The following is a 56,149-nucleotide window of genomic DNA, read 5'->3' as shown; positions in this document are numbered from 1 at the left end:
GCAGACCCACGTCCTCGCGCTCAACGCCTCCATCGAGGCGGCCCGCGCCGGGGAGGCCGGGCAGGGCTTCGCGGTGGTCGCCGAGGAGGTCAAGAACCTCGCCGAGCAGACCCAGTCGGCCACCGACGAAATCGGCGACTCCATCGAGCGGGTCCGCGACCAGACCGAGACGACCGTCGAGGAGATGCACGAGACCCGGACCAGCGTCTCGGACGGCACCGAGACCGTCGAGACGGCGCTCGAAGCGCTCGAACGACTCGTTGAGGACGTCTCCGAGACCAACGAGAGCATCCACGAGATAAGCCGGGCGACCGAGAGTCAGGCCGACTCGGTCCAACAGGTCGTCACGACCGTCGAGGACGTCTCCAGCGTGAGCGAGGAGACGACCGCGCAGGCCGAGACGGTCTCGGCGGCCGCCGAGGAGCAGACCGCCTCGCTGACCGAGGTTTCGAGCGGCGTCGAGGACCTCGCGGACCGCGCCGAGCGACTCAGCGACCTGCTCGAACAGTTCGACTTCGAGGACGACGGACGGAGCGGCCGCGGTAGTGACGCGGGAAGCGGTCCGAGAGCCGACGTGGCCGACCGGAAGGTGCATCCGAAATGAGCGAGGGCGACGCGACGCGGAGTAGCGCGGCGGTCTCGCGGCGGCGACTCCTCGGCGGGATGGCGAGCGCGCTCGGTACTGCCGGTCTCGCTGGCTGTTCCGGCGAGAACCCGGACGAGCGGGCGACTGCCTCCGACGCGGCGACCGGCGCGACGACCGAGACGACGACGCGGTGGACGACGACCGAACGCGCCGAGAACAGGGACGCCCGCGTCGGGATGGTGTACGCGCTCGGAGGTCTCGGCGACAACTCGTTCAACGACATGGCCCACGCGGGGGCGAAGAAGGCCCGCGAGCGGTTCGGCATCAGCTTCGAGAACGCCGAACCCACCTCGGCGGAGCAGATTCCGAAACTCCAGCGGGAGTTCGCGTCGGCGACGGACCCGCCGAAGGACCTCGTCTGCGGTATCGGCTTCGCGCAGGCCGCCGGCGTCGTCTCGAACGCGACGGAGTACCCCGACCAGAAGTTCCTCCTCGTGGACGGCGTCGCCACCGACGAGAGCGGAGCGCTCCTCCCGAACGTGGCCAACTACACGTTCGCGGAGCATCAGGGGTCGTTCCAAGTCGGTCTCCTCGCCGGACTCGTCACCCAACGGGAGTTCGGCGCCGGGGCCGGTCAGACTACCGGCGACCGAACGGTCGGGTTCGTCGGCGGCGTGGACGTGCCGCTCATCCACAAGTTCGAGGCGGGATACCGGGCGGGCGTGGCCCGCGCCGGCGACGACGTCGAGGTCACGTCGGCGTACGCGGGGTCGTTCGCCGACCCCGACGCCGGCGAGCGACTCGCCAGCGAGATGTACGCCGACGGCGCGGACGTCGTCTACCACGCCGCGGGCGGGAGCGGTATCGGGGTGTTCCGGGCGGCCCAGAAGGCCGGGCGATTCGCCATCGGCGTGGACAACGACCAGTCGCGCAGCGTCCCCGAGTACAGCGACGTCATCCTCGCCAGCATGGTCAAGCACGTCGACAAGGCGGTGTTCCGGTCGATAGCCAGCCTCGTGGACCGGAAGTTCCGGTTCCGGGTCGGCACGGTCAACACGCTCGGCCTGCTGGAGGGCGGCGTCCGGGCGGTGTACGGGACCGACCTCGGGTCGGCGATTCCCGACGACGTGACCGCGAAACTCGACGCCTCCCGGCGAGCCATCATCAAGAACGAAATCGAAGTGCCGACGACGCTCTCCTGACGCTCTCGTCGGGGCGAGCGCCGACTTTTCTCCGTTTAGACGGTGCGGTTTAGATGAGCGATACCGAAGCGGTGAGGGCGGAACGCGCGTAGCGAACGTTACTCGGCGTTCATCTCGCGGTCGTTCTTTCGTTCCAGTTTCAGCAGTTGGAGGGCCTGTCGCACGTGAAAGTCCTTCTCGCCTTCTTCCTCCGCGTCTAATGCGGTCCGTAGTTCCTCTATCGCCATCTCCTGCTCCTCGCTGTCGGCCATACGGAAATGCCTCTTTCGGGAGTATTAGCTTTAACGAATATCCGAGTGACACGTTCGTCGCGGTGGGAATCGTGCGACGCGGACGCGTCGCCTCACTGCGGTCGATTGCACCCCTCGAAACGTGGGACGTTCGACCGCACCGTCTCGTTCGGACTGAACGCCTCCCGACGCGCCGGCGTCGTCGCGCCGACGTACCGAGGCGTTCAGTTCACGTCGGTGCGCATTCCGAACTACCGAGAAGGAGAGCCCCGGAGCGGACGCCGTCAGGCCAGCCAATCCTCCGGCTTGGTGTCGTAGTCCACTTCGGTCGCCGCGATGTCTTCGACCTCGTTCCAGTTGAGGTCCTCCACCGTGAACTGGTCGCCGTCGTACCGGAGCAACTTCCCGACCTCCTCGGGTTCGGGTTCCCTGTCGCGCCGCCGCGCGATTTCGGCGTCGCGGTCGTCGACCTCCTTCACGATGGTCTTGAGGTTCACCGGGCGACCCCAGAGGTCGAACACGCGCTCCAGCGTGCGCTTGGCCTGATCGATGTCGAGCATCACGCCGTTGTAGTGGTGGCCCAACAGCAACTCGTTGCGGTTGTTGTAGTTGCCGTCGTACACCGCGATGGTGGGCTTGCCGAAGTTGGTGAACTGGAGCATCAGCTTCTTCTTCACGTCCTCGTAGTCGGTGCTGGCGACCCGGTAGTCGCCGGTGGTCTGGCTGAACTCGTAGGTGAAGTACTGGTTGTCGGTGACGAACTCCTGCGTCAGGAAGCTGTCGAGGAACGTCACGTCGTTGTTGCTCTCGCGGACCTCGCGCATCTTGTCCCACCCGGTCGCGTAGTCCACGTCCGCGAGGGCCTCCTCGACCGATTCGTAGCGCGCGTCGTCCACGATGTACCGGGCGAACTGCTCCAAGTCCTGCTGTGAGACCGACCGGAGGAACCCCCGGTTCTGGCGCTTGCACAGCGAGAAGTGGCGCTCGGCGAGACCCCGGTAGGTCAGCACCTTCCACGGATACCGCTGGAGGTCTATCTCGCCGTCCTTGGCGGCCGCCAGCGCCTCCTCGTCGACCTTCTCGGGCGCGAGGGCGTCCAACTCGTCCAGCCTCTCGGGGTCGATGCTGTCGATTCGGGGGTCGGGCGCGAGCAGGTTCTGCACCTCCTCGAAGTCCACGGTGTCGTGGAAGTTGCGCCACGTGATTCCCTCGGTCCGGAGGAGCTTTCGGCAGACCTCCCGGCGGTTCTCGGTGTTCTCGATGTACTCCCAGAGTTCCTTGCCGAGTTGGTAGGGGTTCAGCCCCGGCGAGTTGAGGACGCGGGCCTGATGGTCGGCGTAACTCAGGAACTCGTCGTCGCCCGCGAACGCCTCCTCGCCCATCATCATCGACTCCCAGTAGGCGGCCCACCCCTCGTTCATCACCTTCGTGAGCTTCTGGGCCGCGAAGTAGTACGACTCGGCCCGGAGCATCTCCAGAATCTCCTTCTGCCACTCGGTCATCTCCTCGGCCTTCTGGGAGTCCTCGTCGTAGGCCTTGCCGTGGTCCCGGAGGAACGCCAGTACGTCCATCTCGGGTTCGTCCAGTTCGGCCGCGTCGGCCTGCTCGTCCATCCACTCCTCGTCGAACACCTGCCGTTTCACCTCGTCGCTGAGGTCCATCTCGTCGAGTCGCTCGGCCAACTCGTCGTCGGGGATGTCGTCGTCCTCGTCGCGTTCGCGCTCGAACTGGCGCTTGAACGGTTCGTGCTGGTCGATGTTGTCTTCCAGACAGAGGACGCTGTCTATCCAGCGCTCGACCGCCTCGCGCTCGATTTCGGGGTCGGACATGTACTCCTCGATACGCCGGGCGTGGCGCTCTAACATCGCCGCGGCGTCCAACTCGTCGGCGAACATGCGGTACCACCGGTTCTTGGCGAAGAAGTCCGAGTGAGCCTCGACGTGGGTGATGACCGCCTTCTGGTCGGCGATGGCGTTCGACTCCTGCAGGAAGGCGTGGGAGGGGTCGTCGTTGATGACTATCTCGAAGGCCTTCCCGCCGGTGTACTGGCCCTGCTTCTGCTGGCGGTCGTACTGCATGCCCCACCGCCAGTGGGGGTACCGCTGCTGGAAGCCGTTGTACGCGATGAGTTCGTTCATCTCGTCGTAATCGACCACCCAGTAGTTCACGTCGTAGGGGTCGAGTCCGAGTTTGTGGGCCAGATTCCGGGCCTCCTCGGCCGGTTCCTGCAGCGGTTCTGCGGCTTTCTTGGTTCGGGGTCGCTCTCTCATGGGTCTGCCTCCGGGGTGACCGTCGTCGCGGTGGCTCGGTTCACGATTCGGCCTCCGTGCTGAGTATCTCGTAGATGGCGTCGGTCACGTCCTCGGGGCTGTTGACGTAACTGACCGCCACCTCGTTCGACTCGCCGAAGTGGTCGTCCACCTCCTCGGCGTGGGTCGCGTTGATGGCCTTCCCGTCGGGTTGGGTCTCGACGTAGGCGTGGAGGTTGGCCGGAATCTCGTCCATCAGCGGGATGACGTTCTCGCTGGTGTCGTTCCGGGAGTTCTCGCTGTCGCCGGCCGCGAACACGTAGCGGTTCCACTCGCTCCACGGGTAGCGCTCGTCCAGAATCTCGGCGGTGAGTTCGTACGCCGACGAAATCTTGGTTCCGCCGCCCGACCGGATGCCGAAGAACTCGTCGCGCTCTACCTCCCACGCCTCGGCGTCGTGGGCGATGTAGACGAACTCCGCGTTGTCGTACTTGCCGGTCAGATACCAGTCGAGCGGCGTGAAGGTGCGCTCGACCAACTCGCGCTTCTTCTCGCGCATCGACCCCGACACGTCCCGGATGTTGACGACGACCACGTTCTTCTCGCGCTCCTCGATGATTTCGGGGTAGCGGTAGCGCTCGTCCTCCTTCCGGAAGGGGACGTGGCGGACGCCCTCCTCCTTTATCTTCTGGGCCGTACTCCGGTGGGGGACGTTCTCTTGAACCTCCTCGATGGAGTCCCACTTGGTCTTCTCGTCGGCCGGAATCTGACGGTAGGCCTCTTCGAGCCAGTGTTTCGAGACGTTGATGGCGTTCTCGCGCGCCCAGTCGAACGTCCGGTCGGGTCCCCACCCGTCGATTCGCAGCACCTCTTCGAGGAAGTTCGGGTCGAAGTCCATCGCCAGCTTTCGCTTCAGGCCCTCCTTGAACATGCGCTCGAAGTCGAGCGTCGAGTCCGGGCCGGTCCGGGTCATGTCGGTGAAGTCGCCCTCCTTCTCCTCGATGACCTCCTTGCCTTTCGGTTCGAGGTCCAGACCCAACTCGTCGTCCAACTCCTCGGCGAACTCCTCGGGGTCCATCTCGTAGTAGTCGTGGTCGCCCGACTCGTCGCCGGGGTCGCCCTCCTCGTCGCCGTCGCCGGGTTGCGGCTGTGGCTCGCCGACGGGGTCGCCCACGTCGGGGTCGCCCTGCCCGATGCCGCCCTTGTCCATCCGGTCGTAGGCGAACTCCGGCAGGTCCACGATTTTGATGGGGATGTTTATCTCGTCGGGCAGGCTCTGGCCGAGGTCGCCGTACTGGATGAAGTCCGCGAGGTCCTCTCGCTTGGCCTCGCCGACCTCTCGATACCGCTCTAAGTCCTCTCTCAGTCCCATTTGTAGCTCACCTGACTCATGACGTGTTGGCTGGTCAACTCGGCCGACGCCTCGGTGTAGCCGAACATCTCGACCATGTTGTCGATGGTCTCGGCCTTCACCGCGGCCGTCTCGGTGTTGCCCGGCGGGTCGGCCCACTGGTTGGGGTCGAAGTCCTCGTACACCCGGCGCACGTCGTCCCAGTCGTAGTTGGCCAGCACCGTCTTGATGATGGGAATCTCCTTGGGGTCGATGTCGGTGGCCTCGAACCCCTCGTCGCGGTTCTCCCACGCGTGGCGGTTCAGCGCCGTGATGACCTTGTTGCGCCGGAACTCCTCGACCGCCGGGGAGGGCGCGTGGTCGCCGCCGTAGCTCTCGGGCGAGAACCGGCCCAGATGCTCGGTCTCGAACACCTTCATCTTCAGCGGGTCGGGGGCGACGCGCTCGCCGCGGTCGTTCTCGACCCGTTCGTCGGTCGCCCACGCGTAGACGTGTTCGATGTACTCCTCGACCGTCTCCTCGTCGACGCGCTTGTCGGCCATTATGGCGTCCAGCACGTCCTCCTCCTGCTTCTGGAAGATGTGATTTTTCACGGGGACGAGCCTGTTCTCGTACTCGGTCCGCTCGGCCGTCGAGAACACGGGAGCGCCCGTCAGCCCCTCGGCCATCGCGTTCAGGATGTCGCGGGGCATGATGACCGACTCGACGGGGTACTCGGCGTGAGCCCGCTCGCTCTCGTCGTTGAGCAGGTCGGCGATGACGTCGCGGGTGTAGGTCACGGGAATCCCCTGTTCGCCGTCGCTCGGGGCGTCGCCGAACTCGAAGTCGTCCTTGTCGAGGCGGTCGTCGCCGTCGAGCAGGTAGCCCCGGTCGAACAGTTTCGCCTTGTCCACGAGGTCCAGTCCCGCGGGCACGTCCTCGCCGTCGAGTCGGGTCACGACGCTGTAGAGCGCGGCGGCCTCGACGGCGTGGGGCGCGAGTTCGCGCTCGCCGACGCCCGCGCCGTGGTCGTCGTCGCGGACCTGCACCGCGAGCGGTTCCCGGATGAGCGATTCGAGTTCGTCGTAGCTCTCGGCCTTCCACACGTCGGTCTCGTTGGTCAACTCCCGACGGATGAGTTCGGCCTCCAGACTAAGGTTGGTGAGGTACTTGAACCGCCGCCGGTCGAGTCGGCGCTTCAGCGCCTTCAGGGGGTCGGCGCCCCCGGCGTCGGCGTGCTGGTTGAGTTGGGCCTCCAAGTCGGGGTTCGAGATGATGAGCAACTGGGTGTCGATGTCCATCTGGATGCCCTTGTCCAACTTGACCGTCTTCTCGTCGGGCACGTTGAGCAGTTTCTGGAGCAGGTCGGCGTGCTGGGCCGCGTCCTCCACGATGGTCAGCAGGCCGTTGCCCTGCGAGAGGACGCCGTCGTAGCTGAACGCCTGCGGGTTCTTCCGGCCTCGGGAGTCCAACTCCTGCAACATGCCCCGCATCCACGACCCGACGAGTCGCTCCTTGGGCGGGCCGGAGTCCTCCGAGTGGAGGACGCCGATGCCCTTGCCGATGTCCACGACGTAGTTCTTCACCCGGAGGTGGTTCGGGTCGGTGATGGCCGAGAACAGGTCGTCCTCGCCCGTCCGGCGGTACTGCTCTTCGAGGTAGTCGTAGGCCTCGCGGCTGAAGGGGTCGAGCGCGCCGTCGACCTTGAGGTCGATGTGGTCGTCGATTCCCGCGTTGATTCGAGCGAGAATCTCCTCGCGGACCTCCTCGGGGAACACCGACAGCGGGTTGGCCTGCACCGGACTCGGGAACCAGTTCTCCTCGTCGGCGGCCGCGCGCTCGTCGCCGTAACTCAGGCTCCGGGCCTCGGTGGCGCTCGCGATGTTCCACTCGACGGTGTACCGGCGTCCCGCCTCGGTCTTCGAGAACTCCCGGAGGCCGTTGACGAGACACCGCTTGAGTTCGGACTTGCCGGTCGCGGTCGGGCCGTCGAACCAGATTATCTTCTCGGCCTTGCCCCGTTCGGCCGCGATGGACCGCAGGTCGTCCACGAAGGCGTTCAGGACCTCCGTGTTGCCGAGGATGGCGTGTTCGCCGTCGTTGTGCGGGTCGTCGAAGAAGACGTATCGCTCCTTCTCCTCGCCCTCCTCGATGACGGTCCGGGTGCCCATCGACTCGATGGCTTCGAGCAGGTACTTGCTGGCGTGGGCCGCGACGGTCGGATTCTCGAACGCCTCGTCCACGAAGTCCGCGAGGCTCTTCGGTTCCTCGTAGGTCTCCCGGAGTTCGCGGTCGGCCGCCTCGATGAACTCGCCGCCGTCGGGCGATTCCTCGCGGCCGGCGTCGTCGCGGCCGGTCCGTTCGTCGTGGCCGGTCGCCACGGTTAGTCCTCCATCTCCGCGCGGGCGACCTCTGCGCCGGCGAACTCCAGCACCTCCTTGGCACCGTCGCGGGAGTAGCCTTGGTCGACGAGCGCGTCGATCCACGCGTTCTGCTCGTCGTCGTCCATCTCGTTGCTCGACACCAGCGCGGAGAAGTTGATGTTGTGCTTCTTGTCCTCCCAGAGCTTGCGCTCCAGCGCGCGGCGCAGGCGGTCGTTGTCCTGCGGGTCAAACGGCGACCCCTCGCGGGCGCGACGGGAGACCCAGTTGCTGACCTCCTGCCGGAAGTCGTCCTTCCGGTCGCGCGGGATGTCGAGTTTCTCCTCGACCGCCCGGAGGAAGCTCTCGTCGGGTTCCTGCTCGCGGCCGGTGAGTTCGTCCTCGACGGTGTCGTCGTCGATGTACGCCATGACGTGGTCCATGTACTTCTCGCCCTGCCGCTGAATCTCCTCGATGTCGTAGGCCAGCGCGTGGCGCACGTCCTCGATGGCGCGGTCCTTGTACTCCTCGCGGACCATCTCGAGGTAGCGGTAGTAGGTCTCGAAGTTCTCCTCCGGGATGGAGCCGTGATTTTCGAGGTTCTCCTCGAAGTGGTTGAACACCGACAGCGGGGAGAGGAACCCCTTGTCGCGGTGGGTGGAGTTCATGATGGCCTCCGCGATTTCGTCGCCGATGAACCGCGCGGAGACGCCCTCCATCCCCTCGCCGATGTCGGCCGACTCCTCGCCCTCCTCGCGGAGTTTCTTCACGTCCACGTCCTCGCCGTCCTTGATTTCGCCGTTGTAGGCCTTGACCTTCTGCATCAGGTCGACCATCTCGCTGTCGGGTTCCTCGATGCGGGTCAGGACGCCGAACAGCCCCGCCATTTCGAGCGTGTGAGGCTCGATGTGAACGTCGGGCACGTCGGCGTTGAACAGCATCTTCCGGTAAATCTGGGCCTCCTCGTCGTACTCGAGGACGTACGGGAAGTCGATGCGCTTGGTCCGGTCGTTGAACGCCTCCATCTTCTCGTCGCCCTTCTTGTCCCGGTACTCGGGCATGTTCGTCCGGCCGACGATGACCTGGTCGATGTCGATTCGGGGGTTGTTCTTGGGCTTGATGGTCTGCTCTTGGGTCGCGTGGAGGAAGTCGTAGAGGAACTCCCGCTGGAGTTTGAGCAGTTCCTCGCCCGAGAAGATGCCCCGATTGGCGTTACAGAACGCCCCGGAGTAGTCGAAGGCTCTGGGGTCGGACTCGCCGTAGATGGCGATTTTGCTGTAGTTGACGTCGCCGGTCAACTCGGTCTCGTCCTGGTTCTTCTTGTCTTTGGGCTCGAAGGTCTCGACGGCTTGGCGCTTGTTCTCGTCGGCCGTGAGGCGGACGACCTCGACGTGGTTATCCAGCACCTGCTTGATGTCGTCGTCGTAGTACGCCAGCAGTTCGTCCATGTAGAACGCCGACGCCGGGTCGAGCGACTGCTCGTTCTGGATGGTGTAGGGCGCGTCCAGATTCTCGTTGAGGTCGTCGATGACTCGCTGGCGCTGGTCGAGCGGAAGTAGGACGAGAGGGTCCTGATTCATCGGCGACCGGACCGTGTCGTCGGCGGGGTCCTGGTCGTGGATGACGTCACAGAGGTTGGTCCACCGGTAGGTGTACATCCGCCCCTCGTCGGTGAGCGTGTAGTCCTCGAAGTAGGTCCGGACCTGCCGGTCGAAGTCGGACTTGCCGGACCCGACCGGACCCAACAGGAGTTTGATGCGTTTCTCCGGCCCGAGACCCCGAGCGCCGGACTTGACCTTGTTCACGAACTCGTGGATGGCGCGGTGAATCTCGTGGCCGTAGAAGGTGTTCTCGCCGTCGTGGAGCGGGTCTTCGGAGGCGAGCAGGTACTCGACCACGCCGGCGTCCTCGTCGTACTCGGTGCCGTAGTAGTCGAACATGTCTGCGACCCGCTGGTGGGCGTTGCGGGCGATTTTGGGGTCCTCGTACACCTCGTCGAGATACCAGTCGAACGACTTGGTCTCGCGGAGGTCTTCGGGCATCGATTCCTGGTACCGCTGGCTGAGTTCTTCCAGTGATTCTGTCATCGTATCACGTGTTTCGTTGGGAGAGGCCGAGCGCGTGCGAACGGCCGACCGGTGGTTCGGGCTGTTCGCGGTCGAAATATGTGGTAGGTGTACACGCACAAAGAGGTGTCGGCCAGTATGTCTATTGACAACTTATCGCAAGCCCGGCGCTGTCGGTGCCAGATGCCCCTTCCAACCCCTTCGGTCCCGCTCCCGCGCGGGACGCTCACGTGCTGGCCGTTCATGTGCGTGCCATCCCCACACCACATTCACTGCGACGCTACGTCGGAGGGCGACAGGTTCGGGCGGACGTGAATGGGTTCTGGTAGGTGTTACCGTGTACCGCGTGGGTCGTTACCACCGATACTATTTAATGGATGGGATGAGGCAATATATAACTGTTGGCTCGATTCAATGTCGCGCGAGGATGGATTAACGTCGTCGAGCGCGACGAGTGACGCGGGCGAGTGGCGTCGCACCGTACGCGACGGTCGTCATCAGATTGTACCTTTAAGTGCGACGACGCGTGCGGGCCGCTGTCGCCGGTCGGCGACCGGCAAGGCCTTACCCGGCAGGGCCGAACCGACGCGCATGAGCGACGGCGACGACCCGACCCGCGCCGACTCGGCCGGACGCGACGAACCGGCGGACGCCGACCTGCCCGACGGGTGGACCGTCTGGAACGAGGAACCCGGCGGGCGGGTCATCTTCGCGTACCGCCCGGACGTGTTCGACGCCGACCAGTTCCCCGCGGCGTGCATGCCCACGCTGTACGTCGCGGCGGGCGCGCCCAACCGCCCGGCCTCGGAGGCCGAATACGGCCGGACGAACGTCTGGCGCGTCGAGTTCTTCCTCGAACCAGAGGTGGAACTGGTTCCCGCGCGCACGCTCGACACGCGCGAGGAGGCAATCGAGGAGGCCCGCGGACTCGCCGACGAGTTCGCCGCGGGCGAACTCGACCACCGCGGCGCGTATCAGGTCCCTCGCGAGAAGTACTTGGACGAACTCGACGACCTGACCGGGGAATAGCCGACGCGCGGGACCTCTCGCGGCGGTCGTACTCGCACTTCGGACCGCAAGACGCCCTTTTCGAAGCGACGCTTCCGGACCCGCGAGAGCAGACGGAAAGTCTTCGCGGGGAGTGCGAGTTGTAATTCTAACGAGAAATAGAGGACGAGAGCCTTAACCGGGAGGCCCGCATACCCGTCCCCATGTCGTCCATCACCCTCATCGGAACCCGCCTCGCCGAACCCGGCCAAGAGTTCGTCTATCAGGGGGAAGCCTCCGCCTGCGAGGGGTGTCCGTACCGCGACCAGTGTCTGAACCTCTCGGAGGGCGTCCGCTACCGCGTCAGCGACGTGCGCGAGGGCGCCCAGACCCTCGACTGCGGCGTCCACGACACCGGCGTCACGGCGGTCGAGGTCGAACCGGTCGGAATGAAGGCCAACGTGCCGGCCGCGAACGCCTACGCCGGGAGCAAGGCCAGTCTCGCCGGACCGTGCCCGCACACGGAGTGTCCGAGCCACGAGTACTGCGAACCGGTCGGCGCGGAGTTCGACGAGGACTACCAGATTACCGACGTCGTCGGTGACCCGCCCCACGATTACTGCATGCTCGACCGGGACCTGACGCTGGTCGAGTTCGCGGCGAAAGACGAGTAGCGAACGCGAGGCGACGCGCGAAAAAATCGGAGTCGTCGAGACGCGGTTCCGCCGGCAGCGGGTGACGGCGGTCAGAACCAGCCGTCTTCGTCCTCTTCGCCGACGAAGCCTTCAGATTCTCCCTCCTCACCGCCTTCACCGTCGAAGAGGCCTTCGTCTTCGTTCCCCTCGTTCCCGACGAAGGGACCGTAGGCGTCGGCGGTGTCGAACTCGTCGTCGGAGGCGAACACGTTGTCCGCGTAGCCCGTGAGCGTGGGCGAGACGTACTCGCTGGCGTCGCCGAACTCGTGACTGAGTTCGTCGTCACCGACGAGGGTGTCGTCGCCCTCCTGGGCGGCGTTCGTTCCGTCGGCGTCGGTCAGCGCCGCCTCGGTGGTCGTGTTCTCCGACTCGGCCATCGTGGTTCCCATCTGAGCGCCCCGCTTCGGGGCGACGTCGCTCACCTGGACGACCGAACCGTTGGACAGGTCCACGACGACCGACTGGGTCCCGTTCGGCGAGACGAACGTGACCTGCTGTCCCATGAAGTTCTGTTCCGCTTCGATGGAAACCTCTATCGGCACGAACTGCTCGCCGACCTCCTGTTGGGCCGTCTCGATGGTCGAAGCCCCGCTGATGTCGCTCACGCTGACGCCCTGCTGTTCCAGTACGGTCTGGTTCACCTGTGCGAGGTTCTCGCGGGTTTCGAGAATTCCGGCCTCGGTGGCGTTGACGACGACGCCGGTGACTTTACCCGACTCGTTGGCGACGAGGACCTCGTATCCCGGCGTGCCGTCGACCTGCTTGAGTCGAACCCCCAGAACCGTGCCGCCGGTCTCGTTCTGCGCGAGTCTGGCGGCCTCGTACGCCGTCACGCTGAGGTCGGAGAGATTGAGTCCCCCGGTCTGGTTCGCCTGTTCGGTTTCCTGTAGATACTGTCCCCCTTCGACCGCGGTCCGGTCGGTCGAACCGGCGGCGACTGCCGAGCCAGCCGCTCCTGCGACCATACTGGCTACGAGCAGCGCCCCCAGTCCGACCGGTAGAAGTGTACGACCGTTCATTGTATTTCCCTCGCTCGCACCGCAGTTCCGTAGCATGACGGCGACGCTAATAACCGCTTTCGCCACTCCGTGACCTGTACAAAACTCCATCAGTAGAGACTCGTCTACTCTCTCGGTCACGTTCGGGCCGCGGAGTATCGGGGGACGTGACGCCATTGGTATCTATTTAGATACGTTCACTTCACTTCTGTCGGGGGTTCCGCTCGCTCGATAGTCGACCTACTCACCACCGTAGCCGAACGGTACGGTCGCTTGACACCGGTTTTGGCGAGTCATTTCTACGATGTGATAGTAGACTTGTACGCAGTCAGAGAGATACGAACTGTCCCGCAGGGTCGGCCGGCCGTGTGCGCGCCGGATGCGCCGTACCGACGACGCACCGTCCGCCGCGAGCGAATCGGTGTCCGGCGACCGAACCGCCGCGGCGACGCAAGCTTATTTTAGACGGGGGACACTACCGTACCGTATGATACCACTCGAAGAGGCGGTCACTGCCCGCCTCGAATCCCACGGCGAGCGGTTCGAGGTACTGGTGGACCCCGACGCGGCGCTCGCCATCAAGCGCGGCGAGTTCGACGGCGAACTGGAGGACGTCATCGCGGCCGAGGACGTGTTCGAGAACGCGAGTCGCGGCGACCGACCCGCCGAGTCGGCGCTCGAGGAGGTGTTCGGCACGACGGACCCGCTCGAAATCATCCCCCAGGTCATCAAGGACGGGGAGATTCAGATCACCGCCGAACAGCGCCGCGAGATGCAGGAACAGAAGCACAAGAATCTGGTCAACCGCATCACGCGCAACGCGGTCAACCCCCAGATGGACAACGCGCCTCACCCGCCCGAACGCATCGAGAGCGCGCTCGAAGAGACCGACTTCCGGGTGGACCCGATGGAACCCGTCGAGACGCAGGTCGACGAGGCGCTCGACGCGCTCCGGCCGGTCATCCCCATCCGGTTCGACGAGGTGACGGTGGCGGTGCAGGTGCCCGCCGACTACGCCGGGAGCGCGCAGGCCAAGATTCGCCAGTTCGGCGACCTCGAACGCGAGGAGTGGCAGAACGACGGCGGATGGGTCGGCGTCCTCACGTTCCCCGCCGGGATGCAAAACGAGTTCTACGACCTCGTGAACGAACACACCAGCGGCGAGGCCGAGACCCGAATCATCAAAGACGAGGACGAACTCAGCACGCGCTGAGGCGCGTTCGGATTCGCGATAACGTCGGTCGTCGAAAATGGAACGGTTCTTCCGAGCGTCACTGCGGAGACTCGACCGCCGTGAGGCGGTCAAGCGGTCCGAGACGGAAACTATCCCTTCCGGAAGCCGAGCAGGAAGCCGCCGCTGAATCCGGCCCCGACCGAGAGCGTCGAGAGGATGGTCGTGACCCACGACGGTGGCGTGCCGCTCTGGGCGGTTTCGCTCGCCTTGAGGACGCCCGCGGTGAGCTTGTTCCAGTCGACCGTCAGGATGCCGCGCGATTCGAGGAACTTGAACAGCGCCAGTTCGAGACCGACGATGACGGCGACGAGTTTCGCTACCTTCTTCGCAGCGAACCCGATGACGCCGCCCACGACGGCCCCGGACCCGAATTCGAGTCCGAGTTGCTGGGGATCTATTTCGAGGGGCATACGACCAACCCCACAACGACGGAATAAGGCTCTTGTGGTAAGCGCGGCCGGAGCTTGAACCGACGGCGGAGACCGGTTCATTACACGTCGATAACCATCGGCTAGCTGACTCGAACGACCCGACGTATGATTGAAATGGGTCGGGACCGTATCGACATCGCATGGGCACCGTGGCCCGGACAACCGGAGTGAAGGCCCGGCGAGGCTAACACCAGCGAAGCCACCGTCGTCGGCGTGGACATCAGCGGCCGCCACGAGGAGTCCGGCGAGTACCTGATGGTGGCGGCGGCGGTCTACGCTGCCGTAGGTACGACCCGTCTCAGAGCGGTCGAGGGGATGGGGTTCGCCACGAGCGAGAACCCGCCGACGTTCGAGAACGCCGCCCGGGTCGTCGCCGACGCTGTCGCGGAACTCCCCGAACCGCCGGAAGGTCCCGTGGTCGCGGAACGCGGCGAGTTCTACGAGGAACCCGAAGTGAAGGTCGAGCAGTTCCTCGGCCCGAGGTTCAAGTACGTCGAGAGTATAGCCGAACGCAAGACCGTACAAGCCGCACACCACGCCGCGTACTCCGCCCGAAAACTGTTCCTATGAAAGCCATCATCGTCAAGCGAGTCGATTCCGGCACGCCAGACACCGAAGAGATACGCGACCTCGCCCGCGCCGCGGGCTACGAGGTCGCCGCCGAGTTCACCCAGTCGCGCAAGGAGGACCCGGCGTTACAGGTCGGGGAGGGGAAGGCCGCCGAAATCGGGACCGCGGTCGCCGAGACCGGGGCCGACGTGGTCGTCTTCGACAACGAACTCGGCCCGTACCAGACGTACAACCTCGGTCAGAAGTTCCCCGAGGAGACCAAGGTCATCGACCGGTTCAGACTCATCCTCGAAATCTTCGGCCAGCGCGCCCAGACCCGGAAGGCCCAGCTGCAGGTCGAACTGGCCGAACTCCGGTACGAACTCCCGCGGGCGGAGGCCAAGACCAGTCTCGCCAAGCGCGACGAGCGACCGGGGTTCATGGGACTGGGTGAGTACGACGAGAGCCGCGAACAGGACATCAAAGACCAGATTTCGAACATCAAGGACGAACTCGACTCCATCGCCCGGACCGAGGCCGACCGCCGGGACCGCCGCCGGGAGTCGGGATTCGACCTCGTAGCGATGGCCGGGTACACCAACGCCGGGAAATCGACCCTGATGCAGAGCCTCGCGGCCGACCTCGAACTCGGCGAGAACGAGGAACTCCATCCGGACTTGGACACCACGGCGGAGGCCCAAGACCGCCTGTTCACCACGCTCGGGACGACGACCCGGAAGATGGACATGGAGCGCCGGAACGTGCTGCTGACCGACACCGTCGGGTTCATCAGCGACCTGCCCCACTGGTTGGTCGAGTCGTTCAAGTCCACCCTCGACGCGGTGTACTACGCCGACCTCGTCTTGCTCGTCGTGGACGTGAGCGAACCCGTCGAGGAGATACGCGAGAAACTCGTCACCTGCCACGACACCCTCTACGAGCGCAACGAAGCACCCATCGTGACGGTGCTGAACAAAATCGACGCCGTGAGCGACGACGAACTCGCCGAGAAGGTCGAAGCCCTCTCGGCGCTCGCTCCGAACCCCATCGCGGTCTCGGGCAAGGAGCAGACGAACCTGACGGGCCTGCGCGAGCGCATCGACGACGAACTCCCCGACTGGGAGCGCGAGCGCCTCGTCCTGCCGATGACCGAGGACACCATGAGCGTCGTCTCGTGGGTCCACGACCACGCGCGGGTCAACGACGTGTCCTACGCCGACGACGAAGTGGTCGTCGACTTCGAGGCCCGGCCCGCCATCGTCGAGCAGTCGCGGGCGAAGGCCGGGGAGTTGGCCAGCGCGCTCTCGGCCTGACGACGCTCCCGTTCGCCGTCGCGCAACGCTCGTTACGCCGACTGCCGGACGGCGGTAACGCCGATGTCGCGCCGCGTATTTTCGATAGTCTCGCCGCGGGACCCCGACGACGGCGAATAACAAAGTGGTCCCGACCGTCAGACACGCACGGCAGACGCGGCCGCGGTCGGCGCGTCGAACGCTCCGTCCCCCGACGATGGTAAGCGACCGAAACCGCAGGCGCTCGAAGACCGGCGCGTCCCGCTCTCGGGAGCGACTCGTCGCCGCGACCGTTGGCAGTCGCCGACGCAGATATGCACTCTACTACCTGCACGAGCAGTCCGGTCCCGTCCCGGTCGAGGAGGTGGCGAGACAGGTGGCCGCGTGGGAGCGGACCACCACGCCCGAGGAGGTGGCCCCGGAGCGGACCGCGTCGGTCGCGGCGTCGCTTCGGCGGCGTCACGTTCCGGCGCTGGTCGAGTGCGACCTCGTCGCCTACGACGACCGCCGGCGCGACCGGGTGGTGGGGCGCGTGACCGACCCGACCGTCGAACTGTTGCTGGCGAACGACCCCCGAACGCGGGTGGCGTGGTACAAGGTGTACCTCGCCGTCACCGCGATTTCTGCCGGTCTCCTCGCGCTGGTCCGGTTCGGCGTGCCGCCGTTCGCCGAGGTGGGTTCGGTCGCCGTGGCCGCGCTCGTCGTCGCCCTGTTCGCGGTGGCGAGTCTCGGCCACTGGTACGACGTGTACCGCTGGCGGCGAGCGAACGAGGACATGCCGCCGGACTTCCGGGTCACGCTCGGCGAGGAAGTGACGTATCGGGACCCCCAAGCGGAGAGCGACGAGTCGGAAGACGAGGAGGGCGACGGGTCGGAAGACGAGGATGGCGACGGGTCGGAGGACGGGGAGAGCGCCGGCGGGAACCGGACCGACGACGCGGTGGACGGGGAGACGACCGACGACCGAGACGGCTGACCGGCGGTCCGTCGGAGTACCGTCACCTCCCGTCTGCGTCGGAGGCGACCGTCAGAGTTCGCGCTTCGTCTTCTCGACCACCCGCACGTCCTCGATGCCGGTGGCGGGGTACGGGCCGTCGGCGTCCTCCGGGGACGACTCCGCGCGCTTCTCGACGGCCTTCACCATGTCCCAGACCACGTTCAGGCCGGTCGTGACCCCCTCCAGCGCCTCCATCTCGCACCCGGTCTTGCCCGTGGTCTCGACCGCGACTTCCAGCGTCACGCGGTCGTCGCCGAGTTCGAAGTCGGTCTCGACGTTCGTAATCGGAATCTGGTGGCACATCGGGATGGTCTCCCACGTGTGCTTGACCGCCTGCACCGCGCCGACACGGGCGGTTGCCAGCACGTCGCCCTTTTTCACGTCGTTGTCGCGGATGGCGCCGATAGTCTCTGGCCGGAGGCGAATCTCGCCCGCGGCGACCGCCCGGCGGGCGGTGTCGGGTTTGTCGCCCACGTCCACCATCTGGACCTCGCCCGACTCGTCGGTGTGGGTCAGTTCGGGGTCGTCGCGCGCTTCCCCGTCGTCCTCGGTCGAATCACGCATCGTCATCACCCCAGATGGCGCGGGGGAGCGCGTCTAGCAGGTCCGAAGCCAGCAGGCCGTCGTGGCGCTCCTCGTCGAGGAGTTCCGCCGCCCGACCGTTGGCGTAGGTCGCCATGCAGGCCGACTCGAAAGCGTCGTGGGCCGCGAACAGACCCGCCGTCGCGCCAGCGAGCGTGTCGCCCGTGCCGCCGACGGTCATGCCCGAGGTTCCGGCCTTCGAGACGCGAGTGCGCTCGCCGTCCGAAATCACGTCATCTTCCGCCTTCGCCACCACGACGTGGCCCAACTCGGCGGCGAAGGCCTCGATTTCGTCGGCGCGGTCGGCGAGCGCGTCGGCGCTCTCGACCTCCGGCCCGCCCATCTTCGCGAGTTCCTTGCGATTGGGCGTGCAGACCAGCGTGGCGTCGGTCTCGACCTCCGGCACGACCGGGAGCGCGTCGGCGTCCACGACCGCCCGGCCCGAGAACTCCGCGAGGAACCGCTCGGCGGCCTCCAAGGTCTCGTCGGCGTTTCCGAGACCCGGCCCGAGGACCACCACGTCGTCGTAGCTCTCGGCGGTGTCCACGAGGTCCGGTACCTGCTCGGGGTCGAGTCGCTCGCCCTCGTAGGACTGGACGATGAGGTCCTCGGCGTAGCCCTGAATCTGGGGCGCGACCGGGCCGGGCGCGGCGACGAACGAGAGGTTCGCGCCCGCTCGGAGCGCGGCCTGCGCGGCGAGCGCCGGGGCACCGGTGTACGGGCCGCCGCCGACGACGTAGACGCGGGCGTCGTCGGCCCCCGACCCCTGTCGGACCGGGAGCATGTCGCCCGGCCCGACGAACCGCTCGGCCGCGGCGGGGACGCCGATGTCAGCGACCGCGACTTCGGCGTCGAGCGAGTCGAGACCGGGCTTGCGGTCGTGGAACGTGACCACGCGGTCGGCCTCGACCGCGGTGCCGTCGGCGTCCCCCGTGTTCGCGTCGACGCCGGAGGGCACGTCCACCGCGACGACGGTGGCGTCGCTCTCGTTGATTCGCTCGGCCGCGGTGGCCTCGGGTTCCCGGAGCGCGCCCGTCACGCCGGTGCCGAGCATCGCGTCCACCACCACGTCGCACTCGGGCAACTCGAACGCCCGCGAGTCGGTGACGGTCTCGGTCGCGTAGTCGCCCCGCCGGAGCGCCGCCCAGTTCTCGCGGGCGATGTCGGTCGCGATGGTCTCTTCGCGGCCCAGCAGATGGACCGACGTGTCGTAGTCGTCCAAGAACCGGACCGCGACGAAGCCGTCGCCGCCGTTGTTCCCGCGGCCCGTGACGACCGCTACCCGCGCGCCGGGGTCGGCGACCGCCCGGACCTCGCGGGCGACCGCGTTGCCGCTCGACTCCATCAACTGTTTGCGGGGCACGCCGAGGGCGGCCGCGTTGGCGTCCACCTGTGCCATCCGCTCGGACGAAATCATGTCCGGGCGTTGGTCGGGGACCGCGTTAAGTCCTGTTGTCGGCGGTACGCGACGGGGTGCGAGAGGTGCCGCTACCCCGTTATCAATCAGAAGACACGAACGCGGCGAGAGAAATACGTACGATTCTATTGAAATTGAAAAGGTATCTTAAAGAAACACAGATGTTTCCATACCGGGCGTTTCGACCCCGGCTAGCCAGCACGGATAAGAGTCTCGCGGCCCGAAATACTGCCGGGGAGATTACTATGTCGAACGACCAGTACCGACAGGGAGGCCGAGAGTACCGTCAGAACGAGGAACGCGGTCGCGGCGACCAGCGACGACCCGACCAGCGAGGGCGCGGCGACGACCGAAGCCCCGAGGAGGTCGAGCACGACGTGAAAGAGCGGATGCAGGGCAGCGAAGTTATCGTGCCAGTCGAGGGCGGTCAGGGTCGGGGCGGGTCGGACCAGTCGGGGTCCGACCGGCAGGTCAGCATGCGCTTCGGGGGCGACTCGCGCCAGCAGGGCAACCACACCCCGCGCGAGCAGTACTCCACGCAGGCCCGCGGCGAGACCGGAAGTCGGGAGTCGCCCGGACCGGAGGCGTCGCGCCAGCAGGCGCTCGGTCAGCAGCCGTCGCGCCAGCAATCGTCGGGACAGCAGTCCTCGCCGCGTCGATACGGCGGACGCCGCCAGCAGTCCGGAAGCCCGCAGTCTCAACCGCGACAGCAACAGTCTCCGCAGGGGGAGAGCCATCAGCAGACGCAGGGTCAGCCACCGGCGCAGGGCCAGCAACCGGAACAGAGTCAGCCACCGGTACAGGGCCAGTCGCAGACGGACGACCGAGGTCAGACCGGCGGTCAGCAACAGACCGGCGGCCAGCAAACGCAGGGAAGCCGTCACAGCCTCTCGTTCGGGGGCGAGTCGCGCCACCAGCAGAGTCACGCCGACCATCCCCACGGCGGCGAGCAGTTCTCGCCGTCGGAGCGACGGGGCGGGCAGTCCTCGCCGGGCCGGTACCAGGGCGGCCGGCGGCAGGACGACCAGCGGGGACGCCAGCAGGGACAGCAGTCGAGACGCGACGCGCCCGCCGAGATGCCCCAGCGGCGACCGTCGCCCCAGCAGTCCCACCAGCAGGAGTCGTATCAGGAGCAGTCGCGGCAGTCACCGCAGCACCAGTCCGGGCAGTCGCCGCAGCAGCAACCCCAACAGCAGTCCCGACAGGCACCGAAGGAGCAGTCCCGACAGCCATCCCAACAGCAGTCCCGACAGCAATCGCCCGAGCAGTCCACTCAGCGAACGGCGTCGAAGCAGCCACACCAGCAACCGAGCGGCGGGCCGTCCTACTCTCAGCGACTCAGAGTGACCCGCCAGCGGACCGAGCGCCGGTCGGGACCGATTCCGACCGGACCGGCCGGGACGCCCCAACGGCGCGACGAGCGAGAGCGCGGGGAAAGCCAGCGCGGGGAAAGCCAGCGAGGTGGCCGCCGATACGGTAGTCGCCAGTCGCAGGGCCAGCAGTCACGGGGTCCTCAGCAGAATCAGCCGCAGAGCTATCAGCAGAATCAGCGGCAGGGCCAGCAGCAGAATCAGCGGCAGGGCCAGCAGCAGAACCCGCCGCAGGGGCAGCAGCAGAACCAGTCGCAGGGTCGCCACGAGCAGCACCGAGGCGAGACCTACAGTCGGCAGGTCGAGAACCGAGAGGCCGACCCGCACTCGCAGTCCGGCGACGGCCGGTATCGCGGCGGCGACCGGCAGGACCGCCGCGACGACCGGTACTGAACTCCGCTCGAACTCGCGGTCGTTCCGAATTTCCTTATTCTTCCGGCTCCCAGAGAACCGCCTCGTCGTCGTCCCTGCGCCCGGACTCGACCTCGAACCCGCCGTCGAGTTCCCACTCCTCGCAGCGCCACTCGTCGGTCGCGGCCTCCCAGACGAGCGCCGCGACTTCGCCCTCGTCGGGCCGGGGGTAGTAAGCGGTCACGCGCTCTTCGAGGACCGTGACGACCGCCGCGTCGAGCAGGTCGTCCGCGCAGGGAGTGTCGGCGTTCGCCACCGGAATCCGGCCGACGATGGCGTCGCCGTCCACCGTCGAGTCGCGGGTGTTCGACTGGGGGTTCACGACGGGGACGGCGACGCGGACGACGAGTTGCTCGCCGGGGTCGGTCCCGTCCCCGGCGGTACCCTGCGGGAGCGGTTCGGTGTCGGTACCTCGCACTTCGACGCCGATTTCGGGCGTGTTCTCGCGCATGGCTGGTCGGAAGCAGTACGCGACTGACGGGGAAAACCGTGCTGGCCTCGCCGGGTCCGGACGGTCGCGTCGGCGGCGTCTCGGCTACCGTCGGACGCGGAAGCCGTCCTCGCCCTCGGGGTCGTCGTACTCGACCTCCACGCCGTCCACGTCGGCGGCGGGACTGCCGGTGTGACACCACTCGACCATCTCTTCGACGGCGTCCTGCGGACCCTCGAAGACGGCCTCGACGCGACCGTCGTCGAGATTCCGGACCCACCCGTCGACGCCCCTCTCTCGGGCGGCGTCGCGGGTGTTCGCCCGGTAGTAGACGCCCTGTACGTTTCCGGAGACGAAGACGTGCGCTCGGGTTCGGTCTCCCTCGTCGGAGCGGTCTGTCATGGCTCTGGACGGTGATTCGTCGCTCTCGCTTAAGGCGGTTTGGACGGCGCGGTCGGCGCGACCGGTACCAGAGTCGGTCGTCGCGGACGGCCCGGCACTCGGGCACAAGATACAATGTCCGCTCTCGCAAGTTCCCTGTGGGGGAACTAACACGTGACACGGAACGCTACTGGGGGACGCACCGCGAGCCGGGGCCGTCGCACGGCGGCCGCGGCGGTCGGCGGCACGCTGCTGGCCGTCGGACTCCGGAAACGGTCGCTCGGCGGGGCCGCGCTGGCGCTCGCCGGCGGTTGGCTGTTGTACCGCGGGGTCGACGGACGCGGCCGCCGCTCTCAGAACGGCGGGGCGGCGGTCGAACCGGACGAGACCGAACCCGGGGTCGCGTCGGGCGCGACCGAGGTCGAGAAGTCCGTCACGGTCGGCGAGTCGGCCGACGAACTCTACCGCTTCTGGCGCGACTCGGACCTGCTCGACCGCATCGTGGGCGGGTTCGCCGAGGTAACGCTGGGGGGCGAGGACCGCCACCGCTGGTCGGTGCCCGCACCGTTCGGCCGGACCGTCGAGTGGGAGACCGAGATGGTCGAGGACCGTCCCGGCGAGTTCCTGCGCTGGAAGTCGGTCGAGGGCGCGCCGATACCAAACGAGGGGTCGGTGCGGTTCCGACCGGCCCCGGCCGACCGCGGGACCGAGGTGACGCTCACGCTGCGGTTCGACCCGCCCGGCGGCCGAGTCGGGCGCTCCGCGATGAACCTGCTCGGCGTCGTGCCCGAGGCGCTGGCGAACAAGATGCTCTATCGGTTCAAGAGCCTCGCCGAGACGGGCGAGATTCCCACGCTCGAACGCAACCCGTCGGCCCGCGGGAGCGGTGATTGGGTATGAGGGCGCTCTGCTGGGAGGGCGTCAACGACCTCCGCGTCGAGAGCGTCCCCGACCCCGAACTCGTCAACCCGCGCGACGTGGTTCTGGAGGTCGGTCTCACTACGACCTGCGGGTCGGACCTCCACTTCATCGACGGCTACCTCCCGACGATGCGCGAGGGCGACGTCATCGGCCACGAGTTCATGGGGACGGTCGCCGAGGTCGGGCGTAAAGTCGAATCGGTCGAGGAGGGCGACCGGGTGGTCGTCCCGTCGTTCGTCGGATGCGGCAACTGCGGCTACTGCATGGACGACCTCTGGTCGCTGTGTGACAACACGAACCCGAACCCGGAGCTACAGGAACCGATTCTCGGCTACCCGACCGCGGGAATCTACGGCTACACCCACGCCTTCGGCGGATACGCCGGGTCCCACGCCGAGTACGTCCGGGTGCCCCACGCCGACAGCAACTGCTTCGCCGTGCCCGACGAACTCAGCGACGAACAGGCGCTGTTCGCCTCCGACGCGTGGCCCACCGGTTACATGGGCGCGGACTTCTGCGACATCGAGGAGGGCGACACGGTCGCGGTCTGGGGTTGCGGCGGCGTCGGCCTCATGGCCCAGCAGAGCGCCGCCCTGATGGGTGCCGAGCGAGTCGTCGGCATCGACCGCTTCCCCGAGCGCCTCCGCATGGCCCGCAACGAGGCCGGGTCCGAGACCATCGACTACACCGAAGTCGACAGCGTCGTGGACGAACTCAAGTCGATGACCGGCGGCAGAGGCCCCGACGCCTGCATCGACGCGGTGGGGATGGAGGCCCACGGCACCGGCATCGCCCACGCCTACGACGAGGTCAAACAGCAGATGCGCCTCCACACCGACCGGGGCGAGGCGCTCCGGCAGGCGATGGTGGCCTGCCGGAAGGGCGGGACGCTCTCGATTCTGGGCGTCTACGGCGTGATGGACAAGTTCCCGCTTGGCATCGCCATGAACAAGGGCCTCACCATCCGCACGGCCCAACAGCACGGCCAGCGGTACGTTCCGGAACTGCTCGACCACGTCGCCGAGGGTCGCATGGACCCCTCCTATCTGGCGACCCACGAGTTCTCGCTCGAAGAGTCGCCCCGCGGTTACGAGATGTTCAAGGAGAAGGAGGACGGCTGTGTCAGGGCCGTTTTCCGGCCCTGAGTCGGGTTTCCGGACTCCCGACTTCTCACGCCCGATTCCGGAGGTAGTGGAAGACGTAGGTCTGGGCGTAACCGGCGTACTCGCCGCCGAACTCCGCTCGGATGGCGTCCGACGTTTCGGCGTACGACCCCCGCTCGCAGTGGGGGTAGTACTCGCCGATGGCGGTCCGAATCCACGTGTCGAGCGGGACCGCCTCCAGATAGCCCAGCGAGAACATCAGCACGCAGTCGGCGACCTTGTCGCCGACGCCGACGAACGCCTGCATCGCCTCGCGGGCGTCCTCGTAGTCGAGGCCCCGCACGTCGTCGGCCGTCGCCTCGCCCGAGGCGACCAACTCCGCCGAACGCTGGACGTAGGGCGCGCGGTAGCCCAGACCCAACGCCCGGAGTTCGTCCTCGCCGGCCCGCGCGAGGCGCTCGGGGGTCGGGAACCCGTGGTAGGTCTCGCCGTCGAAGACGACCGTCTCGCCGAACTCCCGGGCGAGGGCGGCCTGCATCTCGTGGATGCGCTCGACCCGCATCTGGGCCGAGCAGATGAACGAGACGAGACAGGGGAAGAAGGGGTCGTTCACGACGCGAAGCCCCCGGTAGGCGTCGGTCGCCGCCGAGAGCAGTTCGTCGTCGGGAATCGCGTCGAAGATGGCCGGGAGGTCGTCGTCGAGTCGGAGTCGTTCGACCAGCAGTCGGTCGGCGTCGGTCGTCGCCTCCCATTCGAGCAGACCGTCGCGCTGACGTACTCGGACTACCTCGGGGTCGCCGCCGGTGTGGCCTCCGACGGCGGTCGCGTACCACGCCGACCCGCCGCTCGGACCGTCGGCCTCGTACATCCGGCCGTCCTCGCGGTGCCACCGGAAACTCTGGCCGCTCTCCAGCGTCGCCTGTACGTCTACGCCCCCCGAGAGGTCCCCGACCGGTATCGAACCCGACTCCATCGCGGGACCGAAGGGGACCGACACGTTGAAACCTTTCGCTTTAGGGCCAAACTTGATACTGTTGGCGCTACTATCTCTTGGTGCCATGAACTGCAGAGTTGTCGTGGAAGCCGCAGTCCCGGTCTACGACGTGGAGACGCCGGACGAAGCGGTTCGGATCGCCATCTCGAAGACCGGCGAGTTGCTCAATCCCGACCTCAACTACGTCGAAATCAACATGGGGGAGCGTTCCTGTCCCCACTGCGGGGAGGAACTCGAACCGGCGTTCATCGCGGCCGACGAAAGCCTCGTCGCACTGGAGTTGGAGATGACGGTGTTCAACGTCGAGCGCGAGGAACACGCCTCGCGCATCGCTCGCAAGGAGATCGGCCAGCGCCTCGAAAACATCCCCCTGACCGTCCTCGAAGTCGAAGTCATCGAGGAAGACGACGACGAGGACGAATCCGAAGCCGAGGATTCGTCCGACGACACCGAGGTCGAGACGAGCGACCGCGACGAGGACGACGAGGTTCTCCCCGAGTTCGAGGACCTCATCGAGTAGCGCTCGGGACTGTCAGTCTCCCGCCGGCGGCGGCGTGACGGACGCGTCCACCGTCCTATCGCCCGGCACAACGACATCTCTGTCTCTTCGCAGTCGAGTAGTAGAACCCACTCGGTCGAAGTCGGTATCAGCGTATCGCTTACAGGAGAGCGCTGTCGCTATCGCGTGGTCGATTTCGTGAGGGAGCGTCGCGCCGGAGTTCAGTCGGCCTTGGCGGCGACCGTCTCGTCCGCCTCGGCTTCGGTCATCTCTGATGTGATTGCGTTCGCCATCGCGAAAACTGCTGCTTTGTGGTCTGTTTTCGATTTATGAATGGAAGTCGGTCGTACGCCGAGAGACTCGTACTCGTCGAAGTCGATTTGTGCGCTGTTCTCTGCCTCGAAGTAGTTTCCGACCTCCGCGAGCAGGCCGTGAAGGTGGATGAGTTCCTGCTTCTTCATGAGCAAACGAGGCTAACAGTTGCAGGGTTATAGTATTATCTTGAGTCCCGTTAACACGGGCTACGCATTACTCCTCCCGATTCCGCCGTAATCGAAGGTGATACCCAGTAACACGGTATTGTGCAATTGTTGCATACCGTTCTGTTCGTTGCATTCGGAAATGCAAGCTTGGTCGCGCGTAACGCGCGTTCCGAGTCGGAGTCCTCGGTCTGAAACATTTTTATCGGATTACGACCCTTGGACCACCTATGGAGGGTTACGACGACCACCTCGAACGGGCGATGGACGAGACGCCCGAGATAGAGGGTAGCGGCGACCGTTTCGACGTGCCCGACGCCGACGTGCGCCAAGAGGGCAACGTCACCGTCTACGAGAACTTTCAGGACACGCTCGACAGACTCGGCAGGGACGAGGACCGCGTCCTGAAGTTCCTCCAGAACGAACTCGGAACCAGCGCACACATCGACGAGAGCGGCCGAGCGCGCCTGACCGGCGAGTTCAGCCAACGCCGCATCGAGGACGCAGTCGACGATTACGTGGAGGAGTTCGTCCTCTGTCCGGAGTGTGGCCTGCCGGACACGCAACTCGAACGAGAACAGGGTGCGCTGTTGTTGCGGTGCGAAGCGTGCGGCGCCCGCTCCGCGACCAGCAGCTAACTACTGGAACTGTTTTAGCGTCTCCAAGTCGCGCTCGGTCCGCGTGAACTCCGCGGTCCGGCGCGAAGCGTGGCAGTTCGGACAGTGGAACGTCTCGTCGTGGGTGGGGAGGTCGTCGGGCGACTCTTCCCAGTCCTTGCCACACTCCGGGCAGAGCAACCGCACGTACGTTTCGTTCATACAAGGTACCATGCGCGTGGCTGATAGAAAAAACTTGTCGCGGGATTCCAGTTCGTGAGAAGGACAGGCGCCGAAAGCTATACGTTCCTCTAATCTAAACTCTAGTTTAGACATGTCTAATATAGTGTCTCGCGGCCGACTCGTCGCGGAGGCGGAGTGAGATGGTCGAACTCGCGGACATCTTCGTCGCGTCGGTCCGCGACGGTTACGTGCAGGTCAGCGCGTTCGTCGCGGTGACGGTCCTGCTCTTCAGCCTCGTCCAGTACCGGACCGGCGGAGCGCTGGTCGAGAAACTGAGCGACAGCGAGCGCCTCCAACCGCTGGTCGGCGCGGCGATGGGACTGACCCCCGGGTGTGGCGGGGCCATCGTCATGATGCCCCTCTACGTCCGGGGAACGGTGAGTTTCGGCACCGTCGTCGCCACGCTCGTCGCCACGGCGGGCGACTCGGCGTTCGTGATACTGGCGCTCGCGCCGAAGGCGGGCCTCTACGCCTACGGAATCGCGTTCGGCACGGCTATCGTTTCCGGGTACGCCATCGACCGGTTCGGCGTCGGCGTCGGCCGGGTGGACGCCGCGGTTCGGCGCCTCGACCGGACCGCGACCGACGGCGGCGTACTGACGCGGGGCGCTCCCACGACGGGTCCCCACGACTTCGAGGCCGACAGTTGCGGGAGCCACGAACGCGGACCCGCCCGCGAGTCCGACTTTCTCACGCCGCTCTCTCACGCGGTCCACGTACTCTGGTGGGTCGCCGCGGCGGCCGCGCTCGCGCTCGGCGTCACGTACCTCCTCGCCGGCGCGCCCGAGGTCCCTCTCGAACTCGGCGTCTCGTTCGCGGGTTTGTTCACCGTGGTCGGGGTCACCGGCACGACGCTGTCGTTCTACCTCTACTTCGTCGGTCGGCGGTACCTCGGCGACGGGGAAGTCGGTCGCGCTCGCGAGTCGTTCTCGGACACCTACGACACGCTGGTTCACGCCGCGATGGAGACGAGTTTCGTCACGGTCTGGGTGCTGGCCGCGTACCTACTCTACGAGTACGGCGTCGTGGCGCTCGGCGTCGACGTGGGCGCGCTCGCGGCGGCCGCGGGACTGCTCGCACCCATCGCGGGCGCGCTCGTGGGACTGATTCCGGGGTGTGGCCCCCAGATAGTCCTCGCGGGCGTCTACGCCGAGGGCGCGATTCCCTTCTCGGCGCTGACGGCCAACGCCATCAGTCAGGACGGCGACGCGCTGTTTCCCCTGCTCGCGATAGACCGGACCGCCGCGGTCGTCGCCTCCATCTACACCACGATTCCGGCCCTGCTCGTGGGCGTCGGCCTCCACCTCCTGTTCGGACCGCTGTTCGGTCTCGGCGTGCTTGGATAGTCAGCCAGCACGGCTAAGGACGTTCTCGGGCAACTCCCTCTGGGGGTTACGAGAATGGCAAATCCGCACAAAGAACAGCGACGGCGCGAAGCGGCGAACGAGCACGGTCTCCACGAGAGCGGCGAGACCAGTCATCGAGACTGGACCGACCTCGAAGGCGACCGAGACGAGGGTGACGAGGGGACTCACCACCACCATCACCACCACCATCACCACGGCGACCAGTCCGACCGGTCACAGCGAGATTACGAGCGACTCGCGGAAGACGCTCACTCCCGGACGCAGGGCAGTCACGACGAGAGCGACCGTGGTGGCTCTCGCGGCGGCACCGCAAGTCAGCAGGGTCACGACTTCGGCGACGACCGTGGGCACACCAATCGGTACGGGAGTCGCGGTGCGGACGACTCCGGCACGTCTCGGAGTCCGAGAACCGGCGGACAGTCGGGCGGCCACCACGAAACGGAACAGGGCGAAAGTAGCCACCGCGGAGAGGGCCGCCAGCGAGGCGACGACCGACACGGCCAGCACCGCGAACCGCAGGGCCGCGACACCGGGTCCCCGCGAACCGGCAGTCAGCGCGGGAGCCACCGCGAGCAGGGGATTTCCGGACGCATGACCGGCCAACGAGGCAGTTCTGACCGGCACGGTAACCCGTCGGACTCGGAGTTCCGCGACCAGATTCGCGGCGAGCGAGAACACCGCCACGGCGGCGAAGGCGGGACCAGCGAGAACGACCGACGTTACGGCAGTCGTCGCGGACAGGGAAGCCAGCGCGAGACGGAGCGTCGCCACTCGTCGCACTGACGCGGATTCTGGAAGACGCTATTTCTTCGAAGTTACGGATTCGTCGGCGAAACGTCGACTCCGAACCCCGCCCAGCGACCTGTCAGTACGGACCACCACTTTCGGTGGTCGTCGTAGTCGTACCGGCGGTCGTTCCTCCGGCCTCCGTTCGCACCTGTCCGCGCATGCTCTCGGGGTGATACTCGCAGTCGTACCGCGCCAGTTGCTCGGTGGCTTCGAGGACCACCGAACCAGTCTCTCCGACCTCGCTGGCCGACTCCGTCGCCGCGACTACCTCGTCGTTTCCGTCGAAGATGCGTAGTTCGTGTTCCTCCCCGTCGAGGTTGACCCAGACGACTTCGTACACTGTTCCCGGTTCCATCGCCAACATCGGGTTTTCCCGACCCTGAATGGACGACGGTGCGACGCCGTACCAGTACTCGACTTGCCCGCCGAGGACGATGGTTTCGTCGGGGTCCTGCGCGACGGTCGTCGTCTCCTGTGTTCTCTCGTTCGTCGTCTGGGTCTCCTGTCGGTTCTCGCTCGCGCCAACTCGTCCCGCAATCGACCCCGCGACGCCGATTACCGAGGCCCGTAGGAGCGTTCGTCTGTTCAGTTCCATGCTAGCAAGCACCACAGAATGGGACAAGTCGGTTTCCCAAAGTTTTCGTCAGGTCTCGGCCAAATTCACCGTTTTCGGGCCGCAGAGTTACGCCTCGGGAGAGTCGTCCGCACGGTCGGTGGGGCGTCAGACGGTGAAGAGGTGGCCCTCTCGGGGCACGTCGAACAACCCCACGCGAGCGCCCGCGTCCAACCACGCGTGACCGTAGGAGAACGAAGCGAGCGCGTTCACGGGGTCGTCGTTCTCGCGGAAGTGGCGGCCGTCTTCGAGGTACGAGGTCGCCATCTCCAGACACTCGGCCGCGGCCTCGCCCATCGGCGTGTCCTCGGGCGGCGCGATTTCGGCGGCGTCGAGCGCCTCCGCGAGCAGGCCCTCGTAGCGGTCGGTCTTCTCTTCCAGGTCGGCGGGCATACGTGGTAGGACGGAGGGTATAGGGGTAAGGCCTTCGAGAGCCAATCCTCGTCACTCCTCTGACTGACCGACGGACGACCGCCGGAGAAAGCGGAAAATCGCGGAGACAACACAAGCTAAATACCCTCCCGGTAGCAATATTGCATCATGAGCGAACACCCGCAGGTAGAGATCTATACGAAGGAAAACTGCTCCTACTGCGAGAAGGCCAAGGACCTCTTCGACTCGAAGGGCGTCGAGTACGTGACCTACAACGTCACCGGCGACGAGGAACTGTTCGACGAGATGGTCGAGCGCGCGGACGGTCGCCAGACCGCACCCGAGGTCTTCATCGACGACGAGCTAATCGGCGGCTGGGACGACACGCAGGCGTTGGACGAGACGGGGGAGTTGGACGAGAAACTCGGCATCGCGACGGCCGGCGGAGGAACGGAACACCGCAAGCTAATCATCTCCGGGAGCGGAATCGCGGGCCTGACCGCGGCCATCTACGCCGCCCGGTCGAACAACGACCCCCTCGTGCTGGAGGGCGACGAACCCGGCGGGCAGTTGACGCTGACGACCGACGTGGAGAACTTCCCCGGGTTCCCCGAGGGAATCAGCGGCCCGGACCTCATCAACAACATGAAAGAGCAGGCCGAGCGGTTCGGCGCCGAAATCAAGAACGGCGTCATCGCGGACGTGGACGACTCCTCGCGGCCCTACCGCGTCGAACTCTCGAACGGCGACGTGTACACCACCGACGCGTTCATCGCCGCCTCGGGCGCGAGCGCCCGGACGCTCGGCATCCCCGGCGAGGACGACCTGATGGGCTACGGCGTCTCGACCTGCGCGACCTGCGACGGCGCGTTCTTCCGCGACGAGGAGATGATAGTGGTCGGCGGCGGCGACGCCGCGATGGAGGAGGCCAACTTCCTCACCAAGTTCGCCTCGAAGGTCTACCTCGTCCACCGCCGCGAGGAGTTCCGCGCGGAGGACTACTGGATAGACCGCACCCACGAGAAGGTCGAAGAGGGCGACATCGAGATAGTCAAGAACGCCGAAGTCCGTGAGATTCACGGCTCCGTCGAGGAGGGCGTCGACTACGTCGAACTCGTCCGCCACCCCGAGGGCTACCCCTCCGACAAACTCGACGACCCCGAGACCGAGGAGTTCGAGATGGACGTGGGCGCGGTGTTCCTCGCCATCGGTCACACGCCCAACACCGACTACCTCGAAGACACGGCGGTCGAGATGGACGAGGCCGGATACATCCGGACCGAGGGCGGCAAGGGCGGCGGTCAGACGAAGACCGGCGTCCCCGGCATCTTCGGCGCCGGCGACGTGGTGGACTACCACTACCAGCAGGCCGTGACCGCGGCGGGCATGGGTTGCAAGGCCGCGCTCGACGCCGACGACTACCTCGAAACCGCCGAACTCGAAGCCGAGGAGGGCGCGACAGAGGCCGCCGCCGGCGACGACTGAACAGTCATCTCATCCGGCGGTCGTCTCGGTAGTGGTTCCGTTGGCGGTCCCGTTCGTCGTTTCCTCCGTTATATCGACGACCGCGATGGCGTTGACCGCTTCTCTCGAATCCGTCTTCGTGTACGGCCCGTCGGCCGTCCGGTTCGAGGACACGAAGTCGAACTCTCGATTGCCGTTCGAGTCCCGGTACGCGACGGAGACGAGTCGCTGGGACTGGTTCAGCGACCGGTCGAGTTCGACCGTGACGTTCTCGTGGGACCCCGCCGACAGGTAGTCCGATACGCCGACGATACTCTCGACGACCTCCCCCTCGATGACGCCGGTATCGTGAACCACGACGAAGCCGCCTTCTGGGAGGGTCACGGACTGCACCGTGACCGCGCTGCCGTTCGAGTTCTGGCGCTCGAACGTGAGATTCGCGGTCCTCGCCTCCGCCTGCGTGGTCGTGGCGTTCGTCGCCGTCGTGGTCGTCGGGTTCGCTGTGGTAGTTGCGTTCGTCGTCGTGGTCGTAGTGGCGGTTACGTTCGTCGTCGGAGGAGTCGCCTCTTGCTCCGCCTGCGTCGTCGTCACGTTCGTCGCGGGAGTAGCGGTTACAGTCGTCGCAGTGGTGGTCGTCGCAGTCGCGTTCGTCGTGGTTACATTCGTCGTAGTGACGGTCGTCGTAGCGTTGGCTGCCTCCACCTCTGGGGTCGTAGCCGTCGTAGTGGTCTCGTTCGTCGGAGTCGCGGTTTCGGTCGCCGTCGTAGTGGTCGTTCCTTCTTCGGTCGTGACTTCCGCCTGAACCGTCTCTTCGGTCGTTCCCTCCGCGGTCGTGACTTCTGCTTGAACCGTCCCTTCCGTAGTCGTCACTTCCGCTTGGGCCGTCCCCTCCGTCGTAGTCGCTTCGGTCGTCGCCGTCTCCGTGGTCGGCGTGTTGTTCTCGGCCGTGGTGGTCGTGGCGTTTTCGACAGTGGTGACCGGTGTCGTCGTGGTCGCTGTCGTCTGAGTCGTCGTAGCGTTCTCGACTGTCGTGGTCGCCGTCGTCGCGGTTTCGGCCGCCGTGGTTGTGGCGTTCGCGGCCGCCGTGGTCTCGGTCGTTGTCGCTTCGGCCTCCCCACCGACTAGCGTCAGATTGGCAGTTGCCGACGCCTCTTCGCTGAACACGCCGTGGACGAACGTTCCCGTGGGGAACCCGGCGGTGTCGTTCGCCGTGACGTTGAACTGCACGGTTCTCGCCCCGTTGGCGGGAATATTGGTGAACTTGGCCGCGATGACGTTCCCGGCAATCTGATAGCGGGCCTGATTCACCACCGATTCGTTGCGGCGATTGACGATGGTCGCCGAGACGGTGTAGTTCGTCCCGACGCGGACCTGCTCGGGCGCCGTGAGGTTCTCGACCGAGAGGGTTGCCGGGGCCTCAGTCGTCGTGGTCGTCTCCTGACCCGCCGCGGCGTCGTCGGTGGGTGTCGTCGCTCCGCCCGCGACCACTCCCGCCCCCGTAACGACGAGCGCGGCGACGAGTGCTATCGCCGCCGTCCGGCGTCGCTCGCCTCGCGAAATCATCGGGTCGTCACCTCGAAAAACCTTATTTTTCTGGCACACATGTCGTGTCAGGACCCACTCCGTATCGCAGGTTATACTCTCACGACCGTTCACGCGTTATCTCCCGATTAGAGCGCGATAACCCTCGATGACCGGTCCGACCGGGAAAGCCGCCGTCCGCTTCGCCAGATTCCCGAACCGAACGACCGCAATCTCGCGGGTCGTACCTCCGCTACGTGCCGACCGGCGTGACGAGCGAATCGGCGTCGGTTCGACACCACCGTGCGGTCGGGTCGATTCGGGTCGCAGTCGGTGTCTTTCGGCGTTTGTAATCGTTACCGCTCGCTCAACCTAGACCGACGTTTGGTAAATAGTGACATACGTCCGGGTAACGGATAATACGAAATGAGAGGCGGATATAATATCTGTTCCTCGGATACAATAATGGGTTTCTGACCGAACGGTCGTGCTTTTTTATCAATCAGTCAGTCCCATGTACAGGTGCCCTCACAGGGGTGAGGAGAGAACTATGTCAGAGGAACACAACGCAGACGAGAGCGACGATTCGCGGCGGTCGTTCATGAAGAAGGGTGCGTTGGCGTCGAGTGCAGTCGCGCTCGGACTCGCCAGTAGTGGAAGCGTTACGGGAGCACAGGAGAACGCACAGCAACCGAACACCGGGTTGGTGTTCGTGGACGACTACAAACCCGGCGTGGGGTTCCAGATGGTCAGTCGGCTTCAGCAGCCGACGGTAGAGAGTATTCTGGGCTACGTGGACCCGGCCAACCCCGACCAGAGCGACGGTGCGGTCGTCGACCCGGACGACTGGAACGGGTACATCATCAACTATCAGGGCTGTGGTCCCGGGAACTACAACCTCGTCTTCCTCCGGGAAGGACTGCTCGAACAAGGCCAGACCTACTCGTTCACCACCAACGCCGTCTTCTTCAGCAACCGCCTCAGTCTGCTGGAATCGGAGATGCAAACCGGAACGGGCGGCGGTGGCGGTGGCGGCGGTGGCGGCGGCGGTGGCAACGGCGGCGGAAACATGACCAGTCCGTCATGAAGAACAGACGGCGGGGGAGCGCGCACGCGACCGGTCGGCCCGTCCGGGAGTTCGTCCGCGGCGGAGCGCGCGACCCCGGTCGAGAAAGCGGCGCGGAATCGTCACGGGGACCATGACGCAGGAAAACACACAGCAACCGAACACCGGACTGGCGTTCGTGGGCGATTACCAGCCCGGAGTCGGGTTCCGTCCCGTGAGTCGAATCCAGCAACCGACGGTCAACCAGATTCTGGGCTACGTGGACCCGGCCAACCCCGACGGAGGCGACGGCGCGGTCGTAGACCCCACGGACTGGAACGGGTACGTCGTCAACTACCTCGGCTGTGGTCCCGGGAACTACAATCTCGTCTTCCTCCGGGAAGGACTGCTCCAGCAGGGCCAGACCTACTCGTTCACCACCGACGCCGTCTACTTCAGCCACCGGCTCCAGCTTCTCGAAGCCCGAATACAGCGAGGCGCCGGACAGGCGGGACAGCAGGCAGGAGCACAAGGCGAGACCACAGGACAGGGTGAAGCCGAGACCACGACGCAGGAGGCCACGACACAGGAAACGACCGCGCCGGAGGGGACACCGACGACCGAGCAGACGACGACTGCACCGGAGGGAACGACGACCACGACGACGGAGACGACTGCGACGGAGACGACTACGACCAACGGGACGACCGAGACTACGACTCCCACTGCTGACGGAACCACCACGACACCGGTGGACGGGACGACGACACCGCCGGACGAAGCCACGACCGCGGCGGAGACGACCGAACAGGTCATCGTGAACGCCACCGAGACGGAAAACGGGTGACTCTCCGACGCGCGTCAACGCGGCGTCGCGGACACGCGGAAGCGGAACTCGGCGTCGCTGTCCGTCGGTATCACGTATTTCTTCTGCGAACGAATCGACACCGGAAGTCGTCGGTTCGAAGTCGAGACCTGCGGCGGACGACCGACTCCCGGTCAGTCGTCCGACACCGCCGCGTCGCCGTCGTCCGCGTCGACGGGACCCGGACCGGGCGTGCCGCGCACGTCGCCCTCGCGCCACGTCCCGCGCTGGAACCAGAGCCACGCGATAATCGCGCCGGCGACGTTCGACGCGAAGAACGCGACCCAGATGCCCTCGACGCCGTAGATAGCCTCGGAGGGGACGAACGGAATCGCGAGGCGGAACTGGGAGGCGACGTACGCGACCGGCAGTCGGATGCCCGCGAGCGTGGCGATGGCGATGGCGGCGGCGACCATCGTCTTGCCCGCGCCGCGGAACCCGCCGGTGAACGCGCGCATGATGCCGATGAAGCCGAACGAGAGCGACACGTACCGCAGGAAGGTCGCGCCGGTCGCGAGCACGTCGGGGTCGTCGGTGAACACCGCGACGATGGGCGTCGGAACGAGGAAGATGAGGACGCCGACGACTGCGAGGACGACGAACAGTCCCTTGGCGGCGACGTAGTTTGCCTGCGCCGCGCGGTCGTACTTCCCCGCGCCGATGTTCTGGCCGGTCATCGTCTCGACGCCCCGAGCGACCGCGATGGCCGGGAGGAAGATGACCGAGAAGACTCGGGTACCGATGCCGTATGCGGCGACGATGGTCGTCGGGAACAGGCCGACGATGAGCAACAGCGCGTTGATGGAGAGGGCGCGCCCGGTCCCCTCGATGCTCGCGGGGATGCCGATTTGGAGAATCTTCCGGAGGTACTGGAAGTCCGGGCGCATGTCCTCCGCGTTGATTTGGATGCCCCGGTTCCCCGAGAGCATGATGCCGAGTCCGACCAGCATCGCCACGCTCCGGGAGAACACCGTCGCGATGGCCGCGCCCTCGATGCCGAGTTCGGGGAACCCGACGGTGCCGACGACCGGCGCGTTCTGGACCACCGTCCACCCGTTGATGAGGAACGGGTCGAGGATGACGTTCAGGACGACCGTTCCGCCCATCACGAACATCGGGGTGAGCGTGTCGCCGGCACCGCGCATCAGCGAGATGAACACGAAGAACCCGAACATGAACGGGAGACCGAGCGCGATGACCTGCATGTAGGCTGTCGCGCCGGGGAGAACGGCGGGCGAGGCCCCGAGGAAATCGAGGAAGGGTCGGACGAACGGGTAGCCGACGGCGCCGAGTATCACCGACGCGATGAACGCGAACGAGACCGTCTGGGAGGCGGCGTACTCGGCCTCCTCGGTCTCGCCGGCCCCGGTGTGCTGGGCCACGAGGACGCTCCCCGCGACCGACAGGCCCATCCCCAGCGAGATGAGCAGGAACACCATCGGGAAGCCGAAACTGATGGCCGCCAGCGCCTCGGTCGAGTACTGGCCGAGCCAGAACGTGTCGGCGAGGTTGTACGCCGTCTGCATCAGGTTCGTGATGACGATGGGGAGCGAGAGGAAGATGAGCGGTCTGACGATACCGCCCTCGGTGAGGTCGAGGTCCTCCTGCCCTTTGAAGAGGCTCACGCCACCACCTCCGACGTGTACCCGAGCCGTCGTTCGAGGTACTCCTCGACGAGTCGCCGGGTCTCGTTCGGGTCCTCACCCAGCGCGACCTCTCGGATGTGCGCGCCGTTTATCGCCGTGACGATGAACTGGGCGACCTCCTCCGGGTCGGCGTCGTCGAACTGCCCCGACTCGATGCCGTCGCGGACGGCGGTGGCGACGACTTCCCGCAACCGGTCGTCCATCTCCACGAACCGCTCGCGGTAGGCGTCGTGGTACGGGGCCTGCGATTTGAGTTCCATGAGCGGGATGGGCGACACGTCCGTGTCCTCGGCGGGCGTGAAAATCGCGTCCAGAAACGCGTCGAGTCGCTCTCGGGGGTCGCTCGCCTCGCAGGCCAGTCGCCGCTCGAACTCCTCTATCAGGTGGTCGAGAAACGCGTTCAGCAACTCCTCTTTCGTGTCGAAATGGTAGTGAAACGTCGCCTTCGAGACCGACGACTCGTCCGCTATCCGCTGCATCGTCAGGTCGGCGTAGCCGTGTTCGCAGAGGGCACGGTACGTCGCGTCCATCATCTGTTCGGAAGTCTCTGCGTCCATTCTCTACACGAACTTACTGACCAGTCAGTCAAAAGGATTTTGAATCGAAACATCGACCGTCGGACGCTCTCGCGCCTCGGCGTCCGTTCGACCTGACACCCGCACATCTTTACGTCCGCCCGGGGAATGGGGGAGTATGACCGACAACGAAGTCGAGACGGTAACGTACACCATCGAGTCGCCGGACGGCGACTCCGAGGACCTGACCCTCCCGAAGGGCGTCGTGGACCTGCTCCGCGAGAACGACTCGGAGACCGACACCGAAGTGCTGGGCGACCTGACGATGCTCTCGTTCGCACAGCAGGCCCACGCGCTCGTCCACCACGCGCCCGAGGACCCCGACGAGGAGGTCCTCGCCAACGAGGAGAAGACGATGGAACTGTTCGAGGAGCGGTTCGGCCAGACGTTCGGCGAGATGACCGGCCACTCTCACTGACGCTCTCCTTTCGCTGACCGTTTCCGACCCGACCGTCCGAACTGTCGCCTCCAGCGGACGCGCCGGTCACGGCGACGCCCTCCCGGAGTCTCTCCGAGTTCCGTCGCCTCGACGTTAAAAACCGTTTGCATGGCAGGGAACAGTCACTCCCCCGACGCGCCCGAAATGCGCTCGGAACGACAGCGATGGGCGAAGAAGGAACTCGAATCCGAGTGAGTTGTCGGGACTGTTCGTTCGAGAGGACCGTGAGCAGTACCGACGACGAGAAACCCGCGGAGGTTCTCATCGACCACGGCCAGCGGACCGGACACACGCTCGCCATCGACCGACTGGACGAGTGACGCCGCCGGTCTCGACCGTCGCCCGCCGCTCTCGCTCAGACGACCGCGTACCGGAGTAACACCCCGTCGTCTACACGCTCCACGTCGTCGAGTTCCAACTCCGGGAACTCAGCGACGAACCCCTCGCCGTCGGCCAGCGTGGGCGCGTCTCGGCCGCCGACCAGTTTCGACCCGACGAACACCCGGAGTTCGTCGGCGAGTCCGGCCTCGAACAGCGAGAAGATGAGTTCGCCGCCGCCCTCGACCATCAGTTGCTCGACGCCCTCCCGCTCCAGCGACGGGAGCGCGCTCGCGAGGTCCACGCGCTCCTCTCCGGCGGTGACGAGGCGCGCGCCCGCGGCCTCCAGCGCCTCGATTCGCTCGGCGGGCGCGGACTCGGCGACGAAGACGTAGGTCGTAGCGGCGTCGTCCAGAATCCGGGCGTCGGTCGGCGTCCGCGCTCGGGAGTCGGCGACGACCCGCGCCGGGTGGGCGGGTTCGTCGCGTTCGCGCCGGGCGGTCTGGCGTTCGGGGTCGTCCAGCGTGAGGTGCGGGTCGTCGGCCAGCACCGTGCCGACGCCGACCATCACCGCGTCGCTCCCGGCCCGGAGGGCGTCGACCCGGTCGAAGTCGTCGGGTCCGCTGATGGTAATCTGGTCTCGGCGCTTCGAGGAGAGTTTCCCGTCGGCGCTCATCGCGGCGTTGACGACCACGCGCATACTCCCGGTAGTGCGCCGGTCGGAAAACCGCTTTCGGTCGATTTATGTCGCCGAGTGTGTAGTTCGACGTGTGCGCCGATACCGTGCGGTCTTCGCCCTCGTCGTCCTCGTCTGTGCCAGTACGCTCGGGTACAGTTACGTCTCTTCGCCCGCCAACGCCGCGGTGACGACCTACGAGCGACAGTCCGAACTGCCGGCCGACGAGCGCGCGCAGGTCGTCGCGCCTCGGAACAACGTCACCGTCGTCGCCGGCCACGGCATGAAAGGCGAGTCGGCCGCGCTAGTCGCGTTCGGTCCCGAAGGGACGGTCCTCTATCACAACGACACCCACCACGGCTACTTCGACGTTGACCCCGTGAAGGGGACCGAAACGACCGTCGAGTACGTCGCCGAACACAACTACGAGGGCGACGACTGCGGCGGGAAGTGTACCGTCTCGGTGGTCGAGCGAGTCAACCTCACGACCGGCGAAGTCGAGCGCGTCTACTCGCAGGTCATCCCGCAGGACCGCGGGGCCAACTGGCACGACGTGGACCGTCTCGGCGAGGACCGCCTGCTGGTCGGAGCAATCAACACCGACGAGATGTACGTCGTCAACACGACCACCGGGATGACGACGTGGGAGTGGTCCACCACGCAGTCCTACCCCATCTCGGGCGGCGGACCCTACCCGGCCGACTGGGCCCACCTCAACGACGTGGAGCGACTCGACGACGGACGAATCATGACCAGTCTCCGGAATCAGGACTCGGTGGTCTTCGTGGACAAGCAGACCGGCGTGCAGGAGAACTGGACGCTCGGCGCCGACGGTTCCCATGGCATCCTCTACGAGCAGCACAACCCCGACTACATCCCCGAGTCCGAGGGCGGCCCGGCGGTCGTCGTCGCCGACTCGCTCAACGACCGCGTCGTCGAGTACCAGCGAGAGGACGGCCGGTGGAACCGGACGTGGGTCTGGACCGACGAGGAGATGAAGTGGCCCCGCGACGCCGACCGCCTCCCGAACGGCAACACCCTCATCGCCGACACCAACGCCCACCGCGTGCTGGAGGTCAACGAGACCGGCGCGGTGGTCTGGAGCGCGGAGTTCTACGCGCCCTACGAACTCGAACGCCTCGGCACGGGCGACGAGAGCGAGGGCGGGCCGAGCGCCGCCGCGGCGAACCTCGACTCGCGCGACACCGCCTCGCTCGTCAACGGGTCCGAAGCGCCCTCCTTCGCCGGGTACACGCCCCGGAAAGTCACCAACAGCATTTCGTTCGTCCTCCCGGTCTGGATGGGTCTGAGCGACGCCGCGGTCGCGGTCCTGCTCGCGCTGACGGTGGTCGCGTGGGCGGTCTTGGAGTTCCGGAACGTCTCGCTCCCGGTGACGTTCCAGTGGCCGGTTCGCCGCGAGTGACCGGACGCGACCGTCGGTTCCCGTGACGAACACTTTTAATCCGTCCGGGCAAAGTCCCACTGATGAGTTTGGACGACCATGCCGAGGATCTCGCCTCCGACCTCGGCGTCGACAAGCAGGAGGTCAAGGCGGACCTCGAGAACTTAGTGGAGTACAGCGTCCCCGTGGACGAGGCCAAACAGAGCCTCAGGCGGAAGTACGGCGACGGCGGCGGGGGTTCGAGCGAACCCTCGCGGGCCGACGTCGCCGACATCTCGACCGAGGACAGCAACGTCACCGTCACCGCGAAGGTGCTGACGGTCGGCACGCGCTCGATTCGGTATCAGGGCAACGAGCAGGTCATCCGCGAGGGCGAACTCGCCGACGACACCGGGAAAATCTCGTACACCGCGTGGGAGGACTTCGGCCTCTCGGCGGGCGACACCATCACCGCGGGCAACGCCGGCGTCCGCGAGTGGGAGGGCGAACCCGAACTGAACCTCGGCGAGAGCACGAACGTCGCCTTCGAGGACGACATCGAGGTTCCCTACCCCGTCGGCGGCGATTCGGACCTCGCGGCCCTCGAACCCGGCGACCGGGGCATCGACCTCGAAGTCGAAGTGGTCGACTGCGAGACCAAGACCATCGACGGGCGCGACGGCGAGACCGAAATCAAGAGCGGCGTCCTCGCCGACGAGTCGGCCCGCCTCCCGTTCACCGACTGGGAGGCCCGCCCCGAAGTCGCCGAGGGCGCGACGATGCGACTCGAAGACGTCTACGTCCGGGAGTTCCGGGGCGTCCCCTCGGTCAACCTCTCGGAGTTCACCGAGGTGTCGCCGCTCGACCGCGAACTGGCGATAAGCGACACCGGCACCCGGATGACCGTCCGCGACGCCGTCGAGACCGGCGGCGCGTACGACGTGGAGGTCGTCGGGAGCGTCGTGGCGGTCCGCGACGGTTCGGGCCTCATCGAGCGGTGTCCCGAGTGCGGCCGCGTCGTCCAGAACGGCCAGTGCCGGAGTCACGGCGACGTGGACGGGCAGGACGACCTGCGCGTGAAGGCGATTATCGACGACGGCACCGGGACCGTGACCGCGGTCCTCGACGACGAGCGCACCGAGGAGGTCTACGGCGGTGACGTGGAGGACGCCAAGGCTCAGGCCCGCGAGGCGATGGACAAGGAGGTCGTCGCCGACTCCATCCGCGACCGGGTCGTCGGCCACGAGTACCGCGTCCGGGGGAACCTCTCGGTCGACGACTACGGCGCGAACCTCGAAGTGACCGAGTTCGAGCGCTCCGAGGACGCGCCCGCCGACCGCGCCGACGCGCTGCTCGCGGAGGTGGCCGAATGAGTTCCAACGGCGACGGAAACGGTGACCGTGACGACAACCAAGGCGGCGCGGGCCGCCGCGAAGTCGCGTGGCGCGTCTTCGCCGCGGAGTACGACGACTCGGACTTCGACTACTCCGAGAGCGACGAGGAGCGCGCGCCCAACTACGTGGTCACGCCGACCGGCGCGCGCATCAACCGCCTGTTCGTGGTCGGGGTCCTGACCGAGGTCGAACAGGTCAGCGACGACGTGCTCCGGGCGCGGGTCGTGGACCCGACCGGCGCGTTCGTCCTCTACGCCGGGCAGTACCAACCCGACGAGATGGCCTTCTTGGAGAACGCGTCCCCGCCCGCGTTCGTCGCGGTCACGGGCAAAGCACGGACCTTCCAGCCGGAGGACTCCGACCGCGTGTTCACCTCGATTCGGCCCGAGTCCATCAACCGCGTGGACGCCGACACCCGCGACCGCTGGGTGGTCCAGACCGCCGAGCAGACCCTCTCGCGGGTCTCGACGTTCGCCGACGCCCTCGACTCGGGCGAGCGCGGCGACCCGCTCCGCGAGGCGCTGGAAGCCAACGGCGTGGACTCGGGCCTCGCGGCGGGAATCCCGCTCGCGCTCGACCACTACGGCACGACGAGGGCCTACCTCGCGGACGTCTGGGACCTCGCCGTCGACTCAGCCCGCGTCGTCGCGGGCGAGATAGACGCCGACGACGTGGGACCGCTCGAACTCGCGCCCGACGAGGGCGGCGACGAAGTGGGCGTAGACCTCGACTACTCGCTGACCGACGCCGAGGCGGGCGACCTCTCCGACCTCGAAACCGGTGCGAGCGCGCCCGAGGGGTCTGTCGCGACCGAGTCGCCCGAATCGGCTGGCGCCGCCGACGCGACCGAGACCGCAGAGTCCCCGGAAGCGACCGAAACCGCGGAGGCGACCGAATCGACGGAAGCGACCGAAACCGCCGCCCCCACCGAATCGACCGATACCGAGTCCGGCCTCGGCGACGCCCCGGAATCGACGGCGACCGCCGACGAGGACCTCGGCGACGCTCCGGAACCGGGGACCGAGACGACCGAAGAGACCGAGACGACCGCGGACGACGGCCTCGGCGACGCCCCCACCGGCACGGTCGAGGACGCCGAGGACGCCGCGGAGCTACAGGACGAAATCGGCACCGACGACCCGCCGACCGTCGAGTCCGAGCAGGACACCTCGACCGACGAGGAGTTCGCGCCCGAGACCGACGGCGACGACGAGGGGCCGGACATCGGCACCGCGGGCGCCGGCGACGAGATGTACGAGTTCGACGACGAGGAGCGCGAGCAGGTCGAGGAGGAGTACGGTCTCGAGTTCTCCTCTGGGTCCGAGGTCGAGAGCCCCGGCGAGTCGGAGATGGACGCCCCGAGTCCGGACCCCGAACGGGGTCCCGACGAACCGACGACCGAGCGCGAGACCGAACTGGACGACGACGAACCCAACGCGGGCGAACCCGCCGACCCGACCGCCGAGGAAGTCGATACCGACGAGCTACAGGACGTGGAGTCCGCGTCGGGCGGCACCGAGGAGGTCGTGAACACCGACGACGAGGCTCCCGCGGGCGGCGCTTCGGCGGCCGCGGAAGCGCCCGGCGCGTCCATCGCCGAAAACGAGATTGCGGACGAAGGCGACGAGGGCGAGGCTGCTGACAGCGACGAGGAGGCGGGCGGCGAGGAGGCCGAAGCGCCCGCGAACCTCGAAGACACCGTGATGGACCAGATGCGCGAACTGAACGACGGCGACGGCGTCGAGCGCGAGACCCTGCTGGCCGCCGTCGTGCAGGACTACGACGTGACGCCCGCCGACGTGGAGGACGCGCTCGAAGCCGCGCTGATGGCCGGCCGGTGCTACGAGTCTGGCGAGGAGACGCTCAAGCCCATCTGATGAGCCTCGTGGAGCCGGTTCCCGGCGAACCGGCCGCGCTCGCCGAGTTAGGCGGCGAGCGCGCGCTGGTGGTCGCCGACTTCCACGCGGGCATCGAGCAGGCGCTCCGGGCAGAGGGCGTCTCGCTCGATAGCCGCGCGAGCGAGCGCCGCGAGCGACTGCTCGCGCTCGTCACCCGAACCGACGCCGACCGCGTCGTCTTCCTGGGCGACCTGATGCACGCCATCGGAGACCCCGGCGGGGCCGAGCGCGGCGAGATAGAGGTCCTGCTGGAACGCTTAGACGAGCGCGGCGTCGCCGCGACGCTCGTCAAGGGCAACCACGACGGCGCGATAGAGTCGTGGGCCGACCTCGACGTCACCGACGGCGCGGGGGTTCGACTCGGCGACGTGGGGTTCGCGCACGGCCACACGTGGCCCGCGCCCGAAGTCCTCGACAGCGAAGTCGCCTGCGTCGGCCACGAACACCCCGCGGTCCGACTGGAGGACGAGGTCGGCGGAAGCCGGGTCGAGCGCGTCTGGCTCCGAGGGTCGCTGGCCGCCGAGGCCTTCGCCGACCGCGAGGGGTCGGTCCGGCCCGGCGCGGAACTCGTCGTCTTCCCCGCGTTCAACGACCTCGTGGGCAAGACGTGGGTCAACGTCGCGGGACAGGAGTTTCTGGCGCCGTTCCTCCCCGACGGGTTGGCCGACGGGCAGGCGTACCTGCTCGACGGGACGCGACTGGGCGACTATCGGACCGTCTGACGCCTCGACTGCCCACGACGCTCACCGTTCTGCGGAGGCGTCCGTCTCGCTCACACTTCCCGTTCGCTCGCTTCTTGGACCGCGGCGACGAGTTCGTCTGGCCGCTCGGACCCCACGACCAGCGACGTGCCGCCGGTGCGCTCGAACCGGACGCCGCCGGTCCCGCGCACTGCGTAGGCCGTCCCGCCCGGCGTCCAGCGCAGTCCCCACCCGCCGTAGCGGAGAGGGCTGTAGCCGGTCTCTTGCACGTCCGCGAGGTCCGAGAAGGGCACGCGTTTCGCCGACCGGTGGACCGGAACGAACTTGACGTAGAGTCCGTCGTCGCGGACTTCGGTGTCGAGGCGCGCGACCCGGAGGAAGAGCGCGACCGCTCCGAGCGCCGCGAGTCGGCGGGCGGTCTCGCCGAGGCCGCGCTTCCGGCGCGCGAGGGCGACGAGGTCGGCGAGCGCGCGGAGAGCTAACAGACCCCAGAGCCACGGCTGGTCGAACCACTGTGTCTCTCGGAAGTGAACGTGGGTCTCCATGCAACCGCTTCGACGCTCGCGGAGAAAAACGTTCGCCGGCGGTCGAAGCCTCCGCGGAGTCTACTTCTTCGCGACGTAGTGGGTGTCGCGTTCGAAGAACCGGGCGACGCCGTCTCGTTCGCCGACGACGTCGAGCAACGTGAACCCGCACTTCCGGAGTTGGAGCCACTGGTGGACCGGGTTCGACAGGTAGACCTCCAGTTCCCCGAGCGGAACCGTCTCGAACTTGTATCTGGAGAAGAGTCGCTCGTGGTTCCGCCGCTTCTTGTAGAAGTCGCCGACGTCACCTATCGCGCGTCGGAGGTCGCTGGCCGACAGCGGCACCAGAGGGGACCAACTGTTGTGCGAGGAGAAGGCGACGATTCCGGCGGGTTTCAGGACCCGGTACAGTTCCCTGAGCGCCGCCACTCGCTCGACTTTCGGCAGGAGGTAGTCCAGCCCGTAGTAGGAGAACACGGCGTAGTCGAACGACTCGGCGTCGAACTCGGTGTCCCTCACGTCCTCGACGCGGAACTCGACGTCGGGGAACAGCGACCGCGCCTTCTCGACCAGCGGTTCGCTCACGTCGATGCCGGTCACGTCGAACCCCCGCTCGTGGAGGAGCGAGGAGACCCGGCCGACGCCACAGCCGACGTCCAACACCGACCCCGACGAGTCGGCGAAGTACCGCTCGACTATCTTGCGCTCTTGGGGGAACAGCGTCGGGTCCTCTATTCGGTCGGTGTAGAGTTCGACCGCGTCGTCGGTGGTGAACACGCCGTCGCGTCCGGCGCTCCCGTCGGTACTCGGTTCGGACTCGTTCGTGTCCCGCACTGATTCGACGACGGTACCCGACGCCATAACCACGGTGGCCAGAAACCCCTCTCGGCCGACCTCTCGATATTCGGAGGCGACGCGCTTATCACCCTCTAACAGCTAAAAACGACCAATGAGCGACCAACGGGCCGCGGGTTCTGCGGCCTTCGCACAACTCGGCGAGCAGGTGCGGGCGGCGCTCTCCGAGCGCGGATTCTCGACGCCGACCGAGCCACAGCGCCGGGCCATCCCGCCGCTCGCTCGGGGCGAAGACGCACTGGTCATCGCGCCGACCGGGACGGGCAAGACCGAGACCGCGATGCTGCCGGTGTTCGACGCGATAGCGGAGAATCAGGCCGAGGACGGTCCCCGATTCGGCATCTCGGCGCTGTACGTCACTCCGCTCCGCGCGCTGAACCGGGACATGCGCCAGCGACTGGAGTGGTGGGGCGAGGAACTCGACTTGGACGTGGACGTGCGCCACGGCGACACCACCGACTACCAGCGCCAGAAGCAGGCCAACGACCCGCCCGACGTGCTGGTGACGACGCCGGAGACGCTGCAGGCGATGCTGACCGGGTCGAAGCTTCGGAAGGCCCTCGAAGACGTGCATCACGTCGTGGTAGACGAAGTCCACGAACTCGCCAGCGCCAAGCGCGGCGCGCAACTGACAGTCGGACTGGAGCGTCTGCGCGAACTCGCGGGCGACTTCCAGCGGGTCGGCCTGTCGGCGACGGTCGGCGACCCCGGCGAGGTCGGACGCTTCCTGACCGGCGGCGACGAGTGCGAAATCGTGGAGGTGGACGTAGGGAGCAAGGTCGAGTTCGGGGTCCGCGAACCCGAGATTACCGACGAGGACGAGCGACTCGCGGGCGAACTCGTCACCGACGAGTCGGTCGCCAGCCACGTCCGGGCGATTCTGGAGGTGGTCGAGGACCACGACTCGACGCTGATATTCGTCAACACGCGCCAGACCGCCGAGGCGCTCGGTTCGCGGTTCAAGAAACTCGACGCCAACGTCGGCGTCCACCACGGGTCGCTGTCGAAGGAGGCCAGAATCGACGTGGAAGACCGGTTCAAGGCCGGGAAACTCGACGCCCTGCTCTGTACCTCCTCGATGGAGTTGGGCATCGACGTGGGCCGCATCGACCACGTGGTCCAGTACTCCAGTCCCCGAGAGGTCGCGCGCCTGCTCCAGCGCGTAGGGCGCGCGGGTCACCGGAGCGAGCAGGTCTCTCACGGCACGATACTCACCAAACACCCCGACGACACCCTCGAAGCCCTCGCCATCGCCCGCCGCGCGAAGGACGGCGACGTTGAGGACGCCGAGATTCACGACGGGAGTCTGGACACGGTGGCCAACCAGATAGTCGGTCTCGTGATGGACTTCGGCGACCTCTCGGCGATGCGGGCCTACGACATCGTCACGCGGGCCTACCCCTTCCGGGACCTCTCGAAGTCGCAGTTCAAGGCGGTCTGCCGCGAGTTGAAGGGGAACCGGCTGGTTTGGCTCGACGAGGAGGAGGACCGACTGGAGAAGTCGAGTCAGACGTGGCAGTACTTCTACGCCAACCTCTCGATGATTCCCGACGAGCAGAAGTACACCGTCGAGGACATCGCGTCGGGGTCGCAGGTCGGCACGCTCGACGAGCGGTTCGTCGTCAACTTCGCCCAACCCGGCGAAATCTTCGTCCAACGCGGCGAGATGTGGCGGATTACGGAGGTCGACGACGACGAGGAGACGGTCAAGGTCTCGCCCATCGAGGACCCCGGCGGCGAGATTCCCTCGTGGGTCGGCGAGGAGATTCCGGTGCCCTACGACGTGGCCCAAGAGGTCGGCGAGATGCGCGCCGTCGCGGGACCGCAGTTCGAGCGCGGCGCGCCCCGCGAGGGCGTCGCGAGGGAGTTCACGAACCGCTACCCGACCGACGAGTACACCGCGAGCGAGGCGCTCTCGCAACTCGACCGCCACGCCGAGACCGAGGCCCCGCTCCCGACCGCGGACCGAATCGTCGTCGAACACGCCGCCAACACCGTAGTCGTCAACGCGTGCTTCGGCCACAAGGTCAACGAGACGCTCGGTCGGGTCCTCTCGTCGCTCGTGGGCCAGCGCACGGGGTCGTCGGTCGGACTGGAGGTGGACCCCTACCGCATCGAGTTGGACGTGCCCGCGAAGGTCAACGGCCAAGAGGTCGCGGCGGTCCTCGAAGAGACCGACCCCGACCACGTTGAGGCCATCATCGAGTTGAGCCTCAAGCACTCGGACACGCTCAAGTTCAAACTCTCGCAGGTCGCCGCGAAGTTCGGTGCGCTCCGCAAGTGGGAGGGCAACGCGGGCGGGCCGCAGATAAGCCGCCTGATGGCCGCGCTCGAAGACACGCCGATGTACGACGAGGCGGTCCGCGAGGTGTTCCACGACGACCTCGCGGTCGAGGCCGCCAGCGACGTTCTCCGGCGGGTCCGGGCGGGCGAAATCGAGGTCGTGACTACCGGCGGTCGCACCCCGGTCGGGTCGGGCGGGCGCTCGTCGGGCCGGGAACTGCTCGCGCCCGAGAACGCCGACGCCAGCGTCATCCAGACGGTCAAAGACCGGATTCGCGACGACGAGGTCATCCTGTTGTGCCTCCACTGCGAGGACTGGAAGCGCAAGAAGCCGGTCCGGCGGGTCCGCGACCAGCCGAGTTGTCCCGAGTGCGACTCGACCCGCATCGCGGCGCTCAACCCGTGGGCCGACGAGGTGGTGAAGGCGGTCCGCGCCCCGGAGAAGGACGACGAGCAGGAGAAGATGACCGAGCGCGCCTACAAGGCCGCAAACCTCGTCCAGAGCCACGGCAAGCGGGCGGTCGTCGCGCTGGCGGCCCGCGGCGTCGGCCCGCAGAACGCGGCCCGCATCATCGCCAAGTTGCGCGAGAACGAGGACGACTTCTACCGGGACATCTTGGAACAGGAGCGCCAGTACGCCCGCACCCAGTCGTTCTGGGACTGAGGGGGAACGCTCCGTTACCGCGTCGTAACGCGAATTATCCGGCGCGAGCGCGCCTAAACGGTTGAACGGTCGGAACACTATAACTTCCACTCCGACGGAGTGACGGCATGGTAGACGGCGAATCGCCGCGTCGCCGCGACCTGCTTCGAGCGAGCGCCGCCGCGGGACTGGTCGCGTTCGGATGGTCGGCGAGCGACGTATCGGCGGAAGGGCAGGCGACCACGGACCAGCAGACGACGACAGGCCAGCAGACGACTACGGGAGACTCGGCGAGCGAGTTCGCCTTCAGTTACGGTCTACAACAGGGCGACGTCTTCCGCGTGCAGTCCCGACTGCGCACCCCGGAGGGCGACCCCGTGACCGAGACGATTCCCGCGACCTGTCTCGACGGCGGGCCGCGGGAGTTCTCGACGTTCGTCGTCCGGGCACGGCGAGGCGGAATCCAACTCGGGTACGAGGGACTGTTCGTCGCCCAGCAGGTCTCGGAGACCGCGACCACCGGAACGACGACCGGCGAGGATACGACGACCGCGACGGAGACGACCACTGACGAAACGACCACGACAGAGACGACCACCACGGAGACGACGGGGACGACCGCGCCGGACGAGACGAGTGCGGCGAACGAGACGGCCGCGACAGAGACCTCCGGACCTGCGAACGAGACGACTACCACGACCGACTCCACGGCGACCGAGGCCGCGGTTCAGGACGAGACGACTACGACGACGCCCGGGTCCGATGCCGAGACGACTGCTCCCGCAACCGAGACGACCACTCCGGCAACCGAGACGACGCCGGAGGCCGAGACGACTCCTTCCGAGACCGAAACAACGCCCGGTGGCGAGCGACTCACGGTGCGGGTCGGAGAGTGGTACCGAGTCGCGTCGATGTCGAAATGCGATAGCCTCTCGCAGTTGGTTCTCGAACCGACTGAACCGCCGACGACCGCGCTCGAACCCGCCGACTCTCGCTGAACGCGACCGCGCGACCGGTCGCGGGCGCGGTCCGGTGCGCCCGAGGCAACCCGTTCTCCGGGGACTACCTCACGGCTTTTCGGTCGTAATCGAGATTTCCTCGGCGTAACGCGGATTCCCCGACGTTATGTCCCGACTCCCCGCGTGAACGGCCGCCGCGGTATAAGTCGAGCGACGGCGGGCGTCCGGGCATGGCGGACGACAGCAACTCACCACGACGACGCGACCTGCTCAAAGCCGGTGCGACCGCGGGCCTGCTCGGAGTCGCGGGCCTCTCGCTGAACGGTGCCTCGGCGCAGGAGACGACGACACAGGGGACGACGCAGGCGCAGGGAGAGGGCGGTACGGGCGTCTTCAGTTTCAGCCTCGAAGACGGCGACCTGTTCCGGGTCCGGTTCCGACCGCGCGACCCCTTCGGACAACCGGCCACCGAGTCGGTTCCGGCGGCCTGCCTCGGCGGCCAGTCCGAGGAGTACCAACTGTTCATCGTCCGGACGTTCCGGGCGGACGCCGACGTCGGTTTCCGCGGCCTGCTGGCACCGCAGCAGGCGCTCGCCGAGGACCTGCTTCAGACGACCACCGAGGCGGCCGGGATGACGGAGACGACGCCCGCCGGCGAGACCACCACCGAGGCCGCGATGCAGGACCAGACGACCACCGCGGCGGGTCAGGAGACCACGGCGGCGGGCCAAGCGACGACAACTGCGGCGGGCGGGCAGTTGCCCGAGATACAACTCGGCGCGTGGTACCGCGTGGCCACGGCCGAACCGTGCGACGGCCTGAACCGACTCACCATCGAGGCGGCCGACCCGCCCGAGACGACCCCGGTCCCCGGCGAGACGACGACCCAGTGAGCGGTCCGCGCGGGCGAGAACGCCGACTCCGGCCGTGTCTCCTTTACTGTTGGCCGGCGTGTCCCGTTACACTCATGGCAACCTCCCGGAGTCGCGTCAGACGCGTCTTCGACGTCGCCCGCGACCGGAACGTCACGTTTCTGGCAGCGAGCGTCGCCTACTACGCCTTCGTCTCGCTGATTCCGCTGGCGCTGCTGGTCGTCGTCCTCGGTAGCGTCGTCGGCGGGCGGGCCTTCGCCAACTTGGTCGTCCAACAGGTCGCGGGTTCGCTGTCCGCGTCGGGCGAGCGCGTCCTCCAGCGAGCGCTCACCAACTCGACCGGACGAACCGGCGCGGGACTCGTCGGGGTCGTCACCGTGGCGTGGAGCGCGTTCAAACTGTTTCGCGGCCTCGACATCGCGTTCGCTGAGGCGTACGGCACCGAGCGCGACCTCTCGCTCGCCAGACAACTCGTGGACGGCGCGGTGACTATCGGTCTGGTCGGCCTCGCGGTCGGTCTGGTGGTCGCGGTCGGGTACGCCCTGCGGTCGCCTTCCGTGGTCGTGGACGTGCCTTACCGGAACGTCCTCGGCAATCTGGCGCTGGCCGCGGCCCTCGTCGTCGCGTTCCTGCCGCTGTACTACGTCATGCCGCCGGTCGAGATGACCGTCCGCGAGGCGGTGCCCGGCGCGGTCGTCGCAGGGGTCGGGTGGGTCGTCCTCCACGCTCTCTTCCAACTCTACCTCTCCAACGCCGCGCGGTATCAGGCCTACGGCGTCATCGGCGCGGTGTTGCTCCTGCTGACGTGGCTCTACTTCGCGGGCGCTGTCGTCCTCGTCGGCGCGGTGGTGAACTCGGTCCTCGGCGGTCGGATTCGGCTGTCGGGGTAGGGCTACCGCTCCGTTCGCGCCACCTCGACGGTCTCGTCCATGCTCTCGTGGACGACGACGACCGCCGCCGGGAGCGCGTGGTCGAAGTTCACGGTCGCCTCGTAGGGAACCTCGCCGATGCACTGGGTCCCGACCGTCGAACCGCTTCCGGCGTCGCGGACCCGGACGGTCAGCGCGTCGCTGTCCCGGTCGTAGGTCGCGGCGGCGAGTTCGAGGTCGGACTGGGGCGTCGGCGTCTTCACTCTCCCGTCGACTCGGACCGCCTCGCCCTCGAACGCGACGGTCGCGCTGTGGGCCTTGCCGCACTCGCCGGTTCCCACAGAGAGCGCGCTGTCGGCGACGCTCGGGCCGGGACACGCCATCGCGGTGGACATCGACATCGACTCGACCCGACCGTCGGGCATGACGCCAACGTCGGTTCCGGCCTGATTGCAGTCGAACTGGCTCCGCTCGATGCTGACGGTGGTGGTCTCGCCGTCGGCGAGACCCACCGTAACGTCGTAGTCGGCGGGTTCGTTCAGCGCGAGTTCGAGGTAGGCGTCGGCCGCGAACTCCACGGTCCGGTCGACCAGAATCGTCGCGCTCTTCGCGACCTGCACGTCGATTCTCCGGGCCTCCTCGGCGGCGTTCCAGACGCGCACGCCGCGGGACCGGTTGTTGTCGGGGAAGGCGACCGACTCGCGGTCGCCGACCGAAATCGTCCGGAACGGGTCGTCGTCGGCGGACCGGACGCCGGAGAACTTCTCGGAGTCCGTGGTCGTCTCGGAGTCGGTAGTCGTATCGGTCTCGTCGGGGTTCGACCCGCTCGCAGAACTGCCCACACAGCCGGCGAGACCGGCCACGGCCGTTACCGCGCTACCGCGATGGAGGAACTCGCGTCGGTTCATACCTCCCCGTTTCGGGGGCATTTCAAAGGAGCTTCCGTAAGCTCAAACCGCTTTTTTACATATCTCGAACGCGCGATATCGGTCGCCGATTCGGGACGGTCGTCGGCCGACGCGCCCCGACTCGCCTACTCCTCGGCCGCTTCGCCGACGCTCCACCACTGGAGTAGTTCCGCAGTCCGCTCGTGCTCGTTTTTCATCTGGCTTCTGGGCGACTTCCGCTCTTTGTCCGACAGCGTGTTCTCTTCGAGGATGTCCGCGGCCTCGTCGAACGACGCCCGCGCGCCGTACCCTTCGCCGGTGCCGGAGAACAGTCCCTCGTCGGTGAACAGCCGAATCGTCGCCTGCAGGAGCGGGGTGCCCCGGAGTTTCTCCTTGTGGCGGTGGAACACCACGTTGGCTTCGAGCACGTCCATCTTCTGGTACTTCCCGTCTATCTCCTCGATGCGGTCGGCGACGTCCTCGCGCGAGAGGTCGTCCATGAGGTCGACGCCGAACACCTGCACGTCGTACGTCTCGTCCTCGGTCCAGGTCAGCGCCCGGAGCAGGTCGGTCTCGGTCACGATGCCCGCGGGTTCGGAGAACTCCTCGGGCACGACGACCAGCGACGAGTAGTTCTTCTCCAGCATCGCGTCGAGCGCCTCGTCGAGTCCCGCGTCGGGCGTGATGGTGGCGACCGGCGAGTTCATCACGTCGCGGGCCGGCAGGTCCAGCAGGCGGGCCTCGAACCCCGAGCGTTCGCCCCACCCGCCGTGGGTGCGGCCCTGACTCTTGGAGACGCCGCCGCCGAACGAGTCGGTGGCGTCGCTGTTCCCGCCCTGCTCTTGCTTGTTCTTCCGGGTCGTGAAGTCCACGAGGTCGAAGAGGCTTATCATGCCGACCGCCTCGCCGTCGTCCACGACCGGGACGCGGGTGAACCTGTGAGTCCGAATCAGGTTGATGACCTCGCCGAGATTATCGTCGGGGTCGACCGTGAGCAGTTCCGACGTGTACACGTCGGACACGTCGAGCGCGGCGAGGTTGTCGTGAACCATCTCCAAGAGGCCGGTCGCCGTCACGACTCCCTGGAACACGCCGTCTTCGAACACCGGGAGCAGTTTCACCCCGTTCTCGACCATCAGTCGCGCTGTCTCGCGCACGTCCTCGGTCCGCTCTATCTTGGGCGGTTGTCGCACCACCGACTGGGCCTTCGAGTCGGGGTTGCGGTGCGAACTCACCAGTTCCTTGCGAGTGACCAGTCCGTCGAACTTCCCCTCGCCGCGAACGATGATGGCGTCGAGGCCTCGGTCCTCGTCGAACAGTCCTCGGAGCTTTCCCAGTCTCGTGCCGGGATTCACGTCCACGTATTCGGTCGTAACCGCATCGGAGATATCCATTCATTCCCCACCACCTCACGTTAGCCGGTAGCCATGCTTGAACCTTGTTCCCGAACCGCCGCCCACCGACTTCCGCAAACCGCCGACCGACTCCCGCGAGCGGCCGACCGATTTCCCTGAATCGCCGGCGACCGTCTACCGCGAACCGACTTTCACGGGCGATAGCGACCCGAGCAGGCTCGCGGTCCCGGTCGCCAGCACGAACAGCCACGCGCCGGTCACCGCGAGACCGGCGAGGACGACGCCGAGTTGGAACGCCAGCGAGGGTTCGCGCCCGAGCGCGTTCCCGACCATCGTCATCGCGGCGTAGGCAATCACGACCGGGAGGCCGACGACGAGTCCGACCGGCGTCAGCGCGAGGTCGAGCCACCCCGGAATCGTCGTCGCGGCCGACGCGAGCAGGTACGTCACGAGACCGCCGAAGTAGACGCCGAGGACCGCGAGCGTGGAGTCGCCGGGCCGGAGCGCGAGGCGGGCGAGGGCCGACCGCTCGACCAGCGCACTCTCGTCTGCGACCGCGAGCGCGCCGCTGGCGACGAGATACCCCGCCGCCAGTCCCGCCGCGGCGTAGCCGAGGTGGGCGAGTTCCAGACACGTCCGGCCCGGCGGGCAGCCGATTCTGGCGTCCCGATAGACCAGATACAGCGTCGGGACTGCGAGGACGAGCAGGGGGAGCGCGAGTCCCCTTCGCGGTCGGAGAGCGGTAGTCGCGTTCACGCCGCGTGATACCACGAGCGGTAAGGTAAAGGCCGGCGCTCAGTACCGGACGAGCTTCGTCGCCTCGCCGTCGTGGTCGAGTTCCTACGGGGTGTCGCACTGCGCTGAAAACAGTTCGGCTGGCTGAAACGGCGCGCAGTCGGGCGAACCGACTCGGCTTGCTCTCCTCAGTTTACCGACGGTCGGACCTTCTCGACGGCGGCGTCGAAGTGCTTCCTGCCGATTTCTATCTCGTCGGCGTTCTCGTCGGCCTGTTCGACGCCCCACGCCTCGGCGGCCTCCCGAATCGCCCGCATCGAGGCGTCGCGGACGACCGCCTCCAAATCTGCACCGGTGTACCCCTCCAACTCGGCGGCGAGTTCGTCCAAGTCCACGTCGTCGCCGAGCGGTTTGTCGTCGGCGTGGACCGAGAGAATCGCGCGGCGGCCCGCCTCGTCGGGCGCGGGCACCTCGATTTGCTCCTCGAACCGGCCGGGTCGAAGGAGCGCGCGGTCCAGCGCGTCCCGGCGGTTGGTCGCGGCCAGCACGACCAGATTGGGGTTCTCCGTGAGACCGTCCATCTCGGTCAGCAGTTGGGAGACCACGCGCTCGGAGACCTCCGCGCCGCCGCCCATCCCGGACCCGCGCTCGCCCGCGATGGAGTCTATCTCGTCGAAGAACACGATTGCGGGACTCGCCTGTCGGGCGCGGTCGAATATCTCCCGGACCGCCTTCTCGGACTCGCCGACGTAGCGGTCGAGCAGTTCCGGGCCGTCGACGTGGATGAAGTTTACGTCGCTCTCGCCCGCCAAGGCCCGCGCGAGGAGGGTTTTCCCGGTGCCGGGCGGACCGTGTAGAAGGATGCCCGCCGGCGGTTCGGTGTTGGTCTGCTCGAAGAGATTGCGATACGCCAGCGGCCACTCGACGGCCTCGGTCAGCGTCTGCTTGGCCTCCTCCAAGTCGCCGACCGCGGAGAAGTCGATTTCGGGCGACTCGGCGACGAACTCCCGCATCGCCGAGGGGTCCACCGAGGCCATCGCCGTCTCGAAGTCCTCGCGGGTGACTTCGACCTCCATCAGGGCCTCCTCGTCGGCCCCGGCGTCGCGCGCCCGCCGGAGCGCCGCCATCGCGGCCTCGGTCGAGAGCGCGTGGAGGTCCGCGCCGACGAACCCGTGGGTGCTGGCCGCGAGTCTGTCGAGGTCGGCGTCGTCGGCCAGCGGCATCCCGCGGGTGTGTACGTCGAGAATCTCGCGGCGGCCCGCCTCGCCGGGCACCCCGATTTCTATCTCGCGGTCGAACCGCCCGCCCCGGCGGAGCGCCGGGTCGATGGCGTCCACCCGGTTGGTCGCGCCGATGACCACGACCTCGCCCCGGGACTCCAGTCCGTCCATCAGCGAGAGCATCTGGGCGACGACGCGGTTCTCCACGTCGCTGTCCTCGTCGCGTTCGCCCGCGATGGCGTCTATCTCGTCGAAGAACACGATGGTCGGGGCGTTCTCGCGGGCCTGCTCGAACACCTCCCGCAGGCGCTCCTCGCTCTCGCCCTTGTACTTGCTCATTATTTCGGGACCCGAGACCGTGACGAAGTGGGCGTCCACCTCGTTGGCGACCGCCTTCGCTATCATCGTCTTCCCGGTGCCGGGCGGGCCGTACAGCAGGACGCCCTTGGGCGGGTCGATGCCGAGTCGCCGGAACAGCGCGGGGTTCGAGAGGGGGAGTTCGACCATCTCGCGGACCCGCCGGAGTTCCTCTTCGAGGCCGCCGATGTCCTCGTAGGTCGCGCCCGTGGGTTTCTGAGGGGTCTGGTCGCCGTCGTCGCCGTCGCCGCCGTCGCCGCCGATAGGTATCGAGACGCTTCCCGACCCGGACCCGACGTTCGGCCGCGACCCGCCGGACCCGCCCGACACCGCTACCGTGACGTCGGTGTCGTCGGTCACGCGGACCACGCCGTCGGGGTCGGTGCCCCCGACGTGGAACGTCCCGGCGTCGCCGAGGCGTTCGATGCGGACGCGCTCGCCCTCCTTGACCGGTCGGTCCCGGAGCGTGCGCTTGAGCGCCGCTTCGAGCGTCTCGCGGTCGTCCTCGTCGAACGTCGCGGTCGGCGCGAGCGCGACCGATTCGGCGTCCGCCACCGAAATCTGGCGGACGGTCACGGTGTCGCCGATGCTGACTCCGGCGTTGGCCCGCGTCTCGCCGTCCACTTGGAGGACGCCGCGCTGAACGTCGGTGCCCGCCGGCCACACCTTGACCACGGTGTCGCGTTCGCCCTCTACGACGACGGTGTCGCCGCTGAGGACGCCGAGCGCCGACCGGGCCGACTCGGGGATTCGTGCGATTCCCCGGCCCGCGTCGCGCTTCTCTGCGCCCTGTACGGTGAGTTCGACTGCGGCCGAACCCTTCGCGTTCATGACACACTCTCGTCGCTCGTCCGTATTGAGGGTTCCCCTACCGAGAGCGGTGACGCTCGGCGC

Annotated in this window: 53 protein-coding genes (1 of these 53 cut by a window edge); 27 read left to right on the top strand and 26 right to left on the bottom strand. The window is 66.9% G+C overall.

What is annotated here, in order from left to right:
* Both M0R89_RS00265 and M0R89_RS00260 read left to right on the top strand, forming a co-directional pair.
* Positions 1-604, top strand: partial view of a methyl-accepting chemotaxis protein gene (locus tag M0R89_RS00265; RefSeq protein ID WP_248650564.1) — the 3' end only. Its footprint begins 1,796 nt before the window's first position; 604 of the gene's 2,400 nt are visible here — the last part of the coding sequence; its start codon lies beyond the left edge, outside the window; the stop codon is at positions 602-604.
* Entirely contained in the window at positions 601-1,788 is a 1,188-nt protein-coding gene (locus tag M0R89_RS00260; protein WP_248650563.1) for a BMP family lipoprotein, read from the top strand. The genes M0R89_RS00265 and M0R89_RS00260 overlap by 4 nt, the downstream gene beginning before the upstream one ends.
* A 98-nt stretch (positions 1,789-1,886) precedes the next feature.
* Here the strand turns inward: M0R89_RS00260 and M0R89_RS00255 are convergent, their stop codons facing one another.
* The 5 genes from M0R89_RS00255 to M0R89_RS00235 form a co-directional block, all read right to left on the bottom strand.
* Complete coding sequence (locus M0R89_RS00255; protein ID WP_248650562.1) at positions 1,887-2,039, bottom strand: hypothetical protein; 153 nt, start codon at positions 2,037-2,039, stop codon at positions 1,887-1,889.
* 263 nt (positions 2,040-2,302) lie between these two features.
* A complete protein-coding gene (locus M0R89_RS00250; RefSeq protein WP_248650561.1) occupies positions 2,303-4,288 on the bottom strand; it encodes a SpoVR family protein in 1,986 nt (661 codons plus the stop codon).
* Between the two features lie 40 nt (positions 4,289-4,328).
* Positions 4,329-5,639: a YeaH/YhbH family protein gene (locus M0R89_RS00245; RefSeq protein ID WP_248650560.1), complete on the bottom strand. Its 1,311-nt coding sequence runs from the start codon at positions 5,637-5,639 to the stop codon at positions 4,329-4,331.
* Positions 5,630-7,903: a PrkA family serine protein kinase gene (locus M0R89_RS00240; RefSeq protein ID WP_248652300.1), complete on the bottom strand. Its 2,274-nt coding sequence runs from the start codon at positions 7,901-7,903 to the stop codon at positions 5,630-5,632. The genes M0R89_RS00245 and M0R89_RS00240 overlap by 10 nt, the downstream gene beginning before the upstream one ends.
* 77 nt (positions 7,904-7,980) lie before the next feature.
* On the bottom strand, positions 7,981-10,044 hold the full coding sequence (locus tag M0R89_RS00235; RefSeq protein ID WP_248650559.1) for a PrkA family serine protein kinase: 2,064 nt from the start codon (positions 10,042-10,044) through the stop codon (positions 7,981-7,983).
* Positions 10,045-10,614: 570 nt separating this feature from the next.
* On the opposite strand from M0R89_RS00235, the gene M0R89_RS00230 reads away from it, so the two are divergent.
* Together M0R89_RS00230 and M0R89_RS00225 are read left to right on the top strand one after the other, a co-directional pair.
* The gene (locus tag M0R89_RS00230; RefSeq protein ID WP_248650558.1) at positions 10,615-11,052 is read left to right on the top strand and encodes a DUF5820 family protein; all 438 of its coding nucleotides are present in this window, start codon (positions 10,615-10,617) and stop codon (positions 11,050-11,052) included.
* 182 nt (positions 11,053-11,234) lie between these two features.
* Positions 11,235-11,684, top strand: a complete 450-nt coding sequence (locus tag M0R89_RS00225) for a UPF0179 family protein (protein WP_248650557.1) — start codon at positions 11,235-11,237, stop codon at positions 11,682-11,684.
* 71 nt (positions 11,685-11,755) lie between these two features.
* Here the strand turns inward: M0R89_RS00225 and M0R89_RS00220 are convergent, their stop codons facing one another.
* Positions 11,756-12,724 carry a PepSY domain-containing protein gene (locus M0R89_RS00220; protein ID WP_248650556.1) on the bottom strand — a complete coding sequence of 323 codons (969 nt, stop codon included), beginning with the start codon at positions 12,722-12,724 and terminating at the stop codon, positions 11,756-11,758.
* Between the two features lie 466 nt (positions 12,725-13,190).
* Between M0R89_RS00220 and M0R89_RS00215 the strand changes: the two genes are divergently transcribed.
* Positions 13,191-13,916: a ribosome assembly factor SBDS gene (locus tag M0R89_RS00215; RefSeq protein ID WP_248650555.1), complete on the top strand. Its 726-nt coding sequence runs from the start codon at positions 13,191-13,193 to the stop codon at positions 13,914-13,916.
* Positions 13,917-14,026: 110 nt separating this feature from the next.
* Here M0R89_RS00215 and M0R89_RS00210 read toward each other — a convergent pair whose 3' ends face one another.
* Positions 14,027-14,347, bottom strand: a complete 321-nt coding sequence (locus tag M0R89_RS00210; RefSeq protein WP_248650554.1) for an FUN14 domain-containing protein — start codon at positions 14,345-14,347, stop codon at positions 14,027-14,029.
* A 234-nt stretch (positions 14,348-14,581) separates the two neighbouring features.
* On the opposite strand from M0R89_RS00210, the gene M0R89_RS00205 reads away from it, so the two are divergent.
* The 3 genes from M0R89_RS00205 (at position 14,582) to M0R89_RS00195 (ending at position 17,185) form a co-directional block, all read left to right on the top strand.
* Entirely contained in the window at positions 14,582-14,938 is a 357-nt protein-coding gene (locus M0R89_RS00205) for a DUF2209 family protein (RefSeq protein WP_248650553.1), read from the top strand.
* Positions 14,935-16,230: a GTPase HflX gene (gene hflX, locus M0R89_RS00200; RefSeq protein ID WP_248650552.1), complete on the top strand. Its 1,296-nt coding sequence runs from the start codon at positions 14,935-14,937 to the stop codon at positions 16,228-16,230. Before M0R89_RS00205 ends, hflX begins: the two co-directional genes overlap by 4 nt.
* Positions 16,231-16,426: 196 nt before the next feature.
* Positions 16,427-17,185: a DUF7344 domain-containing protein gene (locus tag M0R89_RS00195; RefSeq protein WP_248650551.1), complete on the top strand. Its 759-nt coding sequence runs from the start codon at positions 16,427-16,429 to the stop codon at positions 17,183-17,185.
* 51 nt (positions 17,186-17,236) lie between these two features.
* Here M0R89_RS00195 and moaC read toward each other — a convergent pair whose 3' ends face one another.
* Together moaC and M0R89_RS00185 are read right to left on the bottom strand one after the other, a co-directional pair.
* A complete protein-coding gene (moaC, locus tag M0R89_RS00190) occupies positions 17,237-17,776 on the bottom strand; it encodes a cyclic pyranopterin monophosphate synthase MoaC (RefSeq protein WP_438267670.1) in 540 nt (179 codons plus the stop codon).
* Positions 17,763-19,205, bottom strand: a complete 1,443-nt coding sequence (locus M0R89_RS00185) for an NAD(P)H-hydrate epimerase (protein WP_248650549.1) — start codon at positions 19,203-19,205, stop codon at positions 17,763-17,765. The genes moaC and M0R89_RS00185 overlap by 14 nt, the downstream gene beginning before the upstream one ends.
* Positions 19,206-19,450: 245 nt before the next feature.
* Between M0R89_RS00185 and M0R89_RS00180 the strand changes: the two genes are divergently transcribed.
* On the top strand, positions 19,451-20,968 hold the full coding sequence (locus M0R89_RS00180; protein ID WP_248650548.1) for a hypothetical protein: 1,518 nt from the start codon (positions 19,451-19,453) through the stop codon (positions 20,966-20,968).
* A 34-nt stretch (positions 20,969-21,002) separates the two neighbouring features.
* Here M0R89_RS00180 and M0R89_RS00175 read toward each other — a convergent pair whose 3' ends face one another.
* Together M0R89_RS00175 and M0R89_RS00170 are read right to left on the bottom strand one after the other, a co-directional pair.
* Complete coding sequence (locus tag M0R89_RS00175; protein ID WP_248650547.1) at positions 21,003-21,437, bottom strand: hypothetical protein; 435 nt, start codon at positions 21,435-21,437, stop codon at positions 21,003-21,005.
* An 84-nt stretch (positions 21,438-21,521) separates the two neighbouring features.
* Positions 21,522-21,818 (bottom strand): acylphosphatase, encoded by a 297-nt coding sequence (locus M0R89_RS00170; RefSeq protein WP_248650546.1) that lies wholly within the window; start codon positions 21,816-21,818, stop codon positions 21,522-21,524.
* 153 nt (positions 21,819-21,971) lie between these two features.
* Between M0R89_RS00170 and M0R89_RS00165 the strand changes: the two genes are divergently transcribed.
* Together M0R89_RS00165 and M0R89_RS00160 are read left to right on the top strand one after the other, a co-directional pair.
* Positions 21,972-22,697 carry an SRPBCC family protein gene (locus M0R89_RS00165; protein ID WP_248650545.1) on the top strand — a complete coding sequence of 242 codons (726 nt, stop codon included), beginning with the start codon at positions 21,972-21,974 and terminating at the stop codon, positions 22,695-22,697.
* Entirely contained in the window at positions 22,694-23,863 is a 1,170-nt protein-coding gene (locus M0R89_RS00160; protein ID WP_248650544.1) for a zinc-dependent alcohol dehydrogenase, read from the top strand. Before M0R89_RS00165 ends, M0R89_RS00160 begins: the two co-directional genes overlap by 4 nt.
* A gap of 25 nt (positions 23,864-23,888) precedes the next feature.
* Here the strand turns inward: M0R89_RS00160 and M0R89_RS00155 are convergent, their stop codons facing one another.
* The gene (locus M0R89_RS00155; RefSeq protein ID WP_248652299.1) at positions 23,889-24,794 is read right to left on the bottom strand and encodes a DNA-3-methyladenine glycosylase family protein; all 906 of its coding nucleotides are present in this window, start codon (positions 24,792-24,794) and stop codon (positions 23,889-23,891) included.
* Between the two features lie 85 nt (positions 24,795-24,879).
* On the opposite strand from M0R89_RS00155, the gene M0R89_RS00150 reads away from it, so the two are divergent.
* Positions 24,880-25,335 carry a DUF555 domain-containing protein gene (locus M0R89_RS00150; RefSeq protein WP_248650543.1) on the top strand — a complete coding sequence of 152 codons (456 nt, stop codon included), beginning with the start codon at positions 24,880-24,882 and terminating at the stop codon, positions 25,333-25,335.
* Between the two features lie 200 nt (positions 25,336-25,535).
* Here M0R89_RS00150 and M0R89_RS00145 read toward each other — a convergent pair whose 3' ends face one another.
* The gene (locus M0R89_RS00145; RefSeq protein WP_248650542.1) at positions 25,536-25,775 is read right to left on the bottom strand and encodes a UPF0058 family protein; all 240 of its coding nucleotides are present in this window, start codon (positions 25,773-25,775) and stop codon (positions 25,536-25,538) included.
* 248 nt (positions 25,776-26,023) lie between these two features.
* On the opposite strand from M0R89_RS00145, the gene M0R89_RS00140 reads away from it, so the two are divergent.
* Positions 26,024-26,431, top strand: a complete 408-nt coding sequence (locus M0R89_RS00140) for a translation initiation factor IF-2 subunit beta (protein WP_248650541.1) — start codon at positions 26,024-26,026, stop codon at positions 26,429-26,431.
* On the opposite strand, the gene M0R89_RS00135 is transcribed toward M0R89_RS00140, so the two are convergent.
* Positions 26,432-26,611 (bottom strand): DUF7836 family putative zinc-binding protein, encoded by a 180-nt coding sequence (locus M0R89_RS00135; RefSeq protein WP_248650540.1) that lies wholly within the window; start codon positions 26,609-26,611, stop codon positions 26,432-26,434. It abuts the gene before it with no gap.
* Positions 26,612-26,772: 161 nt separating this feature from the next.
* Between M0R89_RS00135 and M0R89_RS00130 the strand changes: the two genes are divergently transcribed.
* Both M0R89_RS00130 and M0R89_RS00125 read left to right on the top strand, forming a co-directional pair.
* Positions 26,773-27,978 (top strand): putative manganese transporter, encoded by a 1,206-nt coding sequence (locus M0R89_RS00130; RefSeq protein WP_248650539.1) that lies wholly within the window; start codon positions 26,773-26,775, stop codon positions 27,976-27,978.
* 54 nt (positions 27,979-28,032) lie between these two features.
* The gene (locus M0R89_RS00125) at positions 28,033-28,782 is read left to right on the top strand and encodes a hypothetical protein (RefSeq protein ID WP_248650538.1); all 750 of its coding nucleotides are present in this window, start codon (positions 28,033-28,035) and stop codon (positions 28,780-28,782) included.
* 82 nt (positions 28,783-28,864) lie between these two features.
* On the opposite strand, the gene M0R89_RS00120 is transcribed toward M0R89_RS00125, so the two are convergent.
* Positions 28,865-29,383, bottom strand: a complete 519-nt coding sequence (locus M0R89_RS00120; RefSeq protein WP_248650537.1) for a hypothetical protein — start codon at positions 29,381-29,383, stop codon at positions 28,865-28,867.
* Positions 29,384-29,509: 126 nt separating this feature from the next.
* Positions 29,510-29,794: a DUF357 domain-containing protein gene (locus tag M0R89_RS00115; protein ID WP_248650536.1), complete on the bottom strand. Its 285-nt coding sequence runs from the start codon at positions 29,792-29,794 to the stop codon at positions 29,510-29,512.
* Positions 29,795-29,941: 147 nt separating this feature from the next.
* On the opposite strand from M0R89_RS00115, the gene M0R89_RS00110 reads away from it, so the two are divergent.
* Positions 29,942-31,258: an FAD-dependent oxidoreductase gene (locus tag M0R89_RS00110; protein ID WP_248650535.1), complete on the top strand. Its 1,317-nt coding sequence runs from the start codon at positions 29,942-29,944 to the stop codon at positions 31,256-31,258.
* Positions 31,259-31,267: 9 nt separating this feature from the next.
* Here M0R89_RS00110 and M0R89_RS00105 read toward each other — a convergent pair whose 3' ends face one another.
* Complete coding sequence (locus M0R89_RS00105; protein ID WP_248650534.1) at positions 31,268-32,800, bottom strand: DUF7282 domain-containing protein; 1,533 nt, start codon at positions 32,798-32,800, stop codon at positions 31,268-31,270.
* 508 nt (positions 32,801-33,308) lie between these two features.
* Here M0R89_RS00105 and M0R89_RS00100 point away from each other — a divergent pair.
* Together M0R89_RS00100 and M0R89_RS00095 are read left to right on the top strand one after the other, a co-directional pair.
* Entirely contained in the window at positions 33,309-33,845 is a 537-nt protein-coding gene (locus M0R89_RS00100; RefSeq protein ID WP_248650533.1) for a hypothetical protein, read from the top strand.
* Positions 33,846-33,957: 112 nt separating this feature from the next.
* Positions 33,958-34,650 (top strand): hypothetical protein, encoded by a 693-nt coding sequence (locus tag M0R89_RS00095; protein ID WP_248650532.1) that lies wholly within the window; start codon positions 33,958-33,960, stop codon positions 34,648-34,650.
* 152 nt (positions 34,651-34,802) lie between these two features.
* Here the strand turns inward: M0R89_RS00095 and M0R89_RS00090 are convergent, their stop codons facing one another.
* The gene (locus M0R89_RS00090) at positions 34,803-36,293 is read right to left on the bottom strand and encodes an MATE family efflux transporter (RefSeq protein ID WP_248650531.1); all 1,491 of its coding nucleotides are present in this window, start codon (positions 36,291-36,293) and stop codon (positions 34,803-34,805) included.
* Complete coding sequence (locus tag M0R89_RS00085) at positions 36,290-36,871, bottom strand: TetR/AcrR family transcriptional regulator (RefSeq protein ID WP_248650530.1); 582 nt, start codon at positions 36,869-36,871, stop codon at positions 36,290-36,292. The genes M0R89_RS00090 and M0R89_RS00085 overlap by 4 nt, the downstream gene beginning before the upstream one ends.
* Positions 36,872-37,007: 136 nt before the next feature.
* Between M0R89_RS00085 and M0R89_RS00080 the strand changes: the two genes are divergently transcribed.
* The gene (locus M0R89_RS00080; protein WP_248650529.1) at positions 37,008-37,307 is read left to right on the top strand and encodes a DUF7545 family protein; all 300 of its coding nucleotides are present in this window, start codon (positions 37,008-37,010) and stop codon (positions 37,305-37,307) included.
* Between the two features lie 376 nt (positions 37,308-37,683).
* Here the strand turns inward: M0R89_RS00080 and M0R89_RS00075 are convergent, their stop codons facing one another.
* Entirely contained in the window at positions 37,684-38,346 is a 663-nt protein-coding gene (locus tag M0R89_RS00075; protein WP_248650528.1) for a 2,5-diamino-6-(ribosylamino)-4(3H)-pyrimidinone 5'-phosphate reductase, read from the bottom strand.
* 70 nt (positions 38,347-38,416) lie between these two features.
* On the opposite strand from M0R89_RS00075, the gene M0R89_RS00070 reads away from it, so the two are divergent.
* From M0R89_RS00070 to M0R89_RS00055, 4 genes are all read left to right on the top strand, one after another.
* Complete coding sequence (locus M0R89_RS00070) at positions 38,417-39,745, top strand: arylsulfotransferase family protein (protein ID WP_248650527.1); 1,329 nt, start codon at positions 38,417-38,419, stop codon at positions 39,743-39,745.
* A 62-nt stretch (positions 39,746-39,807) separates the two neighbouring features.
* Positions 39,808-41,076: a Single-stranded DNA binding protein gene (locus tag M0R89_RS00065; RefSeq protein WP_248650526.1), complete on the top strand. Its 1,269-nt coding sequence runs from the start codon at positions 39,808-39,810 to the stop codon at positions 41,074-41,076.
* Positions 41,073-42,974, top strand: coding sequence for a hypothetical protein (locus M0R89_RS00060; protein WP_248650525.1), 1,902 nt, complete (start codon positions 41,073-41,075; stop codon positions 42,972-42,974). The genes M0R89_RS00065 and M0R89_RS00060 overlap by 4 nt, the downstream gene beginning before the upstream one ends.
* Positions 42,974-43,717 (top strand): metallophosphoesterase, encoded by a 744-nt coding sequence (locus M0R89_RS00055; protein WP_248650524.1) that lies wholly within the window; start codon positions 42,974-42,976, stop codon positions 43,715-43,717. The genes M0R89_RS00060 and M0R89_RS00055 overlap by 1 nt, the downstream gene beginning before the upstream one ends.
* A 50-nt stretch (positions 43,718-43,767) precedes the next feature.
* Here the strand turns inward: M0R89_RS00055 and M0R89_RS00050 are convergent, their stop codons facing one another.
* Positions 43,768-44,241, bottom strand: a complete 474-nt coding sequence (locus M0R89_RS00050) for a hypothetical protein (RefSeq protein ID WP_248650523.1) — start codon at positions 44,239-44,241, stop codon at positions 43,768-43,770.
* 60 nt (positions 44,242-44,301) lie between these two features.
* Complete coding sequence (locus tag M0R89_RS00045) at positions 44,302-45,054, bottom strand: class I SAM-dependent methyltransferase (protein ID WP_248650522.1); 753 nt, start codon at positions 45,052-45,054, stop codon at positions 44,302-44,304.
* A gap of 115 nt (positions 45,055-45,169) precedes the next feature.
* On the opposite strand from M0R89_RS00045, the gene M0R89_RS00040 reads away from it, so the two are divergent.
* The 4 genes from M0R89_RS00040 (at position 45,170) to M0R89_RS00025 (ending at position 50,722) form a co-directional block, all read left to right on the top strand.
* Complete coding sequence (locus tag M0R89_RS00040; protein WP_248650521.1) at positions 45,170-48,022, top strand: DEAD/DEAH box helicase; 2,853 nt, start codon at positions 45,170-45,172, stop codon at positions 48,020-48,022.
* 107 nt (positions 48,023-48,129) lie between these two features.
* Positions 48,130-48,999 carry a hypothetical protein gene (locus tag M0R89_RS00035; RefSeq protein WP_248650520.1) on the top strand — a complete coding sequence of 290 codons (870 nt, stop codon included), beginning with the start codon at positions 48,130-48,132 and terminating at the stop codon, positions 48,997-48,999.
* A gap of 191 nt (positions 49,000-49,190) precedes the next feature.
* The gene (locus M0R89_RS00030; protein ID WP_248650519.1) at positions 49,191-49,853 is read left to right on the top strand and encodes a hypothetical protein; all 663 of its coding nucleotides are present in this window, start codon (positions 49,191-49,193) and stop codon (positions 49,851-49,853) included.
* Positions 49,854-49,927: 74 nt separating this feature from the next.
* Positions 49,928-50,722: a YihY/virulence factor BrkB family protein gene (locus M0R89_RS00025; protein ID WP_248650518.1), complete on the top strand. Its 795-nt coding sequence runs from the start codon at positions 49,928-49,930 to the stop codon at positions 50,720-50,722.
* Between the two features lie 2 nt (positions 50,723-50,724).
* Here the strand turns inward: M0R89_RS00025 and M0R89_RS00020 are convergent, their stop codons facing one another.
* From M0R89_RS00020 to M0R89_RS00005, 4 genes are all read right to left on the bottom strand, one after another.
* Entirely contained in the window at positions 50,725-51,609 is an 885-nt protein-coding gene (locus M0R89_RS00020; protein ID WP_248650517.1) for a hypothetical protein, read from the bottom strand.
* 125 nt (positions 51,610-51,734) lie between these two features.
* Complete coding sequence (locus tag M0R89_RS00015; protein ID WP_248650516.1) at positions 51,735-52,982, bottom strand: CBS domain-containing protein; 1,248 nt, start codon at positions 52,980-52,982, stop codon at positions 51,735-51,737.
* 135 nt (positions 52,983-53,117) lie between these two features.
* Entirely contained in the window at positions 53,118-53,699 is a 582-nt protein-coding gene (locus tag M0R89_RS00010) for a hypothetical protein (RefSeq protein WP_248650515.1), read from the bottom strand.
* Between the two features lie 167 nt (positions 53,700-53,866).
* Positions 53,867-56,086 carry an AAA family ATPase gene (locus M0R89_RS00005; RefSeq protein ID WP_248650514.1) on the bottom strand — a complete coding sequence of 740 codons (2,220 nt, stop codon included), beginning with the start codon at positions 56,084-56,086 and terminating at the stop codon, positions 53,867-53,869.
* Positions 56,087-56,149: the final 63 nt, after the last annotated feature.

The organism is Halorussus limi (genome assembly GCF_023238205.1).
Taxonomy (GTDB): Archaea; Halobacteriota; Halobacteria; order Halobacteriales; family Haladaptataceae; genus Halorussus; species Halorussus limi.
Note: the sequence above shows the minus strand (reverse complement) of the source record. Positions and strands in the feature narration are given on the sequence as shown.

Excerpts from the sequence above, each read along its gene's own strand:
- M0R89_RS00260 (WP_248650563.1), top strand. The coding sequence starts at position 601 with ATGAGCGAGGGCGACGCGACGCGGAGTAGCGCGGCGGTCTCGCGGCGG.
- M0R89_RS00255 (WP_248650562.1), bottom strand. The coding sequence starts at position 2,039 with ATGGCCGACAGCGAGGAGCAGGAGATGGCGATAGAGGAACTACGGACC.
- M0R89_RS00250 (WP_248650561.1), bottom strand. The coding sequence starts at position 4,288 with ATGAGAGAGCGACCCCGAACCAAGAAAGCCGCAGAACCGCTGCAGGAA.
- M0R89_RS00245 (WP_248650560.1), bottom strand. The coding sequence starts at position 5,639 with ATGGGACTGAGAGAGGACTTAGAGCGGTATCGAGAGGTCGGCGAGGCC.
- M0R89_RS00235 (WP_248650559.1), bottom strand. The coding sequence starts at position 10,044 with ATGACAGAATCACTGGAAGAACTCAGCCAGCGGTACCAGGAATCGATG.
- M0R89_RS00230 (WP_248650558.1), top strand. The coding sequence starts at position 10,615 with ATGAGCGACGGCGACGACCCGACCCGCGCCGACTCGGCCGGACGCGAC.
- M0R89_RS00225 (WP_248650557.1), top strand. The coding sequence starts at position 11,235 with ATGTCGTCCATCACCCTCATCGGAACCCGCCTCGCCGAACCCGGCCAA.
- M0R89_RS00220 (WP_248650556.1), bottom strand. The coding sequence starts at position 12,724 with ATGAACGGTCGTACACTTCTACCGGTCGGACTGGGGGCGCTGCTCGTA.
- M0R89_RS00215 (WP_248650555.1), top strand. The coding sequence starts at position 13,191 with ATGATACCACTCGAAGAGGCGGTCACTGCCCGCCTCGAATCCCACGGC.
- M0R89_RS00210 (WP_248650554.1), bottom strand. The coding sequence starts at position 14,347 with ATGCCCCTCGAAATAGATCCCCAGCAACTCGGACTCGAATTCGGGTCC.
- hflX (WP_248650552.1), top strand. The coding sequence starts at position 14,935 with ATGAAAGCCATCATCGTCAAGCGAGTCGATTCCGGCACGCCAGACACC.
- M0R89_RS00195 (WP_248650551.1), top strand. The coding sequence starts at position 16,427 with ATGGTAAGCGACCGAAACCGCAGGCGCTCGAAGACCGGCGCGTCCCGC.
- moaC (WP_438267670.1), bottom strand. The coding sequence starts at position 17,776 with ATGACGATGCGTGATTCGACCGAGGACGACGGGGAAGCGCGCGACGAC.
- M0R89_RS00185 (WP_248650549.1), bottom strand. The coding sequence starts at position 19,205 with ATGATTTCGTCCGAGCGGATGGCACAGGTGGACGCCAACGCGGCCGCC.
- M0R89_RS00180 (WP_248650548.1), top strand. The coding sequence starts at position 19,451 with ATGTCGAACGACCAGTACCGACAGGGAGGCCGAGAGTACCGTCAGAAC.
- M0R89_RS00175 (WP_248650547.1), bottom strand. The coding sequence starts at position 21,437 with ATGCGCGAGAACACGCCCGAAATCGGCGTCGAAGTGCGAGGTACCGAC.
- M0R89_RS00170 (WP_248650546.1), bottom strand. The coding sequence starts at position 21,818 with ATGACAGACCGCTCCGACGAGGGAGACCGAACCCGAGCGCACGTCTTC.
- M0R89_RS00160 (WP_248650544.1), top strand. The coding sequence starts at position 22,694 with ATGAGGGCGCTCTGCTGGGAGGGCGTCAACGACCTCCGCGTCGAGAGC.
- M0R89_RS00155 (WP_248652299.1), bottom strand. The coding sequence starts at position 24,794 with ATGGAGTCGGGTTCGATACCGGTCGGGGACCTCTCGGGGGGCGTAGAC.
- M0R89_RS00150 (WP_248650543.1), top strand. The coding sequence starts at position 24,880 with ATGAACTGCAGAGTTGTCGTGGAAGCCGCAGTCCCGGTCTACGACGTG.
- M0R89_RS00145 (WP_248650542.1), bottom strand. The coding sequence starts at position 25,775 with ATGAAGAAGCAGGAACTCATCCACCTTCACGGCCTGCTCGCGGAGGTC.
- M0R89_RS00140 (WP_248650541.1), top strand. The coding sequence starts at position 26,024 with ATGGAGGGTTACGACGACCACCTCGAACGGGCGATGGACGAGACGCCC.
- M0R89_RS00135 (WP_248650540.1), bottom strand. The coding sequence starts at position 26,611 with ATGAACGAAACGTACGTGCGGTTGCTCTGCCCGGAGTGTGGCAAGGAC.
- M0R89_RS00130 (WP_248650539.1), top strand. The coding sequence starts at position 26,773 with ATGGTCGAACTCGCGGACATCTTCGTCGCGTCGGTCCGCGACGGTTAC.
- M0R89_RS00125 (WP_248650538.1), top strand. The coding sequence starts at position 28,033 with ATGGCAAATCCGCACAAAGAACAGCGACGGCGCGAAGCGGCGAACGAG.
- M0R89_RS00120 (WP_248650537.1), bottom strand. The coding sequence starts at position 29,383 with ATGGAACTGAACAGACGAACGCTCCTACGGGCCTCGGTAATCGGCGTC.
- M0R89_RS00115 (WP_248650536.1), bottom strand. The coding sequence starts at position 29,794 with ATGCCCGCCGACCTGGAAGAGAAGACCGACCGCTACGAGGGCCTGCTC.
- M0R89_RS00110 (WP_248650535.1), top strand. The coding sequence starts at position 29,942 with ATGAGCGAACACCCGCAGGTAGAGATCTATACGAAGGAAAACTGCTCC.
- M0R89_RS00105 (WP_248650534.1), bottom strand. The coding sequence starts at position 32,800 with ATGATTTCGCGAGGCGAGCGACGCCGGACGGCGGCGATAGCACTCGTC.
- M0R89_RS00100 (WP_248650533.1), top strand. The coding sequence starts at position 33,309 with ATGTCAGAGGAACACAACGCAGACGAGAGCGACGATTCGCGGCGGTCG.
- M0R89_RS00095 (WP_248650532.1), top strand. The coding sequence starts at position 33,958 with ATGACGCAGGAAAACACACAGCAACCGAACACCGGACTGGCGTTCGTG.
- M0R89_RS00085 (WP_248650530.1), bottom strand. The coding sequence starts at position 36,871 with ATGGACGCAGAGACTTCCGAACAGATGATGGACGCGACGTACCGTGCC.
- M0R89_RS00080 (WP_248650529.1), top strand. The coding sequence starts at position 37,008 with ATGACCGACAACGAAGTCGAGACGGTAACGTACACCATCGAGTCGCCG.
- M0R89_RS00075 (WP_248650528.1), bottom strand. The coding sequence starts at position 38,346 with ATGCGCGTGGTCGTCAACGCCGCGATGAGCGCCGACGGGAAACTCTCC.
- M0R89_RS00065 (WP_248650526.1), top strand. The coding sequence starts at position 39,808 with ATGAGTTTGGACGACCATGCCGAGGATCTCGCCTCCGACCTCGGCGTC.
- M0R89_RS00060 (WP_248650525.1), top strand. The coding sequence starts at position 41,073 with ATGAGTTCCAACGGCGACGGAAACGGTGACCGTGACGACAACCAAGGC.
- M0R89_RS00055 (WP_248650524.1), top strand. The coding sequence starts at position 42,974 with ATGAGCCTCGTGGAGCCGGTTCCCGGCGAACCGGCCGCGCTCGCCGAG.
- M0R89_RS00050 (WP_248650523.1), bottom strand. The coding sequence starts at position 44,241 with ATGGAGACCCACGTTCACTTCCGAGAGACACAGTGGTTCGACCAGCCG.
- M0R89_RS00040 (WP_248650521.1), top strand. The coding sequence starts at position 45,170 with ATGAGCGACCAACGGGCCGCGGGTTCTGCGGCCTTCGCACAACTCGGC.
- M0R89_RS00035 (WP_248650520.1), top strand. The coding sequence starts at position 48,130 with ATGGTAGACGGCGAATCGCCGCGTCGCCGCGACCTGCTTCGAGCGAGC.
- M0R89_RS00030 (WP_248650519.1), top strand. The coding sequence starts at position 49,191 with ATGGCGGACGACAGCAACTCACCACGACGACGCGACCTGCTCAAAGCC.
- M0R89_RS00025 (WP_248650518.1), top strand. The coding sequence starts at position 49,928 with ATGGCAACCTCCCGGAGTCGCGTCAGACGCGTCTTCGACGTCGCCCGC.
- M0R89_RS00020 (WP_248650517.1), bottom strand. The coding sequence starts at position 51,609 with ATGAACCGACGCGAGTTCCTCCATCGCGGTAGCGCGGTAACGGCCGTG.
- M0R89_RS00015 (WP_248650516.1), bottom strand. The coding sequence starts at position 52,982 with ATGGATATCTCCGATGCGGTTACGACCGAATACGTGGACGTGAATCCC.
- M0R89_RS00005 (WP_248650514.1), bottom strand. The coding sequence starts at position 56,086 with ATGAACGCGAAGGGTTCGGCCGCAGTCGAACTCACCGTACAGGGCGCA.